At 62.9% G+C, this 57,671-nt stretch carries 45 protein-coding genes and 1 pseudogene (2 of these 46 only partly in view); 21 read left to right on the forward strand and 25 right to left on the reverse strand.

The features are described 5' to 3' along the window. The 4 genes from mdoH to pip form a co-directional block, all read right to left on the reverse strand. Positions 1–1,191, reverse strand: the 5' portion of a protein-coding gene (gene mdoH, locus L6D64_RS11105) for a glucans biosynthesis glucosyltransferase MdoH (RefSeq protein ID WP_176508155.1). 1,383 nt of this gene lie to the left of the window's left edge; 1,191 of the gene's 2,574 nt are visible here — the first part of the coding sequence; it begins with the start codon at positions 1,189–1,191; its stop codon lies off the left edge, out of view. Beyond that, positions 1,184–2,920 (reverse strand): glucan biosynthesis protein G, encoded by a 1,737-nt coding sequence (locus tag L6D64_RS11110; RefSeq protein ID WP_219824758.1) that lies wholly within the window; start codon positions 2,918–2,920, stop codon positions 1,184–1,186. The genes mdoH and L6D64_RS11110 overlap by 8 nt, the downstream gene beginning before the upstream one ends. 263 nt (positions 2,921–3,183) lie before the next feature. Next, positions 3,184–3,621, reverse strand: a complete 438-nt coding sequence (dtd, locus tag L6D64_RS11115; protein WP_176508154.1) for a D-aminoacyl-tRNA deacylase — start codon at positions 3,619–3,621, stop codon at positions 3,184–3,186. Then, positions 3,618–4,589 carry a prolyl aminopeptidase gene (pip, locus tag L6D64_RS11120; protein WP_176508153.1) on the reverse strand — a complete coding sequence of 324 codons (972 nt, stop codon included), beginning with the start codon at positions 4,587–4,589 and terminating at the stop codon, positions 3,618–3,620. Before pip ends, dtd begins: the two co-directional genes overlap by 4 nt. A 169-nt stretch (positions 4,590–4,758) precedes the next feature. Between pip and L6D64_RS11125 the strand changes: the two genes are divergently transcribed. Next, positions 4,759–10,278, forward strand: coding sequence for a dermonecrotic toxin domain-containing protein (locus L6D64_RS11125; protein ID WP_236192412.1), 5,520 nt, complete (start codon positions 4,759–4,761; stop codon positions 10,276–10,278). 60 nt (positions 10,279–10,338) lie between these two features. On the opposite strand, the gene hutG is transcribed toward L6D64_RS11125, so the two are convergent. From hutG to hutC, 7 genes are all read right to left on the reverse strand, one after another. Then, a complete protein-coding gene (gene hutG / locus L6D64_RS11130; protein ID WP_176508152.1) occupies positions 10,339–11,142 on the reverse strand; it encodes an N-formylglutamate deformylase in 804 nt (267 codons plus the stop codon). A gap of 10 nt (positions 11,143–11,152) precedes the next feature. Then, positions 11,153–12,358, reverse strand: a complete 1,206-nt coding sequence (gene hutI / locus L6D64_RS11135; RefSeq protein ID WP_176508151.1) for an imidazolonepropionase — start codon at positions 12,356–12,358, stop codon at positions 11,153–11,155. 15 nt (positions 12,359–12,373) lie between these two features. Further along, the gene (locus L6D64_RS11140) at positions 12,374–13,765 is read right to left on the reverse strand and encodes an amino acid permease (RefSeq protein ID WP_176508150.1); all 1,392 of its coding nucleotides are present in this window, start codon (positions 13,763–13,765) and stop codon (positions 12,374–12,376) included. A gap of 104 nt (positions 13,766–13,869) precedes the next feature. Further along, complete coding sequence (gene hutH / locus L6D64_RS11145) at positions 13,870–15,402, reverse strand: histidine ammonia-lyase (protein WP_176508149.1); 1,533 nt, start codon at positions 15,400–15,402, stop codon at positions 13,870–13,872. Between the two features lie 69 nt (positions 15,403–15,471). Further along, entirely contained in the window at positions 15,472–17,145 is a 1,674-nt protein-coding gene (hutU, locus tag L6D64_RS11150; protein ID WP_054884271.1) for a urocanate hydratase, read from the reverse strand. 257 nt (positions 17,146–17,402) lie between these two features. Continuing rightward, positions 17,403–17,972, reverse strand: a complete 570-nt coding sequence (locus tag L6D64_RS11155; RefSeq protein WP_176508148.1) for a HutD/Ves family protein — start codon at positions 17,970–17,972, stop codon at positions 17,403–17,405. Next, the gene (gene hutC, locus L6D64_RS11160) at positions 17,969–18,679 is read right to left on the reverse strand and encodes a histidine utilization repressor (RefSeq protein WP_176508220.1); all 711 of its coding nucleotides are present in this window, start codon (positions 18,677–18,679) and stop codon (positions 17,969–17,971) included. Before hutC ends, L6D64_RS11155 begins: the two co-directional genes overlap by 4 nt. A 145-nt stretch (positions 18,680–18,824) precedes the next feature. On the opposite strand from hutC, the gene L6D64_RS11165 reads away from it, so the two are divergent. Then, on the forward strand, positions 18,825–20,189 hold the full coding sequence (locus tag L6D64_RS11165; RefSeq protein ID WP_176508147.1) for a formimidoylglutamate deiminase: 1,365 nt from the start codon (positions 18,825–18,827) through the stop codon (positions 20,187–20,189). Positions 20,190–20,224: 35 nt separating this feature from the next. On the opposite strand, the gene L6D64_RS11170 is transcribed toward L6D64_RS11165, so the two are convergent. Continuing rightward, positions 20,225–20,797: a lipocalin family protein gene (locus L6D64_RS11170; RefSeq protein ID WP_176508146.1), complete on the reverse strand. Its 573-nt coding sequence runs from the start codon at positions 20,795–20,797 to the stop codon at positions 20,225–20,227. Further along, the gene (gene bamE, locus L6D64_RS11175; protein ID WP_027921036.1) at positions 20,794–21,048 is read right to left on the reverse strand and encodes an outer membrane protein assembly factor BamE domain-containing protein; all 255 of its coding nucleotides are present in this window, start codon (positions 21,046–21,048) and stop codon (positions 20,794–20,796) included. Before bamE ends, L6D64_RS11170 begins: the two co-directional genes overlap by 4 nt. Before the next feature lie 224 nt (positions 21,049–21,272). Between bamE and L6D64_RS28505 the strand changes: the two are divergent. Both L6D64_RS28505 and L6D64_RS28510 read left to right on the forward strand, forming a co-directional pair. Beyond that, positions 21,273–22,310: pseudogene (locus L6D64_RS28505) on the forward strand (HAMP domain-containing protein); the annotation flags it as partial. Between the two features lie 129 nt (positions 22,311–22,439). Then, positions 22,440–23,165, forward strand: a complete 726-nt coding sequence (locus tag L6D64_RS28510) for a methyl-accepting chemotaxis protein (RefSeq protein WP_373874236.1) — start codon at positions 22,440–22,442, stop codon at positions 23,163–23,165. Positions 23,166–23,198: 33 nt separating this feature from the next. On the opposite strand, the gene L6D64_RS11185 is transcribed toward L6D64_RS28510, so the two are convergent. The 3 genes from L6D64_RS11185 to L6D64_RS11195 all read right to left on the reverse strand — a co-directional run bounded on the left by L6D64_RS11185 (position 23,199) and on the right by L6D64_RS11195 (position 27,551). Next, on the reverse strand, positions 23,199–23,795 hold the full coding sequence (locus L6D64_RS11185) for a DUF924 family protein (protein WP_176508144.1): 597 nt from the start codon (positions 23,793–23,795) through the stop codon (positions 23,199–23,201). Between the two features lie 3 nt (positions 23,796–23,798). Continuing rightward, positions 23,799–24,809, reverse strand: a complete 1,011-nt coding sequence (locus tag L6D64_RS11190; RefSeq protein ID WP_016712457.1) for a class 1 fructose-bisphosphatase — start codon at positions 24,807–24,809, stop codon at positions 23,799–23,801. Between the two features lie 291 nt (positions 24,810–25,100). Beyond that, on the reverse strand, positions 25,101–27,551 hold the full coding sequence (locus L6D64_RS11195) for a glycogen/starch/alpha-glucan phosphorylase (RefSeq protein WP_054884264.1): 2,451 nt from the start codon (positions 27,549–27,551) through the stop codon (positions 25,101–25,103). Positions 27,552–27,735: 184 nt separating this feature from the next. On the opposite strand from L6D64_RS11195, the gene L6D64_RS11200 reads away from it, so the two are divergent. After that, a complete protein-coding gene (locus L6D64_RS11200; protein WP_003249225.1) occupies positions 27,736–28,140 on the forward strand; it encodes a YkgJ family cysteine cluster protein in 405 nt (134 codons plus the stop codon). 173 nt (positions 28,141–28,313) lie between these two features. Here the strand turns inward: L6D64_RS11200 and L6D64_RS11205 are convergent, their stop codons facing one another. After that, the gene (locus L6D64_RS11205; protein ID WP_176508143.1) at positions 28,314–28,904 is read right to left on the reverse strand and encodes a hypothetical protein; all 591 of its coding nucleotides are present in this window, start codon (positions 28,902–28,904) and stop codon (positions 28,314–28,316) included. 520 nt (positions 28,905–29,424) lie between these two features. Here L6D64_RS11205 and L6D64_RS11210 point away from each other — a divergent pair. Together L6D64_RS11210 and L6D64_RS11215 are read left to right on the forward strand one after the other, a co-directional pair. Continuing rightward, positions 29,425–29,706 (forward strand): hypothetical protein, encoded by a 282-nt coding sequence (locus L6D64_RS11210; protein WP_152955594.1) that lies wholly within the window; start codon positions 29,425–29,427, stop codon positions 29,704–29,706. Positions 29,707–29,848: 142 nt separating this feature from the next. After that, positions 29,849–30,109 (forward strand): DUF3077 domain-containing protein, encoded by a 261-nt coding sequence (locus L6D64_RS11215; RefSeq protein ID WP_176508142.1) that lies wholly within the window; start codon positions 29,849–29,851, stop codon positions 30,107–30,109. 67 nt (positions 30,110–30,176) lie between these two features. Here L6D64_RS11215 and L6D64_RS11220 read toward each other — a convergent pair whose 3' ends face one another. The 3 genes from L6D64_RS11220 to thiI form a co-directional block, all read right to left on the reverse strand. Then, positions 30,177–31,607, reverse strand: a complete 1,431-nt coding sequence (locus tag L6D64_RS11220) for a PhoPQ-activated protein PqaA family protein (protein WP_176508141.1) — start codon at positions 31,605–31,607, stop codon at positions 30,177–30,179. A 124-nt stretch (positions 31,608–31,731) separates the two neighbouring features. Next, on the reverse strand, positions 31,732–33,552 hold the full coding sequence (typA, locus tag L6D64_RS11225; protein WP_176508140.1) for a translational GTPase TypA: 1,821 nt from the start codon (positions 33,550–33,552) through the stop codon (positions 31,732–31,734). Between the two features lie 127 nt (positions 33,553–33,679). Continuing rightward, positions 33,680–35,134 carry a tRNA uracil 4-sulfurtransferase ThiI gene (gene thiI, locus L6D64_RS11230; protein WP_176508139.1) on the reverse strand — a complete coding sequence of 485 codons (1,455 nt, stop codon included), beginning with the start codon at positions 35,132–35,134 and terminating at the stop codon, positions 33,680–33,682. Positions 35,135–35,613: 479 nt separating this feature from the next. On the opposite strand from thiI, the gene glnA reads away from it, so the two are divergent. The 4 genes from glnA to ntrC all read left to right on the forward strand — a co-directional run bounded on the left by glnA (position 35,614) and on the right by ntrC (position 40,480). Beyond that, the gene (glnA, locus tag L6D64_RS11235; protein WP_054884259.1) at positions 35,614–37,020 is read left to right on the forward strand and encodes a type I glutamate--ammonia ligase; all 1,407 of its coding nucleotides are present in this window, start codon (positions 35,614–35,616) and stop codon (positions 37,018–37,020) included. A gap of 150 nt (positions 37,021–37,170) precedes the next feature. Beyond that, on the forward strand, positions 37,171–37,707 hold the full coding sequence (locus tag L6D64_RS11240) for a chorismate mutase (protein ID WP_176508138.1): 537 nt from the start codon (positions 37,171–37,173) through the stop codon (positions 37,705–37,707). 254 nt (positions 37,708–37,961) lie between these two features. Further along, a complete protein-coding gene (gene glnL / locus L6D64_RS11245) occupies positions 37,962–39,047 on the forward strand; it encodes a nitrogen regulation protein NR(II) (RefSeq protein WP_060509823.1) in 1,086 nt (361 codons plus the stop codon). Next, on the forward strand, positions 39,044–40,480 hold the full coding sequence (ntrC, locus tag L6D64_RS11250; RefSeq protein ID WP_054884256.1) for a nitrogen regulation protein NR(I): 1,437 nt from the start codon (positions 39,044–39,046) through the stop codon (positions 40,478–40,480). Before glnL ends, ntrC begins: the two co-directional genes overlap by 4 nt. Positions 40,481–40,919: 439 nt before the next feature. Here the strand turns inward: ntrC and L6D64_RS11255 are convergent, their stop codons facing one another. Continuing rightward, complete coding sequence (locus L6D64_RS11255) at positions 40,920–41,357, reverse strand: hypothetical protein (RefSeq protein WP_099814486.1); 438 nt, start codon at positions 41,355–41,357, stop codon at positions 40,920–40,922. Between L6D64_RS11255 and trmL the strand changes: the two genes are divergently transcribed. Further along, positions 41,356–41,817 (forward strand): tRNA (uridine(34)/cytosine(34)/5-carboxymethylaminomethyluridine(34)-2'-O)-methyltransferase TrmL, encoded by a 462-nt coding sequence (trmL, locus tag L6D64_RS11260; protein ID WP_054884254.1) that lies wholly within the window; start codon positions 41,356–41,358, stop codon positions 41,815–41,817. The two genes, L6D64_RS11255 and trmL, sit on opposite strands and share 2 nt — an antisense overlap. Positions 41,818–41,891: 74 nt before the next feature. Here trmL and secB read toward each other — a convergent pair whose 3' ends face one another. The 3 genes from secB to L6D64_RS11275 are packed head-to-tail and all read right to left on the reverse strand — an operon-like array spanning position 41,892 to position 43,087. After that, positions 41,892–42,377 (reverse strand): protein-export chaperone SecB, encoded by a 486-nt coding sequence (secB, locus tag L6D64_RS11265; RefSeq protein ID WP_054884253.1) that lies wholly within the window; start codon positions 42,375–42,377, stop codon positions 41,892–41,894. Between the two features lie 40 nt (positions 42,378–42,417). Next, a complete protein-coding gene (gene grxC, locus L6D64_RS11270) occupies positions 42,418–42,672 on the reverse strand; it encodes a glutaredoxin 3 (protein ID WP_054884252.1) in 255 nt (84 codons plus the stop codon). Between the two features lies 1 nt (position 42,673). Beyond that, on the reverse strand, positions 42,674–43,087 hold the full coding sequence (locus L6D64_RS11275) for a rhodanese-like domain-containing protein (RefSeq protein ID WP_054884251.1): 414 nt from the start codon (positions 43,085–43,087) through the stop codon (positions 42,674–42,676). Positions 43,088–43,293: 206 nt separating this feature from the next. Here L6D64_RS11275 and gpmI point away from each other — a divergent pair, with 206 nt between their 5' ends. The 5 genes from gpmI (at position 43,294) to L6D64_RS11300 (ending at position 49,933) form a co-directional block, all read left to right on the forward strand. Continuing rightward, positions 43,294–44,829, forward strand: a complete 1,536-nt coding sequence (gene gpmI, locus L6D64_RS11280; protein WP_176508137.1) for a 2,3-bisphosphoglycerate-independent phosphoglycerate mutase — start codon at positions 43,294–43,296, stop codon at positions 44,827–44,829. A gap of 141 nt (positions 44,830–44,970) precedes the next feature. Further along, on the forward strand, positions 44,971–46,266 hold the full coding sequence (locus tag L6D64_RS11285) for a murein hydrolase activator EnvC family protein (protein WP_176508136.1): 1,296 nt from the start codon (positions 44,971–44,973) through the stop codon (positions 46,264–46,266). 79 nt (positions 46,267–46,345) lie between these two features. Further along, the gene (locus tag L6D64_RS11290; protein ID WP_176508135.1) at positions 46,346–47,680 is read left to right on the forward strand and encodes a S41 family peptidase; all 1,335 of its coding nucleotides are present in this window, start codon (positions 46,346–46,348) and stop codon (positions 47,678–47,680) included. 8 nt (positions 47,681–47,688) lie between these two features. Further along, positions 47,689–48,456: a divergent polysaccharide deacetylase family protein gene (locus L6D64_RS11295; protein ID WP_176508134.1), complete on the forward strand. Its 768-nt coding sequence runs from the start codon at positions 47,689–47,691 to the stop codon at positions 48,454–48,456. A gap of 79 nt (positions 48,457–48,535) precedes the next feature. Next, the gene (locus L6D64_RS11300) at positions 48,536–49,933 is read left to right on the forward strand and encodes a trypsin-like peptidase domain-containing protein (protein ID WP_176508133.1); all 1,398 of its coding nucleotides are present in this window, start codon (positions 48,536–48,538) and stop codon (positions 49,931–49,933) included. A 132-nt stretch (positions 49,934–50,065) separates the two neighbouring features. Here the strand turns inward: L6D64_RS11300 and L6D64_RS11305 are convergent, their stop codons facing one another. After that, positions 50,066–52,012, reverse strand: coding sequence for a BCCT family transporter (locus tag L6D64_RS11305; RefSeq protein WP_236192416.1), 1,947 nt, complete (start codon positions 52,010–52,012; stop codon positions 50,066–50,068). 533 nt (positions 52,013–52,545) lie between these two features. Between L6D64_RS11305 and betI the strand changes: the two genes are divergently transcribed. From betI to L6D64_RS11325, 4 genes are all read left to right on the forward strand, one after another. Next, entirely contained in the window at positions 52,546–53,202 is a 657-nt protein-coding gene (gene betI / locus L6D64_RS11310; RefSeq protein WP_176508131.1) for a transcriptional regulator BetI, read from the forward strand. A 37-nt stretch (positions 53,203–53,239) separates the two neighbouring features. After that, positions 53,240–54,712 carry a betaine-aldehyde dehydrogenase gene (gene betB / locus L6D64_RS11315; RefSeq protein ID WP_176508130.1) on the forward strand — a complete coding sequence of 491 codons (1,473 nt, stop codon included), beginning with the start codon at positions 53,240–53,242 and terminating at the stop codon, positions 54,710–54,712. Between the two features lie 76 nt (positions 54,713–54,788). Then, entirely contained in the window at positions 54,789–56,486 is a 1,698-nt protein-coding gene (gene betA, locus L6D64_RS11320; protein ID WP_176508129.1) for a choline dehydrogenase, read from the forward strand. Positions 56,487–56,749: 263 nt separating this feature from the next. Continuing rightward, positions 56,750–57,671 carry the 5' portion of a potassium/proton antiporter gene (locus L6D64_RS11325; RefSeq protein WP_176508128.1) on the forward strand. Its footprint extends 821 nt past the window's final position, so only the first 922 of its 1,743 coding nucleotides appear in the window; it begins with the start codon at positions 56,750–56,752; its stop codon lies off the right edge, out of view.

The following is a 57,671-nucleotide window of genomic DNA, read 5'->3' on the forward strand; positions in this document are numbered from 1 at the left end:
TACGCGGGTGGCGAACTGCTGCATGCGCGCATACAGGGTATCCATGCCCGAGGCTTTCGGCCCGGTCTGGATGATGCCGGCGTCCGGGTTGGCCTCCATCAGGCGCACCAGGCTGCTCAGGCACTCGCCACTCATCACGCTGTCGGCGTCGAGCACGACCATGTACTTGTACTCGCCACCCCAGCGACGGCAGAAGTCGTCGAGGTTGCCGCTCTTGCGCTTCACACGGCGACGGCGGCGGCGGTAGAAGATGCGGCCGAAGCCCTTGGTTTCGCGGCACACGTCCAGCCAGGCCTGTTGCTCGGCCACGGCGATGTCGGTGTCGTTGGTGTCGCTGAGCACGAAGAAGTCGAAACGGTCGAGGTTGCCGCTGGCCGCCACCGACTCGAAGGTCGCCCGCAGGCCCGCGAACACACGCGGCACGTCTTCGTTGCAGATCGGCATCACCAGCGCGGTACGCGCCTCGGGGGCAATCGGCTCGTTGCCGGCACTGCTGCCGGAAATCTTGTATTTGTCACGCCCTGTGAGCAGCTCGAGGAAGCCCATCAGCGCGGTCCAGAAGCCTGCCGACACCCAGCAGAAGAGGATGCCGAACAGCACCAGGATGGACGTCTGCAAGGCATACGGCCAAACCTGCACCACGGTGTCCCACAGCGGCTGGTTGACGACTTCGTTCAGGTCGACGAACGACCAGCCCTGGTACGGCAGGATGCCCTTCATGTACCAGCCAGCGACGATGGTCTGGCCAATCATGAGGGCAAGCAGGATGTAACGACGGATCGAGCCGACCGTGCGCCAGCGCGCAGCGGGCAGCTCGCGCTTGGGCGGCTGCGGCGCGTTGGCACGGCCAGTCATGCGCCGCCACATGCGAATCAGCACATTGGTGCGCCATGGCTCGGGCACGACCTTGGTGCGCTTGATCGGCGGCGCGATCTTCAGGCATAGGCGGCCGCTGCCGTCGACACCGAGCATCTCGGCATCTTCCAGCTCGGCGGCGCTGCCCACGGTCAGGCGCGGGCCGACCGAGGCCTGCACGGCCTCGGTGGCGTTGGCGGCCGGGTTGGCCGCCAGGCGTTGGTGCAGCTCACTGAACGAAGTGCAGCTGGCGAGTTCCGCGCGCTGCTCATCGCTCAGTGGGAGGTGGGCCAGGTATTCGCCAAGCGATTCTGGCCTTGCGCTTGAGTTACTCATCGGCAGGCAACTGATAGCTCCAGGTCTCGGTCAGCACTTTTTCAGTGGTGGCCGGGGTCCCGTTGGTGGGTGCCGCATCGGCGGCGGGTTGTTCGGCCTTGGCTGGTTCCGCCTTGGCGGTCTTCTCATGCTTGGCGTGCTTGGTTGCTGCCTTTTCCTGCTTGGTTTCAGCAGCAGGCTTGGCCGGCTCGACCGGCACGTCACGCACCAGCGCAGCGCGCATTTCGGTGGACTTGTTGGCTTCCTTGACCTTCAGCCGCAGGGTCAGGCGCCAGCCCTTGGTCTCCGGGTTATAGCGCAGATTGTTCTCGACCACCTCGGCATTGTCGCCAACGCTGATCTGGCTGCGCACCGGGGTGTCTTCCGGCAGGGCGGCAAGGGCCGGGCCGGCGAAGTCGACCAGGAAGGCGACGCTGCCGTCTGGCTGGCGGATCAGGTTGGACTGCTTGACGTCACCGGTGGAGCGCAGGGTCTGCTTGACCCAGCCCAGGTCAGGGGCCTGGAACTGCTGCTCGTCGATGGTCCAGTGCAGGCGGTAGGCGTATTCGAACGGCTTGCCGGGTTCAGGCAGCTTCTCCGGGCTCCAGAAGGCAACGATGTTGTCGTTGGTCTCGTCGGCGGTCGGGATCTCGACCAGGTCGACGGTGCCCTTGCCCCAGTCACCTTTCGGCTCGATCCAGGCACTTGGACGCTTCTGGTAGTTGTCGTCGAGGTCTTCGAAGTCGCTGAAGGCGCGCTGGCGCTGCATCAGGCCGAAACCACGCGGGTTCTCGACGCTGAAGTTGCTCACGGCCAGGTGTTTCGGGTTGTTCAGCGGGCGCCACAGCCATTCGCCATTGCCGGCATGGATCGACAGGCCTTCGGAGTCATGCAGGGCCGGGCGATAGTTCAGCACCTTGGAGGGCTGGTTGGGGCCGAACAGGAACATGCTGGTCAGCGGGGCGATACCCAGGCGGCTGACCTGGTCACGCAGGAACACCCGCGACTGCACGTCGACCACGGTATCGCTGCCCGGGCGCAGGATCAGCTTGTAGGCGCCGGTGGAGCGTGGCGAATCCAGCAAGGCGTAGATCACCAGGTGCTTGTCGGCCGGCTTTGGCTTCTCGACCCAGAACTCGGTGAAGCGCGGGAACTCCTCGCCCGACGGCAGCGCGGTGTCGATGGCCAGGCCACGGGCCGACAGGCCGTACACATGGCCCTTGCCGACCACGCGGAAATAGCTGGCCCCCAGCAGGGTCATGATCTCGTCCTGCTTGTCGGCCTTGTTGATCGGGTAAAGCACGCGGAAACCGGCGTAACCGAGGTTCTTGACGGTTTCCGGGTCATGCGGCACGTCACCGAACTCGAAGCGGCTCGAGTCGTACTTGATTTCCTCGACCTTGCTGGCAGTGATCTCGTTGATCTTCACCGGTGTGTCGAAGTGCATGCCCTGGTGGTAGAAGGACAGCTTGAACGGGGTCTTGTCCTTGGCCCACTCGGCCTTTTCCTGGAGGAAGTGGATCTTCTGGTAGTCCGCGAACTTCATGTCGCGGAACACCGCAGGCAGATTGCTCTTCGGTGCTTCGTATTTCTGGCCGGCCAGATCCTTTGCCTTGGCTGCAACATCGTCAAGATTGAATGCCCACAGCTGGCCCGCGCTCATCAGGCCGACCAGTGCCACACTGGCCATCAGGGCCTTGCGCAGCCCGGTGCCGGGGATTCTTGATGCTTTTTGGGGACTAACAATCACGAGCAACCCTCGCCGAAAACAGATCATGAAACCAACGGCCAGCGACAAATGCCGGGTTGGCGAGCACTGTTCGGACCCCATGAGGGCCTAATGATTCCCCAAACGGGTCCAGACAATGCTCGAGTCAGAGTGAAACGAACCTGCGAACGCAGGCTCACGCAGCGCGCGATTATCCAGCAGGATGCGTTACAACGCATCAGTGTGGACTAACTATTTATCGTACAAAACCCCTTGTTTTCCTATAAACAAAGGGTTTTTCGACCTCATATTTGTAACAAGAATGTCACAGGGCCATCATTGACCAGGTGCACCTGCATGTCTGCACCGAAGCGCCCGCTTGCCACATCGGCATGCTGGCCGCGTGCCTTGCCCAAAAGATAGTCGAACAATTCCGCCCCGAGCGCCGGTGGTGCGGCGGTCGAGAAGCTCGGCCGCATGCCGCTGCGGGTATCAGCCGCCAGGGTGAACTGGGAAACCAGCAGCAGGCCGCCACCGACATCCTTGAGCGACAGGTTCATCTTGCCCTGCTCGTCACTGAACACGCGATAGTTCAGCAGCTTGTGCAACAGTTTGTCGGCATGTTCACGGGTATCTTCAGGCTCCACCGCCACCAGCACCAGCAAGCCCTGGTCAATGGCACCGACAATCTGCCCGCCCACTTCCACGCGTGCGCCACGCACGCGTTGCAGCAAGCCCTTCATGCTTCTTCCAGCGGCAGGTCGAGCAGACGGCGCGCCATCTGGTCGGCCGCACGCACCAGGGCATCGGTGATACCTGGCTCGGAGGCGGCATGCCCGGCGTCGCGGATCACCTTCAACTCGCTGTTCGGCCAGGCCTGGTGCAGCGCCCAGGCGTTGTCCAGCGGGCAGATCACGTCGTAGCGGCCATGCACGATCACCGCCGGCAGGTGGGCAATCTTCGGCATGTCGCGAATCAGCTGGTCGGGCTCCAGGAACGCATTGTTCATGAAGTAATGGCATTCGATGCGGGCAATCGACAGCGCGCGCTGTGGCTCGGAGAAGCGGTCGACCACCAGCGGGTTCGGGCGCAGCGTGGCGGTCCGGCCCTCCCAGGTGGACCAGGCCTTGGCCGCGTGCATCTGGGCGATCTGGTCGTTGCCGGTCAGGCGCTTGTGGAAGGCCTTGACCAGGTCACCCCGCTCCTCCGCTGGGATCGGTGCGATGTAGTCCTGCCAATAGTCGGGGAACATGCGGCTGGCGCCTTCCTGGTAGAACCACTCGATTTCCTGCGGACGGCACAGGAAGATGCCGCGCAGGATCAGACCGTGAACGCGCTCGGGATGGGTCTGGGCGTAGGCCAGCGCCAGGGTCGAGCCCCACGAGCCGCCGAACAGTACCCATTTTTCGATGCCCAGGTGCTTGCGGATGCGCTCAAGGTCCTCGACCAGGTGCCAGGTGGTGTTGTTCTCCAGGCTCGCGTGCGGCGTGGAGCGGCCACAGCCGCGCTGGTCGAAAGTGATGATGCGGTACAGGTTGGGGTCGAAGTAGCAACGGCTCTGGGCATCACAGCCCGCGCCTGGGCCACCGTGGATGAACACCACGGGCAGACCTTCCGGCGAGCCGCTTTCATCGACATACAGCACATGCGGCGCTTCCACGGCCAGATCATGCCGGGCGTAGGGTTTGATCTGCGGGTAGAGGGTCTGCATTGCGCACTCCGTGTGAGGTTTGGGTCGGCCGTGGGCCATCATAAACCTGAATTGCGCTTTCAGCACCGTCCTCTCTGACACCTCCGCTGCGCAGCGGCAGACATATCTACCTCCCACAGGCCAGGCAACCCGCTGATAGTCCCTTGCCCAATCATGCGAGGCCGCCCAAATGCCAAACCCGGCGATTTCCCAGCCTGGCGTTCATTACGCCACCATCGAACGCAAGATCCCCGCCTGGCTCAAGCTTGCGCCGCCCGAAACCCACCGCGCGATGCGCAACTGGCAACAGGCCCCCACCTGGCTGCCGGCAGCGATCCAGCGACAACCGGACATCGCCAGAGCATGGCAGGAAGAACACGCCCGTCATCGCGAGCATCAGGCGCAGGTGCACAGACTGTTCGAGCAGCTACCGGACCTTGAGACCTACGCCAGCGAAACGTTGACTGCTGCCATCCGGCAGCGCTTCGGGCTTGACCTGGACGTACGCAATACCTACCTGGTCGATACCCGTCTGATCAACCCTGGCAATACCATCGGCAGTCGTCAGGCGATCGACCGGGCCACCCGTTCGCTGCTCCATTGCGCGCTGCACAACTTCGACCAGGACGCCGCTGCAGAGCATGGCATGGACGTGCCCGGTGCCTTGCTGGAAAAGTCGGTGATCCTTGATCACCGCCGCTTCATGGGCACGGTGCCGATCACCAATACCGTGCCAATCCCCGCCGAAGCTTTCGCCGGCTCGTGCCGTACCCTCGATATCGGCGGCAAATACCACGAGCTGTTGCATGCCATCTATTACCCTGCTGGCATGCCGCAAGCAGAGGCCGACGAAGCCGCACTGGCCGTCTATGAAACCCTGGGGCGCGCCGAAGTCTCGGCGTTCAGGCAGACCCTGCATTTCGCCCGGCTCAAGGGCGATATCAGCGAACAACTGTACACCGCTGCCCTTGCCGCGCCCCTTGACCAGGCGCCGTCGGCCCGCTCGGCTGTAACGTTCAGCCTGCTCGACTTGTGGGAGGCGGAACTGACCGGCGTGGTGCTCATCACCCTGCAAGCCCTCGATCATCAGGCCGTGGCCCTGTACATCCCGGAGGATAGCCTGCTGCCGCTCAAGGAGTTCACCAGCCAGGAAGCCTTGATGGCCGAGCTCGGGGAACGGCTGCAGGCCGATATCCACTATCTGGACAAACACATCGCCGACCGCGACAAAGCCTCGATCACTGCCCGCCTGAGGGACCGGCTCACCCCGCTGGGCTGGAGCATCCGAGGGGTCCGTGAGCCTGTTGCCGACCCGCATGCCACCCTGTATCCCGTAGCAACACCGTTCAGCCAAGCATTCCAGGGTGTCATGGCGTTTCAGAAAGCCCAGCGCCATGAAAAAGATGCGCTGTTCCATGCCGTGCCGACCGAAATCGTCGACCGGCGCACCGCGCAGGCGCACCGGGAACTGATAGCCGGGCGTGTACTCACCGGCCTGAACATCGCCGGTTTCTTCGTGCCCGGGCTGGGCGAGGCGATGCTGGCTGTGTGTGTGGCCCAGCTGGCTTTCGAGGTGTATGACGGCATCGAGGCCTGGGAAAACGACGAACGCGACATTGCCTATGGCTACCTGGTCGATGTCATCGAAAATGTGGCGATCATGGCAGCCCTCAGTGCGGCGGCCAAGGCCTTGAGGGAAGCGCAGGGCAGCGCAGCGGAGGCGCCAGCAGCTGATGGCGCCAATGAGGAAGAACCGGAAGTAGAGCGTATTTCCGTTGAAACGCCGTCGTTCATCGAGGAACTGGACGAGGTGGAAACGCCCGATGGTCAGGTCAGGCTGTGGAAACCTGACCTTGCCCCGTACCGCAGCACCGAGGCGCTACCCGCAGGCCTGGAGGCGGACGCGCTCGGCCTGCGCCAGCACGACGGCAGGCACTGGCTGGTTGTGCAGGGCGACCAATACATTGTCAGGCAGGAACCAGCAACCGGCGAATACCGCCTGCAACATCCGCAAGACCCTGGGCGTTATCAACCCCGACTGCGGCATAACGGCGCCGGCGCCTGGCTGCTCGGAACGGATCGGCCGCTGAGCTGGACTGGCACGCAGTTGCTGCGCCGTATCGGCCATTTGAACGCGCATTTCGACGAGGCGACGCTAGAGCGCATCGTCGCCATCAGCGGAAGCGACGAAGATCAACTGCGTCGTACCCTGGCGACCAGCCAACGGCTGCCGGCATTGCTCGAAGACACCTTGCAGCGTTTCAGGCTGGACGACACCCTCCGCCTGCGCCCTGGCGCCAGCACGCGACCTGCCGAATTCCAAAGGGCCTATAGCGCCCTGCCGATCGCACCCGCGCCGGGTGCCGAGGCCCTGCAGCGGGTCTACCCACGGTTGCCAGCAGTGGTGGCCAATGAACTGGCCCGCGCCGCCGACAGCAACGAACTGCAGATGCTCGGCAACGGCAAGGTGTCACTGCGCCTCAACGAAGAAATTCGCGTCTACCAACAACAGATCCGCCTGGCCCGAGCCTACGAAGGGTTGTACCTGTCCTGCGTGGCGAACTGGGACAGCGACCGCCTGATCGTACATACCCTGGCGCAGCTACCGGCCTGGCCCGCCGCAACTCGAGTGCGGCTGCTGCAGCGTCTGACCTGGCCGGCACAGGACTATGAGCTGGGCCCGCTGGGGGGGCACCCGTACAAAACCATTACCCACGCCGAGGCCGGGTACATCGTTCATGACGAAAGCCAGCCGGATGCAGTGGTGAACCTTTACCCCAGCCTTTATGCGGCCTTGTACCAGGCTCTGCCAGCAGCCATGACGGAAATGCAGATTGCCGACCAGCTGGCGCTCGAGCAGCTGATCAAGGAAAGCCCGTTACTCCCCCGCCCGGCGCTGAGGGCGTTGCTGCGCATGCAGCCGGTGCGCCCCGGTTACCGCTCGCCCATGCGCCTGGCCGATGGCCGCCTGGGCTACCCGCTCAGTGGCGGTGGCGCAGCTGCACAAGGCGTTAGCCGCGCACGCCTGCTCGAGGCCGTCGAGGCGACCGGGCTGGCCGCACGTACCGGCCGCTCGGCAGAGCAGATTCTGGGCGATCTTTCCCTCAGCCGAACACCGCCGCAAGTGCTCGAGCATCTGCAGACATTGCTCGAACAACGCAACGAACTGCAAAGCCGGCTGGATGACTGGAGCGAAGCCATATCACCGGCAACCGACCAGGCAGCACGCGACTACGACAGCCTGCGCGAGTCGATCCTGCAGCACTGGTACGACATCGCGCTGGACGAAACTGCCGAGCGTGCTGCCGAGCTGCGTATTACCCGCGTCCCCCTGGTCGATATACCCCTGACCCTGCCCGACTTCTTCACCACCCGGGTGCGTAACCTGAGCCTGGTCGACCTGCCATCAGGATCCCTGGCAGGCTGGGCGCAGAACGAGCGCCTGCTGCAACGCCTGCTCGGTCAGATGCGAAACATCGAGTCCCTGGAGATCAGCCGACCCTACGACCCCAGGGCAACACCCTCGTCCTTCGTGTTCAGTGTGCCGACCATCACCGAGAGCCTGCCACGCTTGCAACGCCTGACATTGACCCATCAGAACATCGCGCTGTCCGAGAGCGACCTGAACCTGTTGTCCGGGCTTGGCCAATTGCGCTATCTGGACTTGAGCGGCAATCGGCTGGCGCCGAACAACAGCCCCAGCTTTCACGAGCTGACCCTCGATTACCTGGGCCTGAACCAGATGCAATTGTCACAATGGCCCATCGGCATCGGCAGCGATGCCCTCGGCCGCATTGGCCACCTGTCCCTGCGCGACAACAACCTGCGGGGCTTGCCTGCGTTTCTGCTCAATGAAGCAGCGACCCTGGCCACCCCGCCCGTCATTTCGCTGCAGGGCAACAGCATCAATGCAAACGATCTGCAGCGTTTGCTGCTCACCGAGGGCGTCGACCTGTCCGGAATCGCCATTGACCAGCCCGTCGCGCTCAGCGAACAACTCAGCCGTATCCGCAACGAGCGCCAGCAGATGCGGGACGCAATCGATGGCTGGGCCCACGCTTCCAGTTCGAGCAACCCACTGACCCAGGAGGCACTGGCGGACAGGCAGCGCATCGAGGCCGCGATCAGTGAATTCTGGCAACAACAGGAACGGGGGCAGCAGTACCTGCGGCTGCAACTCGAGGATGTGGCCATCGAACATTTCCCCCGGCGGCTGCCGGCGTTCTTCGGCGAGCGCGTACGAGCGCTGAGCTTGACCCGCCTGCGTGGCAGCGCTTCACAGCTCGACGAGCTGCTGCGTCGTTTTCCCAATGTCACCCGGTTGTCCATCGATGCCCACCAGGAAGCCACACCTGCGCTGGTCTCTGCACTGGCACGTATGCCTCAACTCACCTACCTGGAGTTTCGCAACATGGGCCTGGAGGTCGACCAGTCCATGCTCGACATCTTCGCGCGGCTGGAACACCTCACCTCGATAGACCTGTCCGGCAACCGCACAGGCAGCATCAGGCAGGTGCCCGCACAGCTGTCGCGCAACCTGCAGTCACTGGCGCTGACCAACATGAACCTGCAGGCCTGGCCAAGCTGGTGTGACAGCCTGTTGCCCCTCGAACTGCTGGACTTGAGCTCGAACAATATCAGTGAGTTGCCCGAGCACATCCTGTCCAACCTGAACAACACGATGCCGATCTCGTCAATCGCCCTGTTCGATAACCCATTGCCGCTCGATACCATCCTGCGTGTAAGGGCATTTTCGGACAGCCAGCACAGTTATTCCTTCGCCCTGGATATCCCTGGCAACCTGCAATTGGTCAACTCCTCGAGTGAAGGCTCACTCGACCATCCGCACTTCCCTCTGCTGGGCGACGATACACCTAGGCTGGAGGACTGGCTGCTGGGCAACGAGGCGCAGAACGAAGCATTGCAGGACTGCTGGCAGCGGCTGGAGGGCAGCGACCTGCTGCGCCTGGTGGGCCGCTTGCACAATGCTGCGCCCTATGTCGACCCGAACACGCGAAACACCTTCTGCGAGCGGGTACGTCTGATGCTGGTGGCGGCGCTCAGCAACGAGGTAGAACGCGCAACGATGGAGCAGATCGCCCAGGAAGGCTTGCCCAACCCTGTGACCGGGGCGCAGACCTGCCATGATGGTGCGTTGCAGACCTTCAACAGCATCGAACTGTATCTGATGAACCAGCACGTACTGGTCGACGCAGGCGATACGCTGCAAGCGCTGAGTCGGCGCCTGCTGCAGCTGTTCCGGATCGATCAGCTGGAGGAACTGGCCGAACACAGGACTGGCTCGGGAGACATAGTTTCGGTGAGACTGGCCTACCGCCGCGACCTGGCCAAGGAGCTGGACCTACCGATCGCTGACAGCATGCGTTTTCGCGGTGCAGCGAACCTGGCGCGTGGTGAGCTGTCCAGCGTACTGGACAAGGTCCGCCAGCGTGAGCTGAGCGATGCACTGGTCGACTATATGCTGGCGAACAGCGACTGGACCACGCGCCTGCGCGCCGAACATGCCGATCGCTTTGCCGAAATAGAGGCTCGCTTCCGTCTGCGCGTACTCGAGCTGGCCAGCATGGACCACCCGCTTCAGGACGAGTTGAACCTGCAGCAAGGCCTGCTGGAAGACAAGAACCTCGAAGAGCAAGCGCTGCTGCGCGAACTTACCCTCGCGCAGATCAACAGCGTCGCTGACAACTGACGCCTGCTGACTGGCGACGCGCATGCCCTGCGTCGCGTCGCCGTTATCAACCGGTGACGGTCACCGCCCGTACCGCTCCTCGCCCCACGCCAGCAGTGCCTGCAACAGCGCCCTGAGTACCTGCTGCGTCGGCCGGGCCAGCTCTTCACGGTAGGTGAACGGCTCGGTTTCATCCATGTAGGTGCTTTGCGCCAGCTCCAGCTGTACCGCATGAACATGGTTGGTCGGAGCGCCGTAGTGACGGGTGATATGCCCCCCCTTGAAGCGCCCGTTGAGCACCTGGCTGTAGCCTTGCGCCTGGGCACATACCGCTTGCAACCGCTCGGCCAGTTGCGGATCGCAACTGGCCCCATTGAAGGTGCCCAGGTTGAAGTCCGGCAGCTTGCCATCGAACAGGTGCGGGATCAGCGAACGGATCGAGTGGGCGTCCCACAGCAGTGCGTAGCCATGGGCCTCGCGCAGGCGCGCCAGTTCGCTCTGGAGGGTGTTGTGATAAGGGCGCCAGATCGACTCAAGATACGTCTTGCGTTCCTCGGCGGTCGGCTCCAGCCCGTCCTTGAACAGCGGCTCGCCATCGAACAGCGTGGCCGGATACAGGCCGGTGGTGGCACCGGCGTACAGCGGCTTGTCGTCGTCCGGGCGGTTCAGGTCGATGACGAAGCGCGAGTACTCCGCCGCCACCACGCTGGCACCCAGCTCACGAGCGAAATCGTACAGGCGCGGAATGTGCCAGTCAGTGTCGGGCAGGCTACGGGCCTGCTCGACCAGGCCACGGTCCACGGCCGGGGTCAGCTTGAGGCCGGCATGGGGCATGCTGATCAGCAGCGGCAGGCGGCCTTGGTGAAAACTCAGTACCTTGTCCATCGTGCCTCGCTCAGTTAAGTATTTCGTGGCCCTTGCGCACCACGCGCTTGGGCAGGTCGCCGCCGAGCCAGTAGGCCAGGTCGGCGGGACGGGCAATCTGCCAGGCGACGAAGTCGGCGACCTTGCCGACCTCAAGCGAACCGTGGCTGCCCCCCAGGCCCAGCGCCGTAGCGGCATGCAGCGTGACGCCGGCCAGGGCCTCTTCCGGGGTCATGCGGAACAGCGTGCAACCCATGTTCAGCATCAGGCGCAACGACAACCCTGGCGAAGTCCCCGGGTTGAGGTCGCTGGCCAGGGCAATTTTCACACCGTGGCGGCGCAGGGCGTCCATCGGCGGCAGCTGGGTTTCGCGCAGGAAGTAGAAGGCGCCCGGCAACAGCACAGCGACCGTACCGGCTGCGGCCATGGCGATAGCGTCTTGCTCGGTCATGAATTCCAGGTGATCGGCTGACAGCGCCTGATAACGCGCCGCCAGGCTGGAGCCATGCAGCGAAGACAATTGCTCGGCATGCAGTTTCACCGGCAGGCCCAGTTCGTGCGCCTTGATGAACACCTTTTCGACCTGTGCCGGCGAGAACGCCAGGTGCTCGCAGAAAGCGTCTACGGCATCCACCAGGCCTTCGGCGGCCAAAGCCGGCAGCATCTCGTCACAGATATGCGCGATGTAGTCATCCGCCCTGCCTGCATATTCCGGAGGCAAGGCGTGGGCAGCCAGGCAGGTGGTGCGAACGGCCAGCGGCAGCTCGTCGGCCAGGCGCCGGGCCACGCGCAGCATCTTGCGCTCGTTGACCAGGTCCAGGCCGTAGCCGGACTTGACCTCGATCGTGGTCACGCCATCGCGCATCAACGCCTGAACCCGCTGGCGAGCGCTGGCGAACAGCTCGTCCTCGCTGGCCGCACGGGTGGCCCGCACGGTGCTGGCGATACCACCGCCCTGGGCGGCGATTTCGGCATAGCTCACGCCTTGCAGGCGCTGTTCGAACTCACCGCTGCGGTTGCCGCCGAACACCGCATGAGTGTGGCAATCGATCAGCCCTGGGGTGACCCAGGCGCCGCCCAGGTCCACCGTGCGGTCAAGCGCGAATGGCTGCAGCTCGGCGCGGGGGCCGATCCATTCGATCAGCCCGGCGCTGGTGACAATGGCCGCGTCCTCGATGATCGAGTAACGGCCATCGGCCAGGGTTGCCGCGTGGCAGTGCTGCCAGAGGGTTCTCATATGCGATCTCCTTGACTAGCGGTGCAGCTCGACCGGCACGTGCTTGCCTGCGCGTGGCTTGCACCACAGCAGGTAGGACGCCACCAGGAACACCACCCAGACCACCCCGACCAGCAAGGCCGCCTGGGTATCGGGGAAGTAACCGAGCACACCGAAAATGAACACCATGAAGGCAATGGCCATGGCCGGGCCGTATGGCCAGAACGGCACCGGGAACTTCAGCTGGGCCGTCTCTTCAGCGCTCATGCTGCGGCGCATGGCCACCTGGGTGACCAGGATCATCAGCCACACCCACACGGTCGCGAAGGTGGCGATGGAGGCAATCAGCAGGAACACGTTTTCCGGGATCAGGTAGTTGAGCAGTACGCCGACCAGCAGCGCCGCGCCCATCACGACCACGGTCATCCATGGCACGCCGTGCTTCGACAACTGGCCGAAGCTGCGCGGCGCATGGCCTTGCTGGGCCAGGCCGTACATCATGCGGCCGGCGCCGAAGATATCGCTGTTGATGGCCGAGATCGCCGCCGAGATCACCACGATGTTCAACACGGCAGCGGCCGAGCCAATACCGAGGTGGCTGAAGATCTGCACGAACGGGCTGCCTTCGCTGCCGATCTGCGGCCACGGGTACAGGCACATCAGCACGAACAGGGTCAGCACATAGAACAGCAGGATGCGCAGGGGCACGGCATTGATCGCCTTGGGGATGACGCGCTGCGGGTCCTTGGCTTCACCGGCGGTGACGCCGATGATTTCGATGCCACCGAAGGCGAACATCACCACGGCGAACGAGGCGATCAGGCCGCCGATGCCATTGGGCATGAAGCCGCCATGTTCGAACAGGTTGCTGATGCCGGCAGCGTGTTCGCCGCTCACCTGGCTGAAACCGAAGGCCATGATGCCGATGCCGGCCAGGATCATCGCCACGATGGCGCCGACCTTGAGCAGCGACAGCCAGAACTCCATCTCGCCGAACACCTTGACGTTGCACAGGTTGAGGCCGCCGATCACGAAGACGATGCCCAGCACCCAGATCCAGCGGGCCACTTCCGGGAACCAGAAGCCCATGTAGATGCCGAAGGCGGTGATGTCGGCGATGGCCACGATGACCATTTCGAAGGCGTAGGTCCAACCGAGGATGAAGCCGGCCATGGGGCCGAGGTAGGTGGTGGCGTAGTGGCCGAAAGAACCGGCCACCGGGTTGTGCACGGCCATTTCGCCGAGGGCGCGCATGACCATGTATACCGCAGCGCCGCCAATCAGGTAGGCCAGCAGCACAGCCGGGCCGGCCATCTGGATCGCCGAGGCGGAGCCGTAGAACAGGCCGGTACCGATGGCGGAGCCAAGGGCCATGAAACGGATGTGGCGGGCCGTTAGCCCGCGCTTGAGACCTTGAGCTTGTTGCATGTCACGTCCTTAAATTGTTTTTGTGGTCGTGAGATCGAAGGGGGCTGCCTTGCAGCCTGCGCGGGCGTGCCCGCGAAAGGGCCGCAAGGCGGCCCCGGGGGGCATCACAGGCTAGGCAGCACACCCGCAGGCAGCAGCCCGGTCAGGCAGCCCTTGGCCAGCAGCTCGACAGCTGCCTCGATGTCCGGTGCAAAGAAGCGGTCACGGTCATAGTGCGGCACTTCCCGGCGCAGCGCCTGACGCGCCTGCTCAAGCTTCGCCGAAGTCTTCAGGCCTTTGCGCAGGTCCAGCCCCTGACACGCACCCAGCCATTCGATGGCCAGCACGCCACGGGTGTTCTCGGCCATTTCCCACAGGCGCTTGCCAGCGGCCGGGGCCATCGACACGTGGTCTTCCTGGTTGGCCGAGGTCGGCAGGCTATCGACACTGTGCGGGTGCGACAAGGCTTTGTTCTCGCTGGCCAGGGCGGCAGCGGTGACCTGAGCGATCATGAAGCCGGAGTTGACCCCGCCATTTTCCACCAGGAACGGCGGCAGCTGGGACATGTGCTTGTCCATCATCAGCGAGATGCGGCGCTCGCTCAGCGAACCGATTTCGGCGATCGCCAGGGCGATGTTGTCGGCGGCCATGGCGACCGGCTCAGCGTGGAAGTTGCCACCGGAAATCACGTCGCCTTCGGCGGCGAACACCAACGGGTTGTCCGACACGGCGTTGGCTTCGATGCCCAGCACCTCGGCAGCCTGGCGGATCTGGGTCAGGCAGGCGCCCATGACCTGTGGCTGGCAGCGCAGCGAGTACGGGTCCTGGACCTTGTCACAGTTCTTGTGCGACAGCGACACTTCGCTGGAGTCGCCGAGCAGGTCGCGGAAACAGGCAGCGGTGTCGATCTGCCCACGCTGGCCGCGCACTTCGTGGATACGCGCATCGAACGGCGAACGCGAACCCAGCGCTGCTTCGACGCTCAGCCCACCACAGGCGATGGCGGCGGCATACAGGTCTTCAGCCTGGAACAGGCCGCGCAGGGCATACGCGGTGGACGCCTGGGTGCCGTTGAGCAAGGCCAGGCCTTCTTTGGCGGCGAGGGTCAGCGGCTCGAGGCCGGCAACAGCCAGGGCTTCGGTAGCCGACAGCCACTGGCCCTGGTGACGGGCCTTGCCTTCGCCCAGCAGCACCAGCGACATATGCGCCAGCGGTGCCAGGTCGCCAGAAGCGCCAACCGAGCCTTTGAGCGGGATGTGCGGGTAGACTTCGGCGTTGACCAGGGCGATCAGCGCATCGATGACCTTGCGGCGGATACCGGAGAATCCACGGCTCAGGCTGTTGATCTTGAGGACCATGATCAGCCGCACCAGGGCGTCATCCAGCGGCGCGCCAATACCGGCGGCGTGGGACAGCACCAGCGAGCGCTGCAGGTTTTCCAGGTCGTGGCTGGCGATGCGGGTCGAAGCCAGCAGGCCAAAACCGGTGTTGATGCCGTAGGCGGTACGGTCTTCGGCAATGATCTGCTCGACACAGGCGACGCTGGCGTCGATGGCCGGCGCGGCACTGGCGTCCAGCTGCAGGCGCACCGGCGCGGCGTGGATGGCGCGCAGCTGGGCCAGGGTCAGGGTACCGGGCTTGAGGGTCAGTACGGTCACTTCGCTACTCCAATTCTGTCAGGGGCCCGCAGGCCCCTCTTGTATTCAGTATCACTCAAAGCGCAGCGATCAGCCCGTGATCATCGGCAGGTCGAGGCCCTGCTCCTTGGCGCAGTCGATGGCGATGTCGTAACCGGCATCGGCGTGGCGCATCACGCCGGTCCCCGGGTCGTTGGTCAGCACCCGAGCGATACGCTCGGCGGCTTCATCGGTGCCATCGCAGACGATGACCATGCCCGAGTGCTGGGAGAAGCCCATGCCTACGCCACCGCCGTGGTGCAGCGATACCCAGGTGGCGCCGCCTGCGGTGTTGAGCAGGGCGTTGAGCAGCGGCCAGTCGGAGACGGCATCGGAGCCATCGCGCATGGCTTCGGTTTCGCGGTTGGGGCTGGACACCGAGCCGGAGTCCAGGTGGTCACGGCCGATGACCACGGGTGCCGACAGCTCGCCGCTGCGGACCATTTCGTTGAAGGCCAGGCCCAGCTTGGCGCGCAGGCCCAGGCCAACCCAGCAGATACGTGCCGGCAGGCCCTGGAAGCTGATGCGCTCGCGAGCCATGTCCAGCCAGCGGTGCAGGTGGGCGTCGTCCGGGATCAGTTCCTTGACCTTGGCGTCGGTCTTGTAGATGTCTTCAGCGTCGCCGGACAGCGCCGCCCAGCGGAACGGGCCGATGCCACGGCAGAACAGCGGACGGATGTAGGCCGGGACGAAGCCTGGGAAATCGAAGGCGTTGGCTACGCCCTCTTCCTTGGCCATCTGGCGGATGTTGTTGCCATAGTCGAAGGTCGGGATGCCTTGCTTCTGGAAGTCGAGCATGGCCTGTACGTGCACGGCCATCGACTGTTTGGCGGCCTTGACCACAGCAGCCGGCTCGGTCTGCGCGCGGTCGCGGTACTGCTCCCAGGTCCAGCCGGCAGGCAGGTAGCCGTTCAGTGGATCGTGGGCGCTGGTCTGGTCGGTGACCATGTCCGGGCGCACGCCACGCTTGACCAGCTCTGGCAGGATTTCGGCGGCGTTGCCGTGCAGGGCGATGGAGATTGCCTTGCCTTCGGCGGTGTACCTGGCGATGCGGGCCAGGGCGTCGTCGAGGTCAGTTGCCTGCTCGTCGACATAGCGGGTTTCCAGGCGGAAGTCGATGCGGCTCTGCTGGCATTCGATGTTCAGCGAGCAGGCACCGGCCAGGGTTGCGGCCAATGGCTGGGCACCGCCCATGCCGCCGAGGCCGGCGGTCAGCACCCACTTGCCTTTCAGGCTGCCGCCGTAGTGCTGGCGACCAGCTTCGACGAAGGTTTCGTAGGTGCCCTGGACGATGCCCTGGCTGCCGATGTAGATCCAGCTGCCGGCGGTCATCTGGCCGTACATGGCCAGGCCCTTGGCGTCCAGTTCGTTGAAGTGCTCCCAGTTGGCCCAGTGCGGTACCAGGTTGGAGTTGGCGATCAGTACACGCGGCGCGTTGCTGTGGGTCTTGAACACGCCGACCGGCTTGCCCGACTGCACCAGCAGGGTTTCGTCGTCTTCCAGGCGGGTCAGGGTCTCGACGATCTTGTCGTAGCAGGCCCAGTTGCGCGCGGCGCGGCCAATGCCGCCATACACCACCAGCTCTTTCGGGTTTTCCGCGACCTGGGGGTCGAGGTTGTTCATCAGCATGCGCAGTGGCGCTTCGGTCAGCCAGCTCTTGGCGGTCAGCTTGTTGCCACGGGGGGCACGGATTTCAACGTCACGGTATTTGTTGTTGTCGGTCACGGGAAGGTCCTCGGCGGTTGTCCGCGGGCAGATGTGTCGTGGTCACTATACAAACACATCTTTACTTGTATGTACAAGCATGGACAACCAAAATTGTCGGACGATTCCGCTAAACGGCCGAAAAAGCCGGAGCCGCTGCGCAGCCCTTTCGCGACACAAGGCCGCTCCCACAGGTACAGCGCCAGCCTGAGCCATCGCGCTGTACCTGTGGGAGCGGCCTTGTGTCGCGAAAGGGTCGCGAAGCGGCCCCAGCTATTTCAATTTCGAATGAGCTCGATCAGGCAAAACCGCCCCTGCACATCCAGCCCCAGCAACCCGTCATTGCCATCCAGCCGCAAGCAGTCGTAAAGCCCCAACTGGTGCGTCTCTCCTGCCATCGCCACTTCAACCTGGTTGCTCGCAGCAAACAGCAACACCGTCGACGCCGAGCTGAACAACCGGCTGGTGCCGTCGAACCACTGCAAGCGCGCCCGATAGCGCTGCGGCGCATAGATCAGGTTGAAGTCGCGGATCGCCCCACCGAGCAATTTGCAGCTGACCTGGCTCTCACCACTGAAGGCGAACGCATCGAACGGCAGCAACGGCCGACTGGCCTGGCCGTCGACCAGCAGGCGCATGCCGTCACCCTGCAGCACGGTGATGATCCGCTGGTAGCCGGCGAACACGGAAAACCCGCCCGACTCCTCGATATCGGCGATCGACAGGCGCCAGCCGAAGCCATCGAGCCCCTCGCCGTTGTCGCGAGTGATCTCTTCGGTGAAACCGCCACCGTTCTTCCACGGCATGCGCGGGTAATCCTGCGCACGCAGCAACTGCAACTGGGTCATTTACTGAAACGTCCTTCAAGGCGGTGACGGGAACCGGGGTGGATCAGCCGCGCTGCAGTCACGGGCTGACGACCCGACCAAGTGCGACGACGGATCAGCAGGCAGGGCTCGCCGCGCTCGATCTGCAACAGGCGACACTCTTCGGGTTCGGCGAGAATCGCCTCGACCACGTGCTCGCCCTCGGTCAGCGGCGCCACCTGGGACAGGTAGGCATACGGCGTCTGCCGGGTGAAGTCCTGCTTGAGGTAGTCGGGGGCGATGGCGGCGTTGACGTAACGGTCCTCGATCTGCACCGGCACGCCATTCTCGTAATGCACGATCAACGAGTGGAACACCCGCTGCCCTTCGCGCATGTCCAGGACCAGGGCGCGTTCGGAACCGGCGGCCTCTTCGGCCAGCTTGATCACCTGGCAGCTATGCTGGTGGCCACGGCCGGCGATCTCGTCGGCGATGTTGTTGACTTCGAACAGCGCCGAGCGGGTCTTGGGCTCGGCGACGAAGGTGCCTACGCCCTGCATCCGCACCAGCAGGCCTTCAGCGGTGAGTTCACGCAAGGCGCGGTTGATGGTCATGCGGCTGAAGCCCAGCTCGCTGACCAGTTCGCTCTCTGAAGGTACCCGGTGATGCGGCGGCCAGCTGCCGTTTTCGATCTGCTGGATGATCATCTGCTTGACCCGGGCATACAGCGGCGCCGGGCCCTCGCCCATCTGGGCAACCAGCGCGGAGACAGGAGGTGTCGGCACGGCGTTGAGTCCTTAGGCAATGGAATGAGCGGTAGCTTGCCGCAGTTTACCCGGCAGGCAAACGCCTGTATATGTATATACAAGTCAAACAATAACAGGATTTTCTCCGATGTCCGCCTATTTTGCCGAACGCGCCCTGCTGCCTACGGGTTGGGCCAGTAACGTCCGCCTCGAAGTGTCCAGTGACGGCCTGCTCAGCCGCATCGAAGCCGACGCTTCGGGCGAAGGCGCCGAACGCCTGGCCGGGCCGTTGCTGCCCGGCATGCCCAACCTGCACTCGCATGCGTTCCAAAGGGCCATGGCGGGGCTGGCGGAAGTCGCGGGCAACCCCAACGACAGCTTCTGGACCTGGCGCGAGCTGATGTATCGCCTGGTCGGCAAGATCACCCCGGAGCAGCTGCAGGTCATTGCCCGCCAGTTGTACATCGAGATGCTCAAGGCCGGCTACACCTCGGTGGCCGAGTTCCACTACGTGCACCATGACCAGGCGGGCAAAGCCTACGCCGACCCGGCCGAGCTGTCCCGACGCATCAGTGCAGCTGCGGCCAGCAGCGGCATCGGCCTGACCTTGCTACCCGTGCTTTACAGCCATGCCGGTTTTGGCGGCCAGGCGCCGAACGAAGGGCAGCGGCGCTTCATCAACTCCACCGAACAGTACCTGCAGCTGCAGGCGCAACTGGCGCCAATATTGGCAGCGCAACCTGCGCAGCAGCTGGGCCTGTGCTTCCACTCGCTGCGCGCGGTCACGCCCGGCCAGATCGCCGAGGTACTGGCTGCCGGCAACCCGCAGTGCCCGATTCATATCCACATCGCCGAACAGCAGAAGGAAGTCGACGACTGCCTGGCCTGGAGCGGGTTGCGGCCGCTGCAATGGCTGTATGAACACGTCGACGTGGACCGCCGCTGGTGCCTGGTGCACGCCACCCACGCCGAGGCCGACGAAGTCACGGCCATGGCACGCAGTGGCGCGGTGGCCGGGCTGTGCCTGACCACCGAAGCCAACCTGGGCGATGGCATTTTCCCGGCCGTGGAGTTCCTCGCCCAGGGCGGGCGCATGGGCATCGGTTCGGACAGCCATGTGTCGCTGAGCGTGGTCGAAGAGCTGCGTTGGCTGGAATACGGCCAACGTCTGCGGGATCAGCGGCGCAACCGGCTATACCGTGGCGACCAGCCGATGGTCGGGCGCACGCTGTATGACGCAGCACTGGTCGGCGGCGCGCAGGCGCTGGGGCAGCCGATTGGCGAACTGGCGGTCGGCAAGCGCGCCGACTGGCTGGTGCTGGATGGGCAAGACCCGTACATCGCCATGGCCGAGGGCGACGGGATTCTCAACCGCTGGCTGTTCGCGGGCGGCGACCGTCAGGTGCGCGATGTGATGGTCAATGGTCAGTGGGTGGTGCGTCAGGGGCAACATGCCCATGAAGAGGAAAGCCGGCAGGCGTTTGCCGCAGTACTGCGAACGCTACTGGGTTGAATGCAGAGGGGGCCGCAACAGCGGCCCCCTTCATCTCAATGCATCTGCACGATCTGCTTGTCCGGGGTACGCCAGATCAAGCGGCTGGTGTCATAGCCCTGCTGGCGGGCCTTGGACATCAGGCTCTCGCGCTCCCACACCGGCAAGGTCGGCGTGCGCGACAGGATCCACAGGTACTTGCGGTCCGGGCTGCCGACGATCGCGGTACGGTAGCGGTCGTCCACGTACAGGATCCAGTACTCGCCCTTGGCCACGCCTGGGACCAGGCGGGTGAACCAGTTGTCGAACTCCACCCACAGCCTGTCGGTATGCCCCGGCTCCTGGATGTAGGCGTGCCCCTCGGCACGCAGCCACTCATCGCCCATCGTGCGGCAGCGGTTGAGCACACCGTAGGAGCCATCGGGCTTGAGGTTGTAATGCGCTTCGGACTGCGCACAATCGGCCTGGTACTTCATCGGCAGGCGCGCCAGTTCATACCATTTGCCCTGATAGCGCTTGAGGTCGACATCACCCGCCGTCTTCGGCGCCAGCGGATCGTGGGCGGAAGTGGCACAACCACCCAGCAGCATCACCAGGCACAGCCCCAGCAGAACGTGCAAACGCCTCATTTGAGGCCCTGCCCGGAGTAGATCAGTACCTTGTCGGCCGCGTATTGCACGCTGATGAAGCTCTTCTCGTCCCCCCAGGTACAGCTGCTCATGCCCAGTGCGCCAGAGCACTCGGTGGGCGTGCCGAGCAGTTGCTCGACCTCGGCCTTGTTCATACCGGCCTTGAGCTTGGAATAGTTTTCCTGATTGATCTTGCTGCACGCGGTCAGGACGACGCACAAGGACAACAGGGCGAGGGAACGCAACGACATGAAGGGACACTCCTGGGAAATAGACACAGGCGAGTGGCCTGCAGTGACCTTCGACGGGAAAATCCCTCCCTGGTTCCCTGCCACCACCGCTTTCGTCGTACACCGTTGGTCGGCTGGCCCTGCGCAAACGATTAATGTTTCAGCCCACCGCGACGACACAGCGAGCACGCTGTGGCGCATTGCCACAGTCCCCTCCTACGCCTTGCCTTGTGCAGACCAGAAAAATGACCAAGAACCTCAAGTTCAGCCACAAGATCCTGCTGGCCGCCGCCCTCGTGGTGGCAGTTGCCTTCACCTGTTTCGTGCTGTTCAACGACTACCGACAACGCCAGTCCCTGCGCAGCGACACGCAGACCACGCTGCAGGACCTGGGCAGCCTCACCGCCGGCAACATCCGCAACTGGCTCGACAGCCGGATCCAGCTGCTCGACTCGCTGGCCCAGCAAGTTGCGGTCGATGGGCCGGGCAAAGCCAGCCTGGACCGCAGCCTGGCCTTGCCGGTCTACGGCAAGAACTTCCAGCTCACCTATTTCGGCGGCCAGGACGGCAGCATGCAGTCGGTACCGGTGGGCAACCGCGCCGCCGACTACGACCCGCGGGTGCGGGGCTGGTACAAGGCGGCCCTTGCCAGCGGCCAGACCATCGTCACCGAGCCGTACATCTCGGCCTCGGCCGGCAAGCTGGTGATCACCCTGGCCACCCCGGTGCAGCAAGCCGGCAGGCTGATCGGCGTCAGCGGCGCCGACACCGACCTGCAGACCATCAGCAACCTGATCAACGCCCTGAACTTCGACGGCCAGGGCCATGCGTTCATCGTCAATGGCGAAGGCAAGATCCTCATCCACCCGAAAGCCGACCTGGCCCTGAAAACCCTGGCCGATGTCTACCCGCAGGACACGCCGCGAATCGGCAGCGGCCTCAAGGAAGTCGAAGTCGACGGCCACAAGCAGTTCATCAGCTTCACCCACGTCGATGGCGTGCCGTCGGCAGACTGGTACGTGGCCCTGGTGCTCGACCAGGAGGCAGCGTTCGCCATGCTGGGTGAGCTGCGCACCTCGGCCATCATTGCCACCTTGATCGCGGTGGTGGCGATCATCGCCCTGCTCGGCCTGCTGATCCGCGTGCTGATGGCGCCATTGCACCTGATGGGCCGCGCCATGCACGACATCGCCGAAGGCGAAGGCGACCTGACCCGGCGCCTGACCATCCACGCCCAGGATGAATTCGGCAGCCTTGGCCAATCGTTCAACCGCTTCGTCGAACGTATTCACGAGTCGATCCGCGAAGTGGCCTCGGCCACCGGCCAGGTCAACGCCGTGGCGGCCCAGGTGGTGAGCGCTTCGAATGCCTCGATCAACAACGCCGACCAGCAGTCCAGCCGCACCAACAGCGTGGCGGCAGCCATCAATCAGCTGGGCGCCGCCGCCCAGGAAATCGCCCAGAACGCCGCGCTGGCCTCGCAACACTCCAGCGAAGCGCGTGGCCTGGCCGAGGATGGCCAGCAGGTGGTCGGGCGCACCATCGATGTGATGAACCAATTGTCGGCACGGATCAGCGACTCGTGTGGCAACATCGAGACGCTCAATGCCCACACCGCCAACATCGGCCAGATCCTCGATGTGATCAGCGGTATTTCCCAGCAGACCAACCTGCTGGCGCTCAATGCCGCGATCGAAGCGGCCCGAGCCGGCGAAGCCGGGCGTGGTTTTGCCGTGGTTGCCGATGAAGTTCGCAACCTCGCGCACCGTACCCAGGAGTCGGCACAACAGGTTCAGCGCCTGATCGAAGAGCTGCAGGCCGGCGCGCAAGTGGCGGTCAGTACCATGAACCAGAGCCGCGCGCACAGCGACCACAGCGTGGGCATTGCCAACCAGGCCGGCGAGCGGCTGGGCAGCGTGACCCAGCGCATTGGCGAAATCGATGGCATGAACCAGTCGGTGGCCACCGCCACCGAAGAGCAGACGGCCGTGGTCGAGTCGATCAATGTCGACATCAACGAGATCAATACGTTGAACCATGAAGGGGTACAGAACCTGCAGAGCACCTTGCGTGCCTGCACCGACCTTGAGCATCAGGTCGAGCGGTTGAAGCATCTGGTGGGCAGTTTCAGGATCTGAAAATGTTGGGGCTGCAAAGCAGCCCCACTGGCACTAGAACCTGGACCCAGGCTCCAGCAAAAAATCCATCTCTTCGCTGGTGCTCGGTCGCCCCAGCACCAGGTTGCGGTGCGGGAAGCGGCCGAAACGGGCAATCACCCGCTGGTGCTGTTCGGCATAGTCGAGGAAGCCTTCGAACAGGCGGCGGTGACCTTCCGGCTGCTCTTCCAGCAGCACCTGGTAGCGCTCGACGCACAGGTTTTGCCAGTCCAGCACCTCGGCATGCTCCAGCACCAGCAGCACGAATACCCGCTGGATCGGCAGCAACTGGTAATCCCAGTTCTTCTGCAGCCCCTGCATGGCCACTACCTGGGCACGCCGGTCGCCTTCGAAGGCGCGCGGCGTGTCGCGGTAGAGCATGCGTGGCAGCTGATCCAGCAGGATCAGCAGGCCAAGCCAGCCCTGCGGGCTCTGCTGCCACTCGTCGAGCCCACCCGCCAGGGCCTGCTCGACCAGCTCGCCAAACAGCGCCTGGGCTTCGGCATCGTGATGCTTGCCGAACCACAGCGTGCTCTTCTCGTCAGCCACGGCCTGGGGACTGGTGCCCCAACCGAACCACCACTCCAGCAACGGCTGCCAAGGTGCGAGCATGACTTACTCCTTGTGGTAGGCGGTGACGCGCTCGACCTCTTCCTTCGAGCCGAGGATCACCGACACGCGCTGGTGCAGGCTCTCCGGCTTGATGTCGAGGATGCGATCGTAACCGTTGGTGGAGGCGCCGCCGGCCTGCTCGATGATGAACGACATCGGGTTGGCTTCGTACATCAGGCGCAGCTTGCCCGGCTTGCTCGGCTCACGGGCATCGCGCGGGTACATGAACAGACCGCCACGGGTCAGGATACGGTGCACGTCGGCCACCATCGAGGCGATCCAGCGCATGTTGTAGTTCTTCTTCAGCGGGCCGGTCTCGCCAGCCAGCAGTTCACCTACGTAGCGCTGCACCGGGGCTTCCCAGTGACGCTGGTTGGACATGTTGATGGCGAACTCGGCGGTGCTTTCCGGCACGCGGATGTTCTCGTGGGTCAGGACGAAGCTGCCCAGTTCGCGGTCCAGGGTGAAGCCCTTGACGCCATTGCCCAGGGTCAGGATCAGCATGGTCTGCGGGCCATAGATGGCATAACCGGCGGCGACCTGCTGGGTGCCTGGCTGCAGGAAGGCGTTCTCGTTCAGGGTTTCGTTCTGGCTCAGGTACTCGTTAGGGCAACGCAGTACCGAGAAGATGGTGCCGACCGACACGTTGACGTCGATGTTGGACGAACCGTCCAGCGGGTCGAAGACCAGCAGGTAGGCGCCTTTCGGGTACTTGCCCGGGATCTGGTAGGCGTTGTCCATTTCCTCGGACGCCATGCCCGCCAGGTGGCCGCCCCACTCGTTGGCTTCGAGCAGGATATCGTTGGAGATCACGTCCAGTTTCTTCTGGACTTCGCCCTGCACGTTTTCCGTGCCCATGCTGCCCAGCACGCCGCCGAGGGCGCCCTTGGACACGTGATGGCTGATTTCCTTGCACGCACGCGCCACCACTTCGATCAGGAAGCGCAGATCGGCAGGGGTATTGTTGCTGCGGGTCTGCTCAATCAGATAGCGACTCAGGGTAACGCGGGACATGTATGGCTCCGAAAGGATAGGGGGTGAAAAACCCCCGCAGTTTACAGGGAGAGTTGCAGCCTAGCGAGCAAAGAGACTCGACTTGCGCCGTTGAGTTCAGCGAGTGCCCGGTCAATGGTCGGTTGCCCCGCACACACTCGGCCAACTACGCGGAATCTGTGGGAGCGGCCTTGCGTCGCGAAAGGGCCGCGTAGCGGCCCCGGGATTTCAGCTGAATTGCATGGATCGAGGGGCTGCTACGCAGCCCTTTCGCGACGCAAGGCCGCTCCCACAATGACGGCGCGCGCCTCATCAATCCAAGGCCTTCCAGATCTCGGTGGCATATTCGCGGATGGTCCGGTCCGAGGAGAACCAGCCCATCCGCGCCGTGTTCAGCACCGCCATGCGCCACCATTCCTGAGGTGTATGCCACAGCTCCTCGACCCGCCGCTGGGCATCCCAGTAGGCATCGAAGTCGGCGCACACCAGGAAGCGGTCATAGGCCACCAACCCGTCGATCAGCCCGGCATAGCGCGAGGGGTCATCCGGCGAGAACACCCCGCTGCGAATCGCCTGCAGCACATCGTTCAGGCGACTGGACGCGGCAATCGCCGCATTCGCACCGAAGTCCCCCGCCTTGCGCCGCGCCTCCACCTGCTGCGCGGTCAGGCCGAAGATGAACATGTTGTCCGCCCCCACCTGCTCGCACATCTCGACGTTGGCACCGTCGAGCGTACCGATGGTCAATGCGCCGTTGAGGCCGAACTTCATGTTGCTGGTGCCGGACGCTTCGTAGCCGGCGGTGGAGATCTGCTCCGAGAGATCCGCCGCCGGGATGATGCTTTCGGCCAGGCTGACGTTGTAGTTGGGCAGGAACACCACCTTGAGCAGGCCGCGCACGGTCGGGTCGTTGTTCACCACCCGGGCGATGTCGTTGGCCAGCTTGATGATCAGCTTGGCCTGGTGGTAACTGGCCGCCGCCTTGCCGGCGAAAATCTTCACCCGCGGTACCCAGTGAGTAGCGGGGTCGTTGCGCATGGCCTGGTACAGCGCCACGGTGTGCAGCAGGTTGAGCAACTGGCGCTTGTATTCGTGGATGCGCTTGACCTGAACATCGAACAGCGCCTCCGGGTTGACCGTGACGCCGACGCGATCCTGGATGATGCTGGCCAGGGCACGCTTGCTGTGCAGTCGCTGGGCGGCGAACTGTTTGCGGAAGCCCGCCTTGTCGGCGAATGGCACCAGCCCGGCCAGGCGGCCCTCGGGGTCGTCCTTGAGCTCCGGCCCGAGCGCCTCGACCAGCATCTCGGTCAACTGCGGGTTGGACTGGTACAGCCAGCGGCGGAAGGTGATGCCATTGGTCTTGTTGTTGATCCGCTGCGGGTAGAGCTTGTGCAGATCGGCGAACACCGTGCTCTTCATCAGTTTGCTGTGCAACGCCGATACGCCGTTGACGCTGTGTGAGCCGAGAAATGCCAGGTTGCCCATACGCACCCGACGGCCGTTGTCCTCTTCGATCAGCGAGACTGCGCGCAGCACGTCGAAATCGTGCAGGCCTTTGGCGCGCAGGCTATCGATATGGTAGGCATTGATCAGGTAGATGATCTGCATATGCCGGGGCAGCATGCGCTCCACCAACGCCACTGGCCAGGTTTCCAGGGCTTCAGGCAACAGCGTGTGGTTGGTGTAGGCAAGGGTGCCGACCGTCAGCTCCCAAGCGGTATCCCAGGGAATTTCGTGCTGGTCGACCAGCAGGCGCATCAGCTCGGCCACGGCGATCGACGGGTGAGTGTCATTGAGCTGGATGGCTGCCGCATCCGGCAGGTTGAGCAGGTTGTCATGCATGTTGAGGTGGCGACGCAGCAGGTCCTGCAGCGAGGCCGACACGAAGAAGTACTCCTGGCGCAGGCGCAGCTCCTGGCCGGCCTCGGTGCTATCGGCCGGGTACAACACCCGCGATATGCTCTCGGCCCGCGCGACTTCGGCGACCGCGCCGAGGTGGTCACCGGCATTGAAGCGCTCCAGGTGCAGCTCTTCCAGCGCCCGCGCCCGCCACAGGCGCAGGGTGTTGACACTGGCTCCGCGCCAGCCGACCACGGGCGTGTCGTAGGCCACGGCCCGCACCGTCTCGCCCGGCCACCACACCTGGCGTTGCTGGCCATGGGTATCGTGCACCGTTTCGACACTACCGCCGAAACTGATCGGGTAAATCACCTCGGCGCGCTCGAACTCCCAGGGGTTACCGAAGTCCAGCCAGTTCTCGGTCTGCTCCTGCTGCCAGCCATCGACCAGCGCCTGGCGGAACAGCCCGTGTTCGTAGCGAATGCCGTAGCCATGGGCGGCGATACCCAGGGTCGACATGCTCTCCATGAAGCAGGCCGCCAGGCGGCCGAGGCCGCCATTGCCCAGCGCGGCATCCGGCTCGAGCAGGCGAATGCGCTCCAGGTCAACGTTCAGGCCTTCGAGCGCATCGCGGGCGATGTCCAGCAAGCCGAGGTTGCTCAGGCTGTCGTAGAGCAGGCGGCCGATGAGAAATTCCAGGGAAAGGTAGTAGACCCGCTTCTGGCTACGTCGGTAGGCCCGGCGAGTGTGGTCCATCCAGTGGTCGACCATGTGATCGCGCGCGGCCAGGGCGATGGCTTCGAACCAGTCATGGTCGAAGGCATGCTCTGGGTCCTTGCCGACCGCGTAGGTCAGCTTATCCAGTACAGCAGCGCGAAATTCCGCGACTTCGGCGTCACGAGCTTCAGGTTCCTGGGACATGGGGCATCCTCGGGCAAGTTGACGAAAGCGGAGGCAGATTGATCAGCCTAGACGCTTCGACCAAGAGCGACAGCCAGTGTTCGTGGTTTTCATGAACCTTTGCGCATTCGCTCAAAAGGTTGTTCAAAAATTGAGCAATTCCGGTATGATCGCGCCCCCGAGACCGTGATACACCCTCATAACGATGAAAACGACCCTGATCGCCGCAGCCGAAGTCGACCGCCTGGAGACCTGGCAGCGCTATACCAGCAACATGTGCCATGGCTGCCATTCGACCTGTTGCACCCTGCCGGTGGAGGTGAAGATCAAGGATCTGATCCGCATTGGCGTGGTGGATGAGTTCGAGAAAGACGAACCGCCGAAGAACGTGGCCAAGCGTTTGCAGAAGGAAGGCATCATCGAGCGCTTCAACCAGAAGTCGGGGATCTTCACCCTGACCCGGATGAGCAACGATGACTGCATGTACCTGGATCGCAAGAGCCGGCTGTGCACCATCTATGACAAGCGGCCGGATACCTGCCGTAACCACCCGAAGGTCGGGCCGCGGCCGGGGTATTGTGCTTACAAGCCGAAGGTGGTTGGGCGTTGACGGTCTCGCCAGGACTCAATAGACTTTCACCTGTCTCGATGTACACGGAGCTTCCGTCAGGAAGTGTCTAGACGCCGCCACCTGGTTCCGGCCGTGCCGGTTGATGGGATTACTCCCTAAGGGCATCCGCGATACGACCCCCTTCATTGGGGGTTTCGTATTTTTACAGACTGCTATCGCCTTACAGGCCGCCGAATCGGCTCATTTCTCAGTTTCTTCAGTATCAGCAACCAGCCTTTGATCTTTTCGTGCCGCTTCAGCGCAGTAGGCCTATTGGAAGGATGGCCAGGGTCACGCACATAAGCGCTTTCCACATGGAGCTTCAGGCTACGGGGCGAGTCTCGACGCAAGTTGAAATACACCTCATATCGGCTGCCCTCCGGATACCCGAACTGATTACCCTCGATGGTCAACCAGTTGCTATGCCCAGTAAACAGGCATTGCCGGTCAGGCAAAGAAGCAATAATGGAAGGCAACTGAACTGACAGCTTGTGACGGTTAGGGCAGAAGGCACGGCGAATTCCCCGATGATCGATCAGCAAGTGATCGTGCCCCATATGATCGAAGTCCAGTTCGGTCCCTTGCTTTGGGCCATAGCTGACGCAATGACCTGAATACTCGACCGCCAGCGCTACTTCCTCCATCCCGTGGCCCGGGATCTTCAACTGATGTGAGAGTGGGCGCAAATGGAGCAGACTCCACGTACTGCCTGCGACCTCAATGTGGCCACGAGCCAAGTGCTCCTTCCACCCCTTGCCCTTCATTTTCTGCCTCAATCAATTGCCAGCAGGCAGCGTACTGAGGCAATTGGCTATTGCCAAAGACAGCTTGGTAAGTAATTGAGTACAAAGAAATATGTTGTAACCGACACAGGAAATATCAGTCTTCTAGGCTGCCCAAAATCTAAGCTATACACCGCCCTGCCAAGGCAACTAAAAACTTTCCCTCTATGCACCAAGAAACTTTCCCACTCTAGATGCAGATAATTCCTACAGGTAGTAGCTGGCGACTTCAGTCCTAGCGAAATACCCTACAAACCCTGTCGACTCGCGTCTGATTGTTACTGGAAACCTGTCCCCCTAGGCTGTCCATGTCGCTGAATGGTTCAGCGATCGGGTGTGGAAACCCGGCAATTCATGAGATCTGCGACTGTCGTCATGGCGGTTGTACGCGGAAGGCCGCAAGGCCTGCCGGGGTTCTCATGCCTGGTTTTCCACTCCGTGTACAACCGCCACCCTTTCGTGTGGAAACGAACGGGTGAGGTCAATGACATGAGAGCCAGCCATGAAAAAGATCGTCCCCGACCCACCCCACCACTTCGACCTCCCAGACGGCACGACCCTCACCCACGCCATCTGCGAAAACCTCGTCCCTCTCGACCACGTCGTGGTCAACATCACCCACTACCTGATGATCGCCTACAACCACAGCCACCGCGCCCTCGATGGCATAGAGGATGACCGCACGCGGGAGACGCTGGTGAATGGCTTGCGGGCCATGCAGTTGGCCTGGGGGCAGGCGGATGCCTTGTCGCTCGCCTTGGAGCGTGCCGGCAGCACCCATTGATGTTCGCCTTTTCGCGGGCGCGCCAGCTCCCACAGGTACGGCGCCGGCCGTGGGCATCGCACATCCCCTGTGGGAGCGGGTTCACCCGCGAACACCGGCAGGGCCGGTGCCATCCACATCAAACATTCAGGGAGAGAAACAGATGACCGAGAACAACCACACCACCCCCGGCAAAACCTGCTTCTACCAAGGCGAAGAGCACAAACAACCCCTGTTCAAGGTCTGCGCAGGCATCCCCTGCCAGGACGCCCGCGACCAAGCCTCCGAGCTGCTGGGCTGCGTGCGCGACCTGACCCTGACCGCCGTCATGGACAACGACCCGCAACTGATCTGGGCCGCGCACTACCTCAGTGCATTGGCCAAAGCCCTGCTGGACGATGCCGAACTGGGCATGCCGCACTGAGCCAGCGGCTCACGCACTGTCCCCCGGGAAGCTGTGGCTAGCACCACCGTGATCCGTCAGCGGATGCTCAGGGTATGTCCGCAGGAACACTCCGGCACGCCCCGCCAAGGTCTGCCGGCGGATGATCCGGGAAGGTTTGCGGCCAGACACTGACCGGGCTGGTAGCGATGAAACCGTCAGCGAAGGTGGCCTCTATGAACTGCGCCTGCCAACCCGCGCTGGGTGCAGTTCGCTGCACGGTAAGCCGCCGCTTCGGCTTGATCGTCCGGGACTCGTAGCGCACCCCACAGGCATAGCGGAAGTCCCGATCCCGACTGTTGATGGCCGTCCACACTTTGACGGTCGATGGCCGCTCGGAAAATCTGACCTGCATCGTTCCTGCGCGCTCATCGGCGAACAGCTGCACCTTCGGCAGCGCCTTGCCCATACGCAGGCGCTTCACCACAGGCACCAACGTACTGACCACCGCCTCACGCACTCCGGCATGGTCCGAATTCGGCAATACCCTCAGGCTGGTCTGCCCCGGCAGGCGCTGCTGGTAATCGGTAACCGGGTCGGGGGCGAAGAAATCATCGCCACTGGCGGATACCAGGTACTTGGGGATCGCCAGGCGCTGGCCAGGCTCATCGAGGTACTGCATCGGATCGATCATGGCTGCCAGGCGCGCAAATCCAGGACTGTCCAGCTGCTTCAAGACCCCCGCCTGCTGATAAGGCAGCAACGCCAGGGGCCAGTGGCCACCGTAGCGCTGACGCAAGCCGGCCAGCATGGCGGCGGTATCCTCCACCTCGATCACGTTGGGAACGATGGCCATCACCCGGTCATCGGCCAGCGCCGTCAACCATGCCCCCCAACCACGCTTGGAGCCGCCCGTGATGATGAACCGGTCGACCTTGTGCCCGATCTTTTTCAACTGATCCTGCGCAAGGTCCATCGCACGGCTCGCCGCAGCGGCCATCGGCACCTGCAAGGGCAGCTCAGGCGCGGCAGCCTGGTCATTCAGCGCATGCGCCCAGGTATGGGCGACAGCTTCATCTTCACGCAGGGGTTTCTGGACGTCACTGAAGGTCAGCGCCTGATTGGGCACATCGCTGACCATCACCACCGCGATGCCTGCCTTCAGGGCCACCTCACGCAATATCTCGCGGGTATAGCTCGGGGGCTGCGCCGCACCAAAGCGCACGCCATTGTTCACCACCAGCAACGCCTTGCCGGGCGCGGCATGGCGGGGCACGTGCAACTCGACATCGTGCTTCCATTCACGCGGCTGCACGACCGGGGCCGGCGCCCATTGCTGGGAGGTCATGTGAAACGCCAGGAAGCGATAGTCAGGCGATGACGTCTGCTCGAACAACTGGGCATCCAGTGGCGTCTGTCGAACATTGCCGATGTGGCACCTGACCACTTCCTGTGGCCGCAGGCCGGCGCAGTCCTGCTGGCCGCTGGCATGGAAACTGGCGAACAGACAGGAGATCGCGAATACCCAGCGAACATTCATGAAGCGCTCTTCCTTGAGAACCAAAGCTCCCCAGCCTAGACACCACTTGGCCAGGCCGCCAGCGGCATAAACAAAAACGCCCCCGGCCTTTCGACCGGGGGCGTTTCATTCAGCCTGAGCTAACTCAGTTCTTGGCTTTCTTGGCAGCGCGGGTACGCTCGCCTTCGTCCAGGATCTTCTTGCGCAGGCGGATCGACTTAGGCGTGACTTCGCACAGCTCGTCGTCCTGGATGAATTCCAGGGCCTGTTCGAGGGTGTGGCGAACTGGCGGAACCAGGGCGATGACTTCGTCTTTGCCCGAAGCACGCATGTTGTCGAGCTTCTTGCCTTTGGTCGGGTTCACGCCCAGGTCGTTGTCACGGCTGTTCAGGCCGATGATCTGACCGTTGTAGATCTCCTGGCCGTGTTCAACGAACAGCTTGCCGCGAGCCTGCAGGGTTTCCAGTGAGTAGGTCAGTGCCTTGCCAGTCTCGACCGAAACCAGAACGCCGTTCAGACGGCCGGACATCTGGCCCGACTTCATGGTGTCGTAGCGATCGAAAATCGAGGTCAGGATGCCTGCACCGTTGGTCAGGGTCAGGAACTGGTTACGGAAACCGATCAGACCACGGGCTGGAATGTTGTACTCCAGGCGAACACGGCCCTTGCCATCCGGCACCATGTTGGTCAGGTCGCCCTTACGCAGACCCATCTCTTCCATGACCTTGCCCTGGGATTCTTCAGGGATGTCGATGGTGACGTTCTCGAACGGCTCCTGCTTGACGCCGTCGACTTCGCGGATGATCACTTCAGGACGGCCCACGGCCATCTCGAAGCCTTCACGGCGCATGGTTTCGATCAGCACGGACAGGTGCAGCTCACCACGGCCCGATACCTTGAACTTGTCAGGGGAATCGGTTTCCTGAACGCGCAGAGCAACGTTGTACAGCAGCTCCTTGTCCAGACGGTCCTTGATGTTACGGCTGGTGACGAACTTGCCTTCCTTGCCGCAGAACGGCGAGTCGTTGACCTGGAAGGTCATCGAAACGGTCGGCTCGTCAACGGTCAGCGGCTTCATCGTTTCTACCGCATCCGGGGCGCACAGGGTGTCGGAGATGAACAGCTCGTCGAAACCGCTGATGCAGACGATGTCGCCAGCCTGGGCTTCTTCGACGTCGACGCGGTGCAGGCCGTGGTGGCCCATCAGCTTGAGGATACGGCCGTTACGCTTCTTGCCGTTGGTGTCGATGGCGACGACCGGGGTGTTCGGCTTGATGCGGCCACGGGCGATACGGCCAACACCGATAACGCCGAGGAAGCTGTTGTAGTCCAGTGCCGAGATCTGCATCTGGAACGGGCCGTCACGGTCAACGGAAGGCGCCGGTACGTTGTCGACGATCGACTGGTACAGGGCGGTCATGTCTTCGCCCATGGCGGTGTGGTCCAGGCCGGCGATACCGTTCAGGGCCGAGGCGTAGACGACTTTGAAGTCCAGCTGTTCGTCGGTGGCACCGAGGTTGTCGAACAGGTCGAAGATCTGGTCCAGAACCCAGTCAGGACGCGCGCCTGGACGGTCGACCTTGTTGATCACGACGATCGGCTTCAGGCCGGCTTCGAAGGCCTTCTTGGTCACGAAGCGGGTTTGCGGCATCGGGCCGTCCTGGGCGTCGACCAGCAGCAGCACGGAGTCGACCATCGACATCACACGCTCAACCTCGCCACCGAAGTCGGCGTGGCCGGGGGTGTCGACGATGTTGATGTGGTAGCCGTTCCAGTTGATGGCGGTGTTTTTTGCCAGAATGGTAATACCGCGCTCTTTTTCCTGGTCGTTGGAGTCCATGACGCGCTCGTCGTTGAGCTCGTTACGCTCCAGGGTGCCGGACTGACGCAGGAGTTTGTCGACCAGGGTGGTTTTACCATGGTCAACGTGGGCGATGATGGCGATGTTACGCAGATTTTCGATCACAACTGTATCTCGATCAGAGGATTCGGTTGCCGCCAGTTTAGGCGGCGAATATGTACGGTTTGCGGCTCAGCGGGCCCGAGGGTCGGGAGGGCGATGGCGGATACTGCCGCCATACAGCCCTGGCGTCTTATGTCGGACGATAAACACGCACATTGGCATGTCCCTCACTGAGCAGGTGGTGTGCGTGCAAACGGCTCATCACACCTTTGTCGCAATACAGCAGGTACTGGCGCGTTGGGTCCAGGTGCTTGAACTTGCTGTTGATCGCGTAGAACGGCATGGCCTGGATTTCGATACCTTCCAGTGCCAGAGGTTCGTCTTCCTGGGCATCGGGGTGGCGAATGTCGATGACGATCTGGCCAGGCAGCGCCTCGGCCACTTCCTCGACCTCGATGTCTTTGCCCAGCTCATCGATTACGTGGTCGATGGAAATGAACTTGGCACGCTCCAGGGCACGCTCCAGCACGGCCATGTCGAACTGCTTTTCTTCGTGCTCCATGCGGTGGCGCTTGGCATGGGTGGTCGGGTTCACCGAGATCACGCCGCAGTATTCCGGCATGTGCTTGGCGAAGTCGGCGGTGCCGATTTCGGTGGCCTGGTCGATGATGTCCTGCTTGTGGCTGGCCAGCAATGGACGCAGCACCAGCTTTTCGGTGGCCGAGTCGATGATCGACAGGTTCGGCAGGGTCTGGCTGGAGACCTGGGAAATCGCTTCGCCGGTGACCAGGGCATCGATCTGCAGGCGGTCGGCCATGTGCGCGGCGCCACGCAGCATCATGCGCTTGAGCGTCACACCCATGTAGCTGTTGTCGACCTTGTTGAGGATCTCGCCGACCACTTCTTCGAAGGGCACGCTGATGAACAGCACGCGCTGGCTGCTGCCGTACTTCTTCCACAGGTAGTGGGCGACTTCCATCACGCCCAGCTCGTGGGCACGGCCGCCGAGGTTGAAGAAGCAGAAGTGGGTCATCAGGCCACGGCGCATCATCTGGTAGGCCGCCACGGTGGAGTCGAAACCACCGGACATCAGCACCAGGGTCTGCTCCAGCGCGCCCAGCGGGTAGCCGCCGATGCCGTTGTGCTGGTTGTGGATCACATACAGGCGCTGATCGCGAATCTCGATGCGCACCACGACTTCAGGCGTCTTCAGGTCGATGCCGGCTGCGCCGCACTGCTGGCGCAGCTGGCTGCCGACGTAGCGGTCGACGTCCATCGAAGTGAAGTCGTGATGACCGCCGCGCTTGCAGCGCACCGAGAAGCGCTTGCCGGCCAGCAGGTGGCCGAAGTGGTGCTTGCACTTGGCGACGATATCGTCGAAGTCACCCAGCGGGTATTCCTCGACCTGCAGGAAGTGGGTGATGCCTGGCGTGCAGGTGAGGCGCTCGATCATCTCGCGCTGGACCTTCTCGTCCTCGACGCGGGTGACCACTTCGAGATTGTCCCAGACACCATCGACCGCGAGCTCTGGATCAAGGTCCTTGAGCACGTTGCGGATGTTCTTGCCGAGCTGGCGGATGAAGCGCTTGCGCACCGGCCGGCTCTTGATGGTGATTTCTGGGAAGACTTTGACGATAAGTTTCATTGGGTTAACAGCGCGCGCAAGGCCTGCCGAAAATGAGGGGCGCGAATTATAGCGGAAATTGCTCAGGATTTGACCAACTTTTGATCAGAAGCTTTGAGATAAATGCAGGAGCCGGGTTTTGTGCCGCCTGTTCCGGCCCTTTCGCGGGTAAACCCGCTCCCACAGGTATCGCGCCTGTGCAATACCTGTGGGAGCGGGTTTACCCGCGAAGAGGCCCTCAAAAAAAGCACACCCTCAAAGCCGTGCACACATTTGGTGCTCTACACTCGATTCTTGCCTCGTAAGGGTGCACTTTTAGCCGTTGCCAGCCCGCCAAATGCCCGCAAACGCCCCTTTTTATCCCGCCCTCGCCATTTTCGGGCACTGGCATGCAATTTGCTCCCTTGTGAGGCAGGTAAGCTTGGCCGACTATCCGCGCCCGGCAACACCCTTTTTCCAGAGCAGCGGCCCACCGCGCTCTAGACCCTCCGGAGGACAACATGTCGAAGTCGGTTCAACTCATCAAAGATCATGACGTCAAGTGGATTGATCTGCGTTTCACGGACACCAAAGGCACTCAGCATCACGTGACCATGCCGGCGCGTGATGGCCTGGACGAAGACTTCTTCGAAGTCGGCAAGATGTTCGACGGTTCCTCCATTGCTGGCTGGAAAGGCATCGAAGCTTCCGACATGATCCTGATGCCGGTCGACGAGACCGCTGTTCTGGACCCGTTCACCGAAGAGCCGACCCTGATCATCACCTGTGACATCGTCGACCCGTCGAGCATGCAGGGCTACGATCGCGACCCACGTGCGATCGCCAAGCGCGCCGAAGAGTACCTGAAGAGCACCGGCATCGGTGACACCGTATTTGCTGGCCCAGAGCCAGAATTCTTCATCTTCGACGAAGTGAAGTTCCAGTCGGACATCTCCGGTTCGATGTTCAAGATCTTCTCCGAGCAAGGCTCGTGGATGACTGGCGCTGACGTGGAAGGCGGCAACAAAGGCCACCGTCCAGGCGTGAAAGGCGGCTACTTCCCGGTTCCGCCGTTCGACCACGACCACGAAATCCGTACCGCCATGTGCAACGCTCTGGAAGAAATGGGCCAGACCGTTGAAGTTCACCACCACGAAGTGGCGACTGCCGGTCAGAACGAAATCGGCGTCAAGTTCAACACTCTGGTGAAGAAAGCCGACGAAGTTCAGGCCCTGAAATATGTCGTGCACAACGTTGCCGACGCTTACGGCCGTACCGCCACCTTCATGCCGAAGCCACTGTACGGCGACAACGGCTCGGGCATGCACGTGCACATGTCGATCTGGAAAGACGGCAAGAACACCTTCGCCGGCGAAGGCTATGCCGGCCTGTCCGACACCGCCCTGTACTTCATCGGCGGTATCATCAAGCACGGTAAGGCCCTGAACGGCTTCACCAACCCGTCGACCAACTCGTACAAGCGTCTGGTCCCAGGCTTCGAAGCCCCGGTAATGCTGGCCTACTCGGCTCGCAACCGTTCCGCCTCGATCCGTATTCCTTACGTCGGCAGCCCGAAAGCCCGTCGTATCGAAGCCCGCTTCCCGGACCCATCGGCCAACCCGTACCTGGCCTTCGCGGCCCTGCTGATGGCTGGCCTGGACGGTATCCAGAACAAGATCCACCCTGGCGACGCTGCCGACAAGAACCTGTACGACCTGCCGCCAGAAGAAGCCAAGGACATCCCGCAGGTTTGCGGCAGCCTGAAAGAAGCCCTGGAAGAGCTGGACAAAGGCCGTGCGTTCCTGACCAAGGGCGGCGTGTTCTCCGACGACTTCATCGATGCCTTCATCGAGCTGAAGAGCGAAGAAGAAATCAAGGTCCGCACCTTCGTACACCCGCTGGAATACGAGCTGTACTACAGCTGCTGATCTGATCGGCGCCTGACGTCGATGACCTGATCAAGACGGCCTCCTTCGGGAGGCCGTTTCTGCTTTGGCCCTCAAGAACTTCGGAAGTGTCTTACCCGAAGCGCCTGCGCGCATCGCCACACTCAGGCCTCCACCCACAGGAGGTTCATCATGCGTCTTTTGCCTTTCGCAGCGTTCACCCTCATCAGCCTGACCGGCTGCGCCGCTACCAAGGACCCCGTCCTTTTCCCCTTGCTGGACAGCATCGTAAGCCGCCTGTCCCTGGCCGAAGCCGTCGCCCTGTACAAATGGGATACCGACCAACCGGTGCAGGCCAGCCAGCGTGAAACACAGGTGCTGGCCAACGTCGGAGCGCTCGCAGCTGACCACGGCCTGGCCCCGCAGCGCGCGCAAGCGTTTTTCTCCGACCAGATCGAAGCCAACAAACTGGTGCAGTACACCTTGCTTTCCCGCTGGCACGCCAAGGGCACTGCGCCCGAAACGCAGCGCAGCGACTTGCAGCAGGCTGTCCGGCCACAGCTGGATGCCCTGCAGGCCGAACTGCTCAAGCGCCTGGCAGCCTTTGACCGCCAGCCACCACAGGATTGCGCCGCGACGCTGGCCCAGACAATCGCCCACCACTCAGTGGACGACCTGACCCGGCAAGCCCTGATACGCGCCACCGGCCAACTGTGCGATAAAACCTGAAACCTCTATGCTCTATATTGGTGCACTCAAAAGGCAAACGCCCTCGAGTACACCCCAAAAAAGGTCACGTGAAACGTTAAATCCGAGAATTCTGTCCCGATTCTGCGCAAATACAGGCCTTTATCGGCAAATTCCGCTTCTTTTCGGAGCCTTGGTTTGTTTCTTGCATTTTGCTGGCATCAGCGGATCCACAGCGCGCCCGGGCGTGGTCCAAGCAACGCCGGGCAAGCGCCAAAAGAGGTCAACGACGCCTTATGACCATCAGCGATGCACAGCACCGTCTGCTTCTGGACAACCTGACCACCGCCACGCTCCTGCTCAATTCAGAGCTGCGCCTGGAGTACATGAACCCGGCCGCAGAAATGCTCCTGGCGGTCAGTGGCCAGCGTAGCCACGGGCAGTTCATCAGTGAACTGTTCACCGAATCGACCGAGGCGCTCAACTCGCTGCGCCAGGCGGTGGAACAGGCGCACCCGTTCACCAAGCGTGAAGCGCAACTGACCTCGCTGACCGGGCAGGCCATCACCGTCGACTATGCGGTGACACCGATCCTGCACCAGGGCAATACCTTGCTGCTGTTGGAAGTTCACCCGCGTGATCGCCTGCTGCGCATCACCAAGGAAGAAGCCCAGTTGAGCAAGCAGGAAACCACCAAGATGCTGGTGCGCGGCCTGGCCCACGAGATCAAGAACCCGCTCGGCGGTATCCGTGGTGCAGCACAGCTGCTGGCCCGCGAGCTGCCTGAAGAGGGCCTGCGCGACTATACCAACGTGATCATCGAAGAGGCCGACCGCCTGCGCAACCTGGTCGACCGCATGCTCGGCTCGAACAAGTTGCCGTCGCTGGCCATGACCAACATCCACGAAGTACTGGAGCGGGTCTGCAGCCTGGTCGAAGCCGAAAGCCAGGGCTGCATCACATTGGTGCGCGACTACGACCCGAGCCTGCCAGACGTATTGATCGACCGCGAGCAGATGATCCAGGCCGTACTGAACATCGTGCGCAATGCGATGCAGGCGATCAGCTCGCAGAACGAGCTGCGCCTGGGCCGCATCACCCTGCGCAGCCGCGCCGTACGCCAGTTCACCATCGGCCATGTGCGCCATCGCCTGGCGGCACGTATCGAGATCATCGACAACGGCCCGGGCATCCCCGCAGAACTGCAAGACACCCTTTTTTATCCCATGGTCAGCGGGCGCCCGGACGGTACCGGGCTCGGCCTGGCCATCACCCAGAACATCATCAGCCAGCATCAGGGCCTGATCGAGTGTGAAAGCCACGCAGGGCACACCGCCTTCTCGATCTTCCTGCCCCTGGAACAAGGAGCCACCGCCTCATGAGCCGAAGTGAAACCGTATGGATCGTCGATGATGATCGCTCCATCCGCTGGGTCCTGGAAAAAGCCCTGCAGCAGGAAGGCATGACCACCCAGAGCTTCGACAGCGCCGATGGCGTCATGGGCCGCCTGGCCCGCCAGCAGCCGGATGTGATCATTTCCGATATTCGCATGCCCGGCGCCAGCGGCCTCGACCTGCTGGCGCAGATTCGCGAACAGCATCCGCGCCTGCCGGTCATCATCATGACCGCGCATTCCGACCTGGACAGCGCCGTGGCGTCCTACCAGGGCGGTGCTTTCGAATACCTGCCCAAGCCGTTCGACGTCGATGAGGCGGTGTCGCTGGTCAAGCGCGCCAACCAGCACGCCCAGGAACAGCAGGGCCTCGATGTTCCCCAGGCCTTGGCCCGCACCCCGGAAATCATCGGCGAAGCGCCGGCGATGCAGGAAGTGTTCCGCGCCATTGGCCGCCTGAGCCACTCCAACATCACCGTATTGATCAACGGCGAATCCGGCACCGGTAAAGAGTTGGTGGCGCACGCCCTGCACCGTCACAGCCCGCGCGCTGCTTCGCCGTTCATCGCCCTGAACATGGCCGCCATTCCCAAGGACCTGATGGAATCGGAGCTGTTCGGCCACGAGAAAGGCGCCTTTACCGGCGCCGCCAACCTGCGCCGCGGTCGCTTCGAACAGGCCGACGGCGGCACCTTGTTCCTCGACGAGATCGGTGACATGCCCGCCGATACCCAGACCCGCCTGCTACGGGTTCTGGCCGATGGCGAGTTCTATCGCGTTGGCGGCCACGTGCCGGTGAAGGTCGATGTCCGCATCATTGCAGCGACCCACCAGAACCTGGAGTCGCTGGTCACCGCCGGCAAGTTCCGTGAGGACTTGTTCCACCGCCTGAACGTGATCCGCATCCATATCCCGCGCCTGGCCGACCGCCGCGAGGACATCCCGGCGCTGGCCCGCCACTTCCTCGGCCGTGCCGCTCAGGAACTGGCCGTCGAGCCGAAGCTGCTCAAGCCGGAAACTGAAGAGTTCATCCGCAACCTGCCGTGGCCAGGCAACGTGCGCCAGCTGGAAAACACCTGCCGCTGGATCACCGTGATGGCGTCCAGCCGCGAAGTGCTGATCGGCGACCTGCCGCCGGAGCTGCTGAACCTGCCGCAAGACGCAGCGCCAGTCACCAACTGGGAGCAGGCGCTGCGCCAGTGGGCGGATCAGGCGCTGGCGCGCGGGCAGTCGAACCTGCTCGACAGCGCGGTGCCCAGCTTCGAGCGAATCATGATCGAGACCGCGCTCAAGCACACCGCCGGTCGCCGGCGTGATGCTGCGGTGCTGCTGGGTTGGGGCCGCAACACCCTGACCCGCAAGATCAAGGAACTGGGGATGAATGTGGACGGTGGGGATGACGATGAGGGTGAGGATCACTGACCTGCTGCGTCACCTGTAACACCCCTGGGGCTGCTTCGCAGCCCTTTCGCGGCTGAAGGCTCCTACAGGAATTCGCGATTCCCTGTTGGAGCGGCCTTCAGCCGCGAAAGGGTCGCAAAGCGGCCCCAGCCCTATCTGCTTCATGCACCGATCCTGTGCCCGATGCACCTCGCAAAGGCACAAATCCCCCGAAATCCTGACCAAATCCCCCTCAAAGTCCAGTATTCGCGGGCTTTGCGAAACTGGCACGCCCCCTGCAATAACTCATACATACCCAGTTTCGGGGGCCCTGGTACAGGCAGGCCGGGTGACCCCTCTTTTATTCGCAGTAACGCCAGTTTTGGGGACCTCGGTACAGGCAGGCCGGGCCATCCCCCCTTTAATTCGCTGTAAACCCTTTTGGGGACCTTGGTACAGGCAGGCCGAGATATCCCCTCTTTTATTCGTGCAGTTTCACCTGCACCCGCCAACGTCCAGCGTCCTCTGCGCCGGCCCATTCGCCGTGCAGGGGACGCGCGGCAATCACCGTCAGCAACAACCCCTTGTCGCTCTTCTGCAACCGCCAGCCGACCGGCTTGCCTTGCAGGTCCAGCTGACCACGCTGCGCCTTGCCCTCGGCCTCGAACAGCAGTGCCACGGTGCCTTCGACGTTTTCGCCATGCAGCTTGGGCGCTTCGTTGAACCACAGGTTCAGGCCATCCTGCACCACTTCGACCTGCTCCAGCACCCGTTCTTCAGGGGCAGTCAGACGGCCAATCATCAGCCCCAGCAAAACCCCGAACAGCGCCAGGGAAAGCAGCATGCGCGGCCAGGCCTTCGAACGCAGGTCGGGTTCAGGGGTAGAATGCTCGTCATCTTCACGTTTGGAGCCGTGCATGTTTCACGTCATCCTTTTTCAACCAGAAATTCCGCCGAATACCGGCAATATCATCCGCCTCTGCGCCAACAGCGGTTGCGCCCTGCACCTGATCGAGCCGATCAGCTTCGAACTGGACGACAAGCGCCTGCGCCGTGCCGGGCTGGATTACCACGAGTATGCCACGCTCAAGCGCCACGAAAGCCTGGCCGGATGCCTGGAAAGCCTGGGCAATCCGCGGCTGTTCGCCTTTACCACCAAAGGCTCGCACCCGTTCCATGAAGTGGCCTATCAGCCCGGCGATGCGTTTCTGTTCGGGCCTGAGAGCCGCGGGTTGCCAGCCGAGGTGCTGGACAGCCTGCCCGCCGAACAACGCCTGCGCCTGCCCATGCGGCCGGGGTGCCGCAGCCTGAACCTGTCCAATACCGTGGCGGTTACCGTTTATGAGGCCTGGCGGCAGAACGGGTTTGCCGGGAGCTGACCTTTAACCCGCGAGCAGGCCGGTACAGGCAACAAAAAAGCGCCCCGAGAGGCGCTTTTTCGATACCGGCAGAATTACTGCACGGTCGGCGTTTCGCCAGCTTCCTGCATGCGCTGCAGCTCTTGCGCGTACAGGGCGTCGAAGTTGACCGGCGACAGCATCAGGGCCGGGAACGAACCGCGGGTCACCAGGCTGTCCAGGGTCTCACGGGCATACGGGAACAGGATGTTCGGGCAGAACGCGCCGAGCGTGTGGCTCATCGACGAAGCGTCGAGGTTCTTGATCAGGAAGATGCCGGCCTGCTGAACTTCAGCGATGAAGGCCACTTCGTCGCCGTTCTTGACGGTCACCGACAGGGTAAGCACCACTTCATGGAAGTCGCCTTCCAGGGCTTTCTGCTTGGTGTTCAGGTCCAGCGCAACGCTCGGCTCCCACTGCTGACGGAAGATCTGCGGGCTTTTAGGGGCTTCGAACGACAGGTCGCGCACGTAGATGCGCTGCATGGAGAACTGAGGGCTGTTGTCTTCTGCAGCAGCGCCGTTGGTCTGTTGGTCAGTCATGGCAGATCCTTAATCCTAATGTTTTTGAATGCAGTGCAAATCAGACTGCCAGCAGCGCGTCGAGCTTGCCGGCGCGCTCCAGGGCGTAGAGGTCATCGCATCCACCGACGTGGGTGCTGCCGATCCAGATCTGCGGCACCGACGTACGGCCGGCCTTCTGGCTCATCTCGGCGCGCACCTGCGGCTTGCCATCGACCTTGATCTCTTCGAAGGCAACGCCTTTGCTCTGAAGCAGGTGCTTGGCGCGCATGCAGTAGGGGCAGTAGTCGCTGGAATAGACGATGACGGGCTTCATATCACTTCACCAAAGGCAGGTTATCGGCTTTCCAGCTGGAAACGCCACCGCTCAGCTTGGCGGCAGTGTAACCAGCCTTGAGCAGCTCGCCGCAGACCGCGCCGGACTGCTGGCCCATCGCGTCGACGACGATCAGGGTCTTCTCTTTGTGCTTTTCGAGCTCGGTCATGCGGTTGGCGAGCTTGTCCTGCGGGATGTTCAACGCACCAACGATGTGGCCGGCGGAATATTCCTTGGACGGGCGAATGTCGATGACCAGTGCCTTGTCGGCATTGACCAGCGCGGTCAGCTGGCCGTTGCTCAGGCTCTGGCCGCCACGGCGCAGTTCATTGACGAGCAGTGCAACCAGCAGAACCACGAAGATCGCCACCAGGATGTAGTGATCTGTCGCGAATTGAATCAGGTGAGCAACCATCAGCGGTGTTCCAGGCGATTGAAAATGCCGGCCAGTATACACACCCCCCCAGTGCCACCAAAGCCCGATGGGCCGGAGGTAAAGGTACCTTCATGTTACCGGGTTGCCCGCGCCGGTCGGGTGACAGGACGATTATTCGCCGTTGATGGCGCATTTGCCCTAAAATGCGTGTCTTTATCATCTTTGAACAACCGTGAGTTTGATTGATGACGAGCACGCCCAAACCTCTGGTCCTGATCATCCTGGATGGATTCGGCCACAGCGAAAGCCCCGAATACAACGCCATCTATGCCGCCAGCACACCGGTCTATGACCGCCTGCGCGCCACCCAGCCGCATGGCCTGATTTCCGGGTCGGGGATGGATGTCGGCCTGCCGGACGGGCAGATGGGCAACTCCGAGGTCGGGCACATGAACCTTGGCGCGGGCCGCGTCGTCTACCAGGACTTCACCCGGGTCACCAAGGCCATCCGCGATGGCGAGTTCTTCGAGAACCCGGTGCTCACCGGGGCGGTGGACAAGGCTGCTGGCGCCGGCAAGGCCGTGCACATCCTCGGCCTGCTGTCCGACGGTGGCGTGCACAGCCACCAGGACCACCTCGTCGCCATGGCCGAACTGGCCGCGCAGCGTGGCGCCGAGAAGATCTACCTGCACGCCTTCCTCGATGGCCGCGACACTCCGCCACGCAGCGCCCAGTCGTCGATCGAACTGCTCGACGCGACCTTCGCCAAGCTCGGCAAGGGCCGTATCGCGAGCCTGATCGGCCGCTACTTCGCGATGGACCGCGACAACCGCTGGGACCGCGTCAGCGCCGCTTACAACCTGATCGTCGACAGCGTTGCCGAATACACCGCCGACACCGCGCTGGCGGGCCTGGAAGCAGCCTATGCCCGCGAGGAGAACGACGAATTCGTCAAGGCCACGCGCATTGGCGAGGCGGTGAAGGTTGAAGACGGCGATGCGGTAATCTTCATGAACTTCCGCGCCGACCGCGCCCGCGAGCTGTCGCGTGCCTTCGTCGAGCCGGACTTCAACGAGTTCCCGCGTGCACGCCTGCCGAACATGGCGGCCTACATCGGCCTGACCCAGTATTCGGCAAAAATCGCCGCGCCGGCAGCCTATGCGCCGTCCAGCCTGGACAACGTGCTGGGCGAGTACCTGGCAAAAAACGGCAAGACCCAGCTGCGCATCGCTGAAACCGAGAAGTATGCACACGTCACCTTCTTCTTCTCCGGTGGCCGCGAAGAGCCGTTCGAAGGCGAAGAGCGCATCCTGATCCCGTCGCCGAAGGTCGCCACCTACGACCTGCAGCCCGAGATGAACGCTCCTGAAGTGACCGACCGCATCGTCGAAGCCATCGAGCAGCAGCGCTTTGACGTGATCGTGGCCAACTACGCCAACGGCGACATGGTCGGCCACACCGGCGTGTTCGAGGCTGCGGTGAAAGCCGTCGAGGCCCTGGATACCTGTGTCGGGCGCATCGTCGAGGCGCTGGACAAGGTGGGTGGCGAGGCCCTGATCACCGCCGACCACGGCAACGTCGAGCAGATGGAAGACGCGTGCACCGGCCAGGCGCACACAGCCCACACCAGCGAACCGGTGCCGTTCATCTACGTCGGCAAGCGCAAGGTGCGGGTCCGCGAAGGCGGCGTGCTGGCCGACGTGGCGCCGACCATGCTGAAACTGCTGGGCCTGGAAAAACCGGCAGAAATGACCGGCACTTCGATCCTGGTCGACGCCTGATTCAGTGTCCCGGGGCCGCCTGGCAGCCCCTTTGCACATGAATTCCGGACAAACGCCCCGCTGCCCCGGCAGCGGGGCGTTTTTTTTGCCTGCCCGCACGGGCATACTAGGCCAGTCTCCATCCCCGGTACGCCAAACCCCATGCTACGCGCCCTGATCCTATTAGCCCTGTCCTGCCTGCTCAGCCCGGCATTCGCCGATGAGCGCGCGCAGACCCAGCAGCAACTGGACGCCACCCGCCAGGACATTGCCGAGCTCAAGAAGACGCTGAGCAAGCTCCAGGAAGAAAAAGCCGGTGTGCAAAAAGACCTCAAGGCCACCGAGACCGACATCGGCAACCTGGAGAAGCAGGTGGAGGCCCTGCAACAAGAACTAAAAAAGACCGAGGGCGAGCTGGAGCGCCTTGATACCGAGAAAAAAAAACTCCAGAGCGCCCGCGTTGAACAACAGCGGCTGATTGCCATTCAGGCCCGTTCGGCCTACCAGAACAACGGCCGCGAGGAATACCTCAAGCTGCTGCTCAACCAGCAGAACCCTGAGAAGTTCGCCCGCACCCTCACCTATTACGACTACCTGAGCAAGGCGCGCCTCGACCAGCTCAAGGCCTTCAATGAAACGTTGCGCCAGCTGGCCAACGTCGAGCAGGACATTTCCCGTCAGCAGGAACAACTGCTGGCGCAGCGCGCCGACCTCGACACGCGCCGCCAGGCGCTGGATGCCGAGCGCAGCAAGCGCCAGCAGGTATTGGCCAAGCTCAACAGCGACGTGAAAGATGGCGACCAGAAGCTGCAGGCCCGCCAACAGGACCAGGCGGACCTGGCCAAGGTGCTCAAGACCATCGAGGAAACCCTGGCACGCCAGGCCCGCGAAGCCGAAGAAGCGCGCAAGAAAGCCCTGCTCGCCCAGCAGGAAGCCGAGAAACGCCGCCAGCAGGAGGCCCTGGCCGCCCGTGCGGACAGCGAAGATAGCGAGCCACCGAAAAAGGCCCGCACCACCCTCGGCCCACTGGTTTCCAGTGACGGCGCCAGCTACGGCGGTGCATTTTCTGCAGCCCGGGGAAAACTTCCCTGGCCGGTCAATGGTCGATTGCTGGCACGCTTCGGTGACGCCCGCGGCAGCGATGCCCGGGCCAAGTGGGACGGCGTGATGATCAGCGCCAGCCCCGGCACCCAGGTACGCGCAGTGCACGGCGGACGGGTGGTGTTTGCCGACTGGTTGCGTGGCGCTGGACTTCTGGTCATTCTCGACCATGGTAATGGTTACCTGAGCCTGTACGGCCACAACCAGAGCCTGCTCAAGAGCGCCGGCGACATCGTCAAGGCCGGCGAAGCCATTTCCACCGTTGGCGACAGCGGTGGCCAGGACAGCGCAGGCTTGTATTTCGCCATCCGCCAGCAGGGCCGGCCGACCGACCCTTCGCAGTGGTGCCGCGGCTGACACATTACATACGGCGTGGCGCCAGGCGCTGCGCCGATGCTCCGCAGGGAGCGCTTACAGGATCAGGAGTTCGTTCGACATGCTGCACTCGCCTCGCCTCACCCAGCTGGCCCTGACCATCGCCCTGGCGATAGGTGCGCCCCTGGCCAGCGCCGCGGAGCCGGCGAAAGCTTCGCCAGCCAAGACTGCCGCAGTGCCCGCCACCGAGGTGACCGCCAAGGCACCGCTGCCGCTGGAAGAGCTGCGCACCTTTGCCGAGGTCATGGACCGTATCAAGGCTGCCTACGTCGAACCTGTGGACGACAAGACCCTGCTGGAGAACGCCATCAAGGGCATGCTCAGCAACCTTGACCCCCACTCGGCCTACCTCGGGCCTGAAGACTTCCAGGAGCTGCAGGAAAGCACCAGTGGCGAATTCGGTGGCCTCGGCATCGAAGTGGGCCAGGAGGACGGCAATATCAAGGTGGTATCGCCTATCGATGACACCCCGGCATCGCGAGCCGGCGTGCAGGCCGGGGACCTGATCGTCAAGATCAACGGCGCCCCGACCCGCGGCCAGACCATGACCGAAGCGGTCGACAAGATGCGTGGCAAGGTGGGCGAGAAGATCACCCTGACCCTGGTGCGCGACGGCGGCAGCCCGTTCGACGTAACCCTTGCCCGCGCGGTAATCCAGGTCAAGAGCGTGAAGAGCCAACTGCTGGAAAGCGGCTATGGCTACATCCGCATCACCCAGTTCCAGGTCAAGACCGGTGACGAGGTCGGCAAGGCCCTGGCCAAGCTGCGCAAGGACAACGGCAAGAAACTGCGCGGGGTGATCCTTGACCTGCGCAACAACCCCGGCGGCGTGCTGCAATCGGCAGTGGAAGTGGCCGACCACTTCCTGACCAAGGGCCTGATCGTCTACACCAAGGGCCGCATCGCCAATTCCGAACTGCGCTTCTCCGCCGACCCGGCCGACGCCAGCGAAGGGGTGCCACTGGTGGTGTTGATCAACGGCGGCAGCGCTTCGGCCTCGGAAATCGTCGCCGGCGCCCTGCAAGACCAGAAACGCGCCGTGCTGATGGGTACCGACAGCTTTGGCAAGGGCTCGGTACAGACCGTGCTGCCGCTGGCCAATGACCGCGCACTGAAGCTCACCACTGCGTTGTACTACACGCCCAACGGCCGCTCGATCCAGGCCCAGGGCATCGTCCCCGACATTGAAGTGCGCCCAGCCAAGTTGACTGCCGATGCCAACGACAACGATACCTTCAAGGAAGCCGACCTGCAGGGTCACCTGGGCAACGGCAACGGTGGCGCCGACCGCCCGACCGGCAGCACCAAGCGCCAGGAACGCCCGCAGGACAGCGACTACCAGCTGAGCCAGGCGCTGAGCCTGCTCAAGGGCCTGAACATCACCAAGGGCGACTGACCCAGCCCATGCGTTATCTGCTGTGTCTGTTGGTCTGCCTGATGGCCGGGGTCGCACAAGCGGCACCGGCCAGCAAGGCCTACCTGAGCATCATCATCGACGACCTGGGCCAAAGCGCCGAGCGTGACAGCCGCACCCTCGCCCTGCCGGGGCCAGTGACCATGGCGATCATGCCCGACACCCCACACGCCACCGATTTCGCCCGCCAGGCCCACAAGGCCGGCAAGACGGTGATCCTGCACATGCCCATGGACCCGGCCACCGGGCCCTATGCCTGGCACCCCGGCATCCCCCTGGACGAACTGGCCCGACGCCTCGAGGCAGCCCTGGCCAAGGTGCCGTATGCCGCCGGTATCAACAACCACATGGGCAGCCGCATGACCGCCCAGCGTGAGCCGATGGCCTGGCTGATGGGCGAATTGCAGCGTCGGCACCTGTTCTTCGTCGACAGCCGCACCAGCGCGGCCACGGTCGCTGCGGCCGAAGCCCAGGCCCAGGGCCTGGCGCATGTATCGCGGGATGTATTTCTCGACGACGTACGCACCCCCGAGGCAATTACCGGGCAACTGCAGCAAGGCATTGCGCTGGCTCGCAAGCAAGGCTCGGCCGTGCTGATCGGGCACCCTTACCCGCAGACGCTGGATGTGCTTGAGCGCGAATTGCCAAGGCTGAAGAGCCAAGGCATCGAGTTGATCAGGCTCAAGCAGATGATTGCCGTGCGCAGCAACCTGGCAATGCCGGGTCACGGCAAGAACGGGCGCTACAGCAACCGCTAGATAAGCCCGTCACCTATATACCGCCACACGCCTCGCCAGCCCCCTCATGCTTCGTCCCTCCCTATCGAGGAGGTACGACATGCGAAACTCAACGCGATTGGCAACATTGGGCCTGATGCTGCTCAGCCAGCTGGCTGACGCCGAAGACAGCTTGCCCACTGCACCGCTTACCCTTTACAACAATGCCGGCCAGAACGCTCAGTGGACCGGTGTCGGCCGGGTGCTCTGGAAGAACCGGCTGTGCATCGGCACCCTGCTGGACAGCCGCGATGCCACCCTTGCCAGCAGCGGGCCTGCCTACGTGCTCACTGCCGGTCACTGCGCAGGCGGCGTCAATGGCAAGATCATCGTCAACCAGCCAATGACCGGCAGTATTGCGTTCAATTACTTTGCCGATACCCAGGACCAGCGCCATACCGTGCCTGTGAAGCAGATGGTATGGAGCAGCATGCAAGGTGCCGATCTGGCCCTGCTGGAGCTGGATGCCACACTCGACGAGTTGCTGGCGCAAGGCATCACACCGGTCAAGATCGGCCCATCCCCCACATCGGCGAACGCGGTAAAGGTAATCGGCGAACCCAGTTCAGTCAGCCAAGGGCTGCGCCTGTCAACCTGCACGGAGCGCTTCCATAGCTTCTCCAGTGTCAACAACTGGGTGTGGCGAAACGTCAGGCGCAACGATTGCCAAGGCCTCGATGAAGGGGCGTCCGGCAGCCCAGTCGTCGACAGCGCCACCCACCGCCTGATCAGCGTCGTCAACAGCTTGCATGACAATGAGGTAGGCGCGATCCCCATCCACCGTGTGCAGGGATGCTTCAGGGCCGGGCAGGCAGACCTGGAGCTGGACGATTGCCAACTGCTGCCAGGCTTTCAACTGACGCCGCAGGGCAGTAGTTTCAAGACCATCGTCAAAGCCCGCACCCTGCCCGATGGCTCGCTTGAACAACCACGCTGGGGCTTCGAGTTCCTGATCGACACCCCACGCTACCGCTACAAGACCAGCACCGATGCGCTCGCCTGTGAAGACCCGGTTGGCTACAGCGGCACGATTGCTGCTGATGCGGCAAGAATTGACGACCCCATCGGCGCCACGCCTGGAACGCACTACCTGTGCCTCGTTGGTGTGCAGTCCCCTGATCAATCGGCTTCCCGAGCGCTCATGGCCAATAGCCTGAGCCTTGCAGTCGAGCTGCTGCCACCCGGCCGGCCCAAGGCTGAGGTGAGCACCGAACGGCTGCCGAACGGAGACATCCAGGTAAACTGGCTGCGAGCTGCCGATATCGTGTTCTATCGGGTAAAGCGCGGCCCGGCGGCCACTACCCATTGCGATGATCATTCCGGTTATCGCCTGCTGCGCAGCCAGAGCGTGGTGATAGCGCACGCGTCGTTACCCTTGAAACTGTGCAGCGTTGCCATTGACGTCATACGCCAGAGCTCCGAGTTTCGCACCGACTTGCTCGAGGCCAGCACCCCCTGACAGCCCCATGGCCGCGGCTGCGCTTGTGCCGGGAAGCACAGACGCAGCGGGCGGTGCCCCCAGCGACATGATGCTCGGGCACAAAAAAGGCCCTGCTCCGCGGAGCAAGGCCTTCAGTTCAGCGCAACGCTATCAGCTGTAGACACGCCCCAACAGCTGCCGGTGGCTTTCGAACTGATCCAGCACATCCCGCACGATCTGCTCCGGCGCGAAGCCCATCAGGTCGTACTCCTGGCTACCATCGTGCAGATACACCTCGGCACGGTAGAAGCGCTGGCGCACTTCCGGCTCGCCTTCCACCGGCGCCTCGCTCGGCGCGGCCATGTAGCCGTCCAGGCTCACTTCGTAAACGAACGGGTTGCCCTCGTCCATCATCACCCGCAGGCCCATCATGTTGCGCGACTGGCCAACACGGGTTTCCACTTCGAAGCCCAGGGTCTGCAACTGCGCGGCGGCTTCTTTCAGCGCCGGGCTGACGTGCTTGTCCATGAACCGCTGTACCACGGCCTGGGTCGGCTGCAGTTCCAGCTGGGTCAGACGCTCGGAGAAGCCGCGGCGACCACGGGCGGCCAGCTCGGCACGCTCCTGCTCGACGGCCACGTCCTGCTTCATGGCCTTGTACAGGCCGAACATGAACAGCACCAGCACTACCGAGAACGGCAGGCCGGCCAGCACCACCATGGTCTGCATGGCTTCGAAGTTACCGGCGAACAGCAGGCCGATGGTAACCAGGGTGATGACCACCGACCAGAACACCACCATCCAGTGCGGGGCGTCTTCGTCGACCTTGCCGCCTTTGCACGACAGGTTGGCCATCATCACCGCGCCGGAGTCGGCCGGGGTGAGGAACAGCACGAAGCCAACGAATACCGCCACACCGATCACGATCTTGGCCGCCGGGAAGTATTCCAGCAGCTGGTAGATCGACATCGACGGCTGTTCAAGCGCGGTCTTGCCCAGCTCAACCGCGCCCTGGTTGATCACCAGGTCCAGCGCGGTATTGCCGAAGATCGACAGCCAGGCCAGGGTGAAGCCCAGCGGGATCAGCAGCACGCCGCTGACCAGCTGGCGCACGGTGCGGCCCTTGGAGATACGGGCAATGAACATGCCGACGAACGGCCCCCAGGAGATCCACCAGGCCCAGTAGAACACGGTCCACAGGCCCAGCCAGCGCTCGGACTTGCCGGCTTCGCCTTCGTATACATAGAGGTCGAAGGTCTTGAGCACGATACCGTTGAGGTAGTCGCCGATGTTCTGCACGAAGCCGTTGAGCAGGTGCAAGGTTTCGCCGCCCAGCAGGACGAAGATCAGCAGGCCGCTGAACAGCATGATGTTCAGGTTGGACAGGCGACGAATGCCGTTCTCCACACCCGATACCGCCGCCACGGTGGCCACGCCGGCCATGACCAGAATCACCACCAGCAGGTTGGTCTTGCTGTGGTCCATGCCGAACAGGTATTCCAGGCCGGAGGACACCTGCATCGAACCTATCCCTAAGTTGGTCACCAGGCCCAGCAGGGTGACGAACATGCCGAAGATGTCCACGGCATTGCCCGCAGCGCCTTTGACCCAGCGCTCACCCACCAGCGGGTAAAGCGCCGAGCGCAGAGCCAACGGCTGATTGTGGCGGTAGGCGAAGTAACCCACGGCCAGGCCGACCAGGGCGTAGATCGCCCAGCCATGCAGGCCCCAGTGCAGGAAGGTCAGCTGCAGGCCCTGGCGCGCGGCTTCGAGGCTGGCAGAGGTGCCTTCTGGCGGATTGAAATAGTGGTCCAGCGGCTCGGACGCGCCGAAGTACAGCAGCGAAATGCCGATACCAGAGGAGAACAGCATGCCGGCCCAGGCGCCGTAGCTGAAGTCAGGCTGGTCGTCCTTGCCGCCAAGCTTGAGCTTGCCGTAGTCGGAGAAGGCCAGGTAGACGACGAACAGCAGGTAACCGCCGATCACCAGCATGTAGTACCAGCCGAAGGTACGCGTCAGCCATTTCTGGGCTACGCCCAGCACCTGGCCGGCAGTTTCAGGTACAGCGATCAACAAGGCAGTCAGAACGAGGATCATCAGCGCGGAGGTGAAGAACACCACGCGGTTGACCCGGACCCTCTCGGCGGGGGGCTTGGTAAGTGAGGCAGAACTCATTGCACGAATGCTCCGGGCAGTACGGCTTTGGAGGCTAATCAGTCTTTTCCCGAGCAATTGGTGGAATTCCGCCACTGCATCAGGTGTTATAAAAGCACCCTGGAAACCGCGATCCCGAATCGATACGTTGCAAAAAACAGACAGGTGGCCTGCTGCAAATGCCACGCCCTCCACCGGGGTGCGCGCATTCGTCACAGATCACCCCGCCCGCTCCAAGGGCCTGTCGCAGGCCAGTGACCGTACGGCAGAATCTGCATCTCGCCTCGCTCATGCCCGTCAACGCCTTGTATTCCGGGGGTTACGCGATTTCCTGGGGTGTCAATCCGTGCCTTCTCGACCGCCTGAAAGACTGTCAATGGCACAAATTGTCGCAGAGCTTATTCTTTATTGATTGAACGTTCAATCAAAACAAAATAGACTGGCCTTCGCCGAGTCAGCCGCCTGTCGTCTGCTCGCAGGCCTGAGGAGATAGCAAGATGCCCAAGGTCGGTATGCAACCCATCCGCCGCCAGCAGTTGATCGAAGCCACATTGCAGGCGGTCGATCAGGTCGGACTGGGTGACGCCAGCATTGCGCTGATTGCCCGTTTGGCCGGAGTGTCGAACGGCATCATCAGTCACTACTTTCGGGACAAGAACGGCCTGATCGCAGCGACGATGGGTTACATCATGAACATGCTCAACGAAGGCGTTAGAGCACGTCGCCAGGCACTGACGGACGACAGCCCGCGCGCCCACCTGAAAGTGATCATCGAGGGCAACTTCGATGCCAGCCAGGTGAACGGCCCGGCAATGAAAACCTGGTTGGCCTTCTGGGCTTCCAGCATGCACCAGCCCGATTTGCACAGGTTGCAGCGGATCAACGATCACCGCCTGTATTCCAACCTGTGCTGCCAGTTCCGCCGCGCCCTGCCGCTCTACCATGCGCGCAAGGCAGCCCGCGGCCTGGCAGCCCTGATCGACGGCCTGTGGCTGCGTGGTGCCCTGTCGGGAGATGCATTCGACACCGACCAGGCGATACGGATTGCATACGAATACATGGATCTACAACTGGCTAAACAGCACACCCTGGACACAGACGACCAGGCCGCTGATCAAGCGCGCACGGCCCTTGCCCACCCGGCAGGAGCGTGACGCGCAGCCAACCACACACTGCACTTGCGAGGACACTATGGCCCGTTTCGGAACGCAAAAACTCTACATTGATGGCGCTTACGTCGACGCTGGCAGCGATGCCACCTTCGAGGCCATCAACCCGGCTACCGGCGAAGTCCTCGCCCACGTGCAACGTGCCACCCAGGCCGACGTCGAGAAGGCTGTGGAAAGCGCCGAGCGCGGCCAGAAGGTCTGGGCCGCGATGACCGCCATGCAGCGTTCGCGCATCCTGCGCCGCGCCGTCGACATCCTGCGCGAGCGCAACGATGAACTGGCCATGCTGGAAACCCTGGACACCGGCAAGTCGTACTCGGAAACCCGCTATGTCGACATCGTCACCGGCGCCGACGTGCTGGAGTACTACGCTGGCCTGGTACCGGCCATCGAAGGCGAGCAGATCCCCCTGCGCGAATCGTCCTTCGTCTACACCCGCCGCGAGCCGCTGGGCGTAACCGTCGGTATCGGCGCGTGGAACTACCCGATCCAGATCGCCCTGTGGAAATCCGCCCCGGCCCTGGCCGCTGGCAACGCGATGATCTTCAAGCCGTCGGAAGTCACTTCGCTGACCACCCTGAAACTGGCCGAGATCTACACCGAAGCCGGCCTGCCGAATGGCGTGTTCAACGTCCTGACCGGCAGCGGCCGCGAAGTCGGCACCTGGCTGACCGAGCACCCACGCATCGAGAAAGTCTCCTTCACCGGCGGCACCACCACCGGCAAAAAGGTCATGGCCAGCGCCTCGAGCTCGTCGCTCAAGGAAGTCACCATGGAACTGGGCGGCAAGTCGCCACTGATCATCTGCGCCGACGCCGACCTGGACAAGGCCGCCGACATCGCCATGATGGCCAACTTCTACAGCTCCGGTCAGGTCTGCACCAACGGCACCCGCGTGTTCATCCCGGCGGCCATGAAAGCAGCCTTCGAAGCCAAGATCGCCGAGCGCGTTGCCCGCATCCGCGTTGGCAACCCGGAAGACGAGAACACCAACTTCGGCCCGCTGGTCAGCTTCCAGCACATGGAAAGCGTGCTCGGCTACATCGCCAAAGGTAAAGAAGAAGGTGCCCGCGTGCTGTGCGGCGGCGAGCGTCTGACTGCCGGTGATTTCGCCAAAGGCGCCTTCGTGGCCCCGACCGTGTTCACCGACTGCACCGACGACATGACCATCGTCAAGGAAGAGATCTTCGGCCCGGTGATGAGCATCCTCACCTACGAAACCGAAGAAGAAGTCATCCGCCGCGCCAACGACACCGACTACGGCCTGGCCGCCGGTGTCTGCACCAACGACATCTCCCGTGCCCACCGCATCATCCACCAGCTGGAAGCCGGTATCTGCTGGATCAATGCCTGGGGCGAATCGCCAGCCGAAATGCCGGTTGGCGGCTACAAGCAGTCGGGCGTCGGCCGTGAGAACGGCGTCAGCTCGCTGGCTCAATACACGCGCATCAAGTCGGTCCAGGTCGAGCTGGGCGGCTACAACTCGGTCTTCTAAGGCCCTGTCCCGCCACGCCCGTGCCACCGCGCGGGCGTTTCCGCTCCCTGATCACCGCCAACACGAGGGTACTTTCATGTCCCAAGAATTCGATTACATCATCGTCGGAGCAGGCTCCGCCGGTAACACCCTGGCGACTCGCCTGACCGAAGACGCCGGCGTCACCGTACTGCTGCTGGAAGCCGGTGGCCCCGACTACCGCTTCGACTTCCGCACCCAGATGCCGGCCGCCCTGGCCTTCCCGCTGCAGGGCCGTCGCTACAACTGGGCCTACGAGACCGACCCGGAGCCGCACATGAACGGCCGCCGCATGGAGTGTGGCCGTGGCAAGGGCCTGGGTGGCTCGTCGTTGATCAACGGCATGTGCTACATCCGTGGCAACGCCATGGACTTCGACGGCTGGGCGAAACTGCCAGGCCTGGAAGACTGGACCTACCTCGACTGCTTGCCGTACTTCCGCAAAGCCGAAACCCGCGACATCGGCCCGAACGACTACCACGGCGGCGAAGGCCCGGTCAGCGTGACCACGCCAAAGGCCGGTAACAACCCGCTGTTCCACGCCATGGTCGAAGCCGGCGTGCAAGCCGGCTACCCGCGCACCGAAGACCTCAACGGCTACCAGCAGGAAGGCTTCGGTCCGATGGACCGCACCGTCACCAAGCAGGGCCGCCGTTCCAGCACCGCCCGTGGCTACCTGGACCAGGCCAAGAAGCGCCCGAACCTGACCATCGTCACTCACGCCCTGACTGACCGCGTACTGTTCGACGGCAAGCGCGCCATTGGCGTGACTTACCTGGTCGGCGACAGCGAAGAGCGCGTCGAAGCCCGCGCCCGCAAGGAAGTGATTGTAAGCTCCGGCGCCATTGCTTCGCCGCAGCTGCTGCAGCGTTCCGGCGTTGGCCCGCGCGCCCTGCTGGAAAGCCTCGACATCCCGGTGGTACACGACCTGCCAGGCGTCGGCGAAAACCTGCAGGACCACCTTGAGCTGTACCTGCAGTACGCTTGCACCCAGCCGGTGTCGCTGTACCCGTCGCTGCTGTGGTGGAACCAGCCGGCCATCGGCGCCGAGTGGATGTTCAAGGGTACCGGTATCGGCGCCAGCAACCAGTTCGAGGCGGGTGGTTTCATCCGCACCCGTCCGGAATTCGAATGGCCGAACATCCAGTACCACTTCCTGCCGGTCGCGATTAACTACAACGGCTCCAATGGCGTGAAAGAGCACGGGTTCCAGGCACACATGGGCTCGATGCGCTCGCCAAGCCGTGGCCGCATCCAGGTCAAGTCGAAGGACCCGCGCCAGCACCCGAGCATCCTGTTCAACTACATGGCCACCGAGCAGGACTGGCAGGAGTTCCGTGACGGCATCCGCCTGACCCGCGAAATCATGGCCCAGCCGGCGCTGGACCCGTACCGCGGTCGAGAGATCAGCCCGGGCGAGCACGTGCAGACGGATGAAGAGCTGGACAAGTTCATCCGCGAACACGCCGAAACCGCCTTCCATCCGTCCTGCTCGTGCAAGATGGGCACCGACGAGATGGCCGTGGTCGACGGCGAAGGTCGCGTGCACGGCATGAAGGGCCTGCGTGTGGTCGATGCGTCGATCATGCCGATCATCATCACCGGCAACCTCAATGCCACCACGATCATGATCGCCGAGAAAATTTCGGACAAGATTCGCAACCGCAAGCCGCTGCCGCGCAGCACCGCCAAGTACTACGTGGCCAACGGTGCACCGGTCAAAGGCAAGCCAATGCGTGAGGTGAAGCAGGCGTAAGCCTGCCCTGCCCCCTTCGCGGCTAAAGCCGCTCCCACAGGTAGCGCATCGCCCTTGGCCCTTGCGAACCCCTGCAGGAGCGGATTCACCCGCGAACGGGCCCGCATCGGCAACACCACAAAAGGCACCCTCAGAGGTGCCTTTTGCACATCTGCAGAAACGCTTTACAGCCTGCCAATTCATCAGGTTAGAATCAGTTGGCACGCGACTTGCCAAGTCAAGGAGCCAAGCCCCCTTCCCGCGATATCCCGGAGTACCTGCCTTTGGATGCAAGCACCATCAACAGCCTGTTCTTGATCGGCGCATTGCTGGTGGGCGCAAGCATCCTGGTCAGCTCGCTGTCATCGCGCCTGGGCATCCCCATTCTGGTCATCATTCTCGCCGTCGGCATGGTCGCCGGAGTCGATGGTGGCGGCATCATCTTCAACAACTACCCGACCGCCTACCTGGTGGGCAACCTGGCATTGGCCGTGATCCTCCTTGACGGTGGCCTGCGCACGCGGGTAGCGAGCTTTCGCGTGGCATTGTGGCCGGCGCTGTCCCTGGCCACCGTCGGCGTGATGATCACCACTGCGCTGACCGGCATGGTAGCTGCCTGGCTGTTCAACCTCAGCCTGATCCAGGGCCTGCTGATCGGCGCCATCGTCGGCTCCACCGACGCCGCCGCGGTGTTTTCGCTGCTCGGCGGCAAAGGCCTGAACGAGCGGGTTACCGCCACCCTGGAAATCGAATCGGGCAGCAACGACCCGATGGCGGTGTTCCTCACCGTCACCCTGATCGACATGATCGCCAGCGGCCAGACTGGCTTGCACTGGAGCCTGCTGGGCCACTTGCTGCGCGAGTTCGGTATCGGCGGCCTGCTTGGCCTGGGTGGCGGCTGGCTGATGCTGCAGTTGGTGAACCGTATCAACCTGGCCGGCGGCCTGTACCCGATCCTGGTGGTCGCCGGCGGCCTGGTGGTGTTCTCGCTGACCAATGCCCTGCACGGCAGCGGCTTCCTTGCCGTATACCTGTGCGGCCTGGTGCTGGGCAACAAGCCGATCCGCAGCCGCCACGGCATCCTGCACATGCTCGACGGCATGGCCTGGCTGGCCCAGATCGGCATGTTCCTGGTGCTGGGGCTGCTGGTCACGCCCCACGACCTGCTACCGATCGCCCTGCCGGCGCTGGGCCTGGCGTTGTGGA

The sequence above is a fragment of the Pseudomonas urethralis genome, assembly GCF_021602465.1.
Lineage (GTDB): Bacteria > Pseudomonadota > Gammaproteobacteria > Pseudomonadales > Pseudomonadaceae > Aquipseudomonas > Aquipseudomonas vlassakiae.

Coding starts and splice junctions, on each gene's coding strand:
- hutC (WP_176508220.1), bottom strand. CDS start 18,679: ATGGGCGAGGGCCCGGCGCCGCTGTATGCCCGGGTCAAGCAGATGATC.
- grxC (WP_054884252.1), bottom strand. CDS start 42,672: ATGAAGCCCGTCATCGTCTATTCCAGCGACTACTGCCCCTACTGCATG.
- L6D64_RS11205 (WP_176508143.1), bottom strand. CDS start 28,904: ATGAAGGGCAAGGGGTGGAAGGAGCACTTGGCTCGTGGCCACATTGAG.
- betB (WP_176508130.1), top strand. CDS start 53,240: ATGGCCCGTTTCGGAACGCAAAAACTCTACATTGATGGCGCTTACGTC.
- L6D64_RS11210 (WP_152955594.1), top strand. CDS start 29,425: ATGAAAAAGATCGTCCCCGACCCACCCCACCACTTCGACCTCCCAGAC.
- L6D64_RS11170 (WP_176508146.1), bottom strand. CDS start 20,797: ATGAGGCGTTTGCACGTTCTGCTGGGGCTGTGCCTGGTGATGCTGCTG.
- L6D64_RS11300 (WP_176508133.1), top strand. CDS start 48,536: ATGCGAAACTCAACGCGATTGGCAACATTGGGCCTGATGCTGCTCAGC.
- L6D64_RS11295 (WP_176508134.1), top strand. CDS start 47,689: ATGCGTTATCTGCTGTGTCTGTTGGTCTGCCTGATGGCCGGGGTCGCA.
- glnA (WP_054884259.1), top strand. CDS start 35,614: ATGTCGAAGTCGGTTCAACTCATCAAAGATCATGACGTCAAGTGGATT.
- secB (WP_054884253.1), bottom strand. CDS start 42,377: ATGACTGACCAACAGACCAACGGCGCTGCTGCAGAAGACAACAGCCCT.
- ntrC (WP_054884256.1), top strand. CDS start 39,044: ATGAGCCGAAGTGAAACCGTATGGATCGTCGATGATGATCGCTCCATC.
- L6D64_RS11195 (WP_054884264.1), bottom strand. CDS start 27,551: ATGTCCCAGGAACCTGAAGCTCGTGACGCCGAAGTCGCGGAATTTCGC.
- L6D64_RS11155 (WP_176508148.1), bottom strand. CDS start 17,972: ATGACCCAGTTGCAGTTGCTGCGTGCGCAGGATTACCCGCGCATGCCG.
- pip (WP_176508153.1), bottom strand. CDS start 4,589: ATGCAGACCCTCTACCCGCAGATCAAACCCTACGCCCGGCATGATCTG.
- gpmI (WP_176508137.1), top strand. CDS start 43,294: ATGACGAGCACGCCCAAACCTCTGGTCCTGATCATCCTGGATGGATTC.
- trmL (WP_054884254.1), top strand. CDS start 41,356: ATGTTTCACGTCATCCTTTTTCAACCAGAAATTCCGCCGAATACCGGC.
- betA (WP_176508129.1), top strand. CDS start 54,789: ATGTCCCAAGAATTCGATTACATCATCGTCGGAGCAGGCTCCGCCGGT.
- betI (WP_176508131.1), top strand. CDS start 52,546: ATGCCCAAGGTCGGTATGCAACCCATCCGCCGCCAGCAGTTGATCGAA.
- dtd (WP_176508154.1), bottom strand. CDS start 3,621: ATGAAGGGCTTGCTGCAACGCGTGCGTGGCGCACGCGTGGAAGTGGGC.
- L6D64_RS11275 (WP_054884251.1), bottom strand. CDS start 43,087: ATGGTTGCTCACCTGATTCAATTCGCGACAGATCACTACATCCTGGTG.
- L6D64_RS11240 (WP_176508138.1), top strand. CDS start 37,171: ATGCGTCTTTTGCCTTTCGCAGCGTTCACCCTCATCAGCCTGACCGGC.
- hutG (WP_176508152.1), bottom strand. CDS start 11,142: ATGGACAAGGTACTGAGTTTTCACCAAGGCCGCCTGCCGCTGCTGATC.
- bamE (WP_027921036.1), bottom strand. CDS start 21,048: ATGTCGTTGCGTTCCCTCGCCCTGTTGTCCTTGTGCGTCGTCCTGACC.
- thiI (WP_176508139.1), bottom strand. CDS start 35,134: ATGAAACTTATCGTCAAAGTCTTCCCAGAAATCACCATCAAGAGCCGG.
- L6D64_RS11185 (WP_176508144.1), bottom strand. CDS start 23,795: ATGCTCGCACCTTGGCAGCCGTTGCTGGAGTGGTGGTTCGGTTGGGGC.
- L6D64_RS11285 (WP_176508136.1), top strand. CDS start 44,971: ATGCTACGCGCCCTGATCCTATTAGCCCTGTCCTGCCTGCTCAGCCCG.
- glnL (WP_060509823.1), top strand. CDS start 37,962: ATGACCATCAGCGATGCACAGCACCGTCTGCTTCTGGACAACCTGACC.
- L6D64_RS11290 (WP_176508135.1), top strand. CDS start 46,346: ATGCTGCACTCGCCTCGCCTCACCCAGCTGGCCCTGACCATCGCCCTG.
- L6D64_RS11125 (WP_236192412.1), top strand. CDS start 4,759: ATGCCAAACCCGGCGATTTCCCAGCCTGGCGTTCATTACGCCACCATC.
- L6D64_RS11255 (WP_099814486.1), bottom strand. CDS start 41,357: ATGCACGGCTCCAAACGTGAAGATGACGAGCATTCTACCCCTGAACCC.
- L6D64_RS11165 (WP_176508147.1), top strand. CDS start 18,825: ATGTCCGCCTATTTTGCCGAACGCGCCCTGCTGCCTACGGGTTGGGCC.
- L6D64_RS11200 (WP_003249225.1), top strand. CDS start 27,736: ATGAAAACGACCCTGATCGCCGCAGCCGAAGTCGACCGCCTGGAGACC.
- hutI (WP_176508151.1), bottom strand. CDS start 12,358: ATGAGAACCCTCTGGCAGCACTGCCACGCGGCAACCCTGGCCGATGGC.
- L6D64_RS11220 (WP_176508141.1), bottom strand. CDS start 31,607: ATGAATGTTCGCTGGGTATTCGCGATCTCCTGTCTGTTCGCCAGTTTC.
- L6D64_RS11190 (WP_016712457.1), bottom strand. CDS start 24,809: ATGTCCCGCGTTACCCTGAGTCGCTATCTGATTGAGCAGACCCGCAGC.
- L6D64_RS11215 (WP_176508142.1), top strand. CDS start 29,849: ATGACCGAGAACAACCACACCACCCCCGGCAAAACCTGCTTCTACCAA.
- L6D64_RS11140 (WP_176508150.1), bottom strand. CDS start 13,765: ATGCAACAAGCTCAAGGTCTCAAGCGCGGGCTAACGGCCCGCCACATC.